General features: G+C 70.6%; 49 protein-coding genes and 2 pseudogenes (1 of these 51 running past the window's edge). 36 read left to right on the forward strand and 15 right to left on the reverse strand.

What is annotated here, in order from left to right; genetic code table 11:
- Both ABD841_RS24625 and ABD841_RS24630 read right to left on the reverse strand, forming a co-directional pair.
- Positions 1-288 (reverse strand): annotated as a pseudogene (locus ABD841_RS24625) (FdrA family protein); the annotation flags it as partial.
- Complete coding sequence (locus tag ABD841_RS24630) at positions 278-1,195, reverse strand: oxamate carbamoyltransferase subunit AllH family protein (RefSeq protein WP_344976344.1); 918 nt, start codon at positions 1,193-1,195, stop codon at positions 278-280. The gene ABD841_RS24630 and the pseudogene ABD841_RS24625, both read right to left, overlap by 11 nt.
- A 182-nt stretch (positions 1,196-1,377) precedes the next feature.
- Here ABD841_RS24630 and ABD841_RS24635 point away from each other — a divergent pair, with 182 nt between their 5' ends.
- The 6 genes from ABD841_RS24635 to cutA all read left to right on the forward strand — a co-directional run bounded on the left by ABD841_RS24635 (position 1,378) and on the right by cutA (position 8,657).
- On the forward strand, positions 1,378-2,940 hold the full coding sequence (locus ABD841_RS24635) for a PucR family transcriptional regulator (RefSeq protein ID WP_344976347.1): 1,563 nt from the start codon (positions 1,378-1,380) through the stop codon (positions 2,938-2,940).
- Positions 2,941-2,950: 10 nt separating this feature from the next.
- Positions 2,951-3,166 carry an RNA-binding S4 domain-containing protein gene (locus ABD841_RS24640; protein WP_344976349.1) on the forward strand — a complete coding sequence of 72 codons (216 nt, stop codon included), beginning with the start codon at positions 2,951-2,953 and terminating at the stop codon, positions 3,164-3,166.
- Between the two features lie 340 nt (positions 3,167-3,506).
- A complete protein-coding gene (locus ABD841_RS24645) occupies positions 3,507-4,901 on the forward strand; it encodes a uracil-xanthine permease family protein (protein ID WP_344976352.1) in 1,395 nt (464 codons plus the stop codon).
- Positions 4,898-5,767, forward strand: coding sequence for an FAD binding domain-containing protein (locus ABD841_RS24650; RefSeq protein WP_344976353.1), 870 nt, complete (start codon positions 4,898-4,900; stop codon positions 5,765-5,767). The genes ABD841_RS24645 and ABD841_RS24650 overlap by 4 nt, the downstream gene beginning before the upstream one ends.
- A complete protein-coding gene (locus ABD841_RS24655) occupies positions 5,760-6,236 on the forward strand; it encodes a (2Fe-2S)-binding protein (RefSeq protein WP_344976356.1) in 477 nt (158 codons plus the stop codon). The genes ABD841_RS24650 and ABD841_RS24655 overlap by 8 nt, the downstream gene beginning before the upstream one ends.
- A gap of 33 nt (positions 6,237-6,269) precedes the next feature.
- The gene (gene cutA / locus ABD841_RS24660) at positions 6,270-8,657 is read left to right on the forward strand and encodes an aerobic carbon-monoxide dehydrogenase large subunit (protein WP_344976358.1); all 2,388 of its coding nucleotides are present in this window, start codon (positions 6,270-6,272) and stop codon (positions 8,655-8,657) included.
- Between the two features lie 182 nt (positions 8,658-8,839).
- On the opposite strand, the gene ABD841_RS24665 is transcribed toward cutA, so the two are convergent.
- The 3 genes from ABD841_RS24665 to ABD841_RS24675 form a co-directional block, all read right to left on the reverse strand.
- Complete coding sequence (locus ABD841_RS24665; RefSeq protein WP_344976360.1) at positions 8,840-9,058, reverse strand: hypothetical protein; 219 nt, start codon at positions 9,056-9,058, stop codon at positions 8,840-8,842.
- Between the two features lie 1,150 nt (positions 9,059-10,208).
- Entirely contained in the window at positions 10,209-11,150 is a 942-nt protein-coding gene (gene cydB / locus ABD841_RS24670; protein WP_344976363.1) for a cytochrome d ubiquinol oxidase subunit II, read from the reverse strand.
- A gap of 10 nt (positions 11,151-11,160) precedes the next feature.
- Entirely contained in the window at positions 11,161-12,600 is a 1,440-nt protein-coding gene (locus ABD841_RS24675) for a cytochrome ubiquinol oxidase subunit I (protein WP_344976366.1), read from the reverse strand.
- Between the two features lie 581 nt (positions 12,601-13,181).
- Between ABD841_RS24675 and ABD841_RS24680 the strand changes: the two genes are divergently transcribed.
- Positions 13,182-13,697 (forward strand): hypothetical protein, encoded by a 516-nt coding sequence (locus ABD841_RS24680; RefSeq protein ID WP_344976367.1) that lies wholly within the window; start codon positions 13,182-13,184, stop codon positions 13,695-13,697.
- Positions 13,698-14,050: 353 nt separating this feature from the next.
- Here the strand turns inward: ABD841_RS24680 and ABD841_RS24685 are convergent, their stop codons facing one another.
- Positions 14,051-14,680 carry a polysaccharide deacetylase family protein gene (locus tag ABD841_RS24685; RefSeq protein ID WP_344976370.1) on the reverse strand — a complete coding sequence of 210 codons (630 nt, stop codon included), beginning with the start codon at positions 14,678-14,680 and terminating at the stop codon, positions 14,051-14,053.
- Here ABD841_RS24685 and ABD841_RS24690 point away from each other — a divergent pair.
- From ABD841_RS24690 to ABD841_RS24705, 4 genes are all read left to right on the forward strand, one after another.
- Complete coding sequence (locus ABD841_RS24690) at positions 14,661-14,927, forward strand: hypothetical protein (protein WP_344976372.1); 267 nt, start codon at positions 14,661-14,663, stop codon at positions 14,925-14,927. The two genes, ABD841_RS24685 and ABD841_RS24690, sit on opposite strands and share 20 nt — an antisense overlap.
- 637 nt (positions 14,928-15,564) lie before the next feature.
- Positions 15,565-16,521: a fatty acid desaturase family protein gene (locus ABD841_RS24695; RefSeq protein WP_344976513.1), complete on the forward strand. Its 957-nt coding sequence runs from the start codon at positions 15,565-15,567 to the stop codon at positions 16,519-16,521.
- An 87-nt stretch (positions 16,522-16,608) separates the two neighbouring features.
- Positions 16,609-17,364: an SRPBCC family protein gene (locus ABD841_RS24700; protein WP_344976375.1), complete on the forward strand. Its 756-nt coding sequence runs from the start codon at positions 16,609-16,611 to the stop codon at positions 17,362-17,364.
- Positions 17,365-17,664: 300 nt separating this feature from the next.
- The gene (locus tag ABD841_RS24705; protein WP_344976378.1) at positions 17,665-18,564 is read left to right on the forward strand and encodes a hypothetical protein; all 900 of its coding nucleotides are present in this window, start codon (positions 17,665-17,667) and stop codon (positions 18,562-18,564) included.
- A gap of 545 nt (positions 18,565-19,109) precedes the next feature.
- Here ABD841_RS24705 and ABD841_RS24710 read toward each other — a convergent pair.
- Positions 19,110-19,364, reverse strand: a complete 255-nt coding sequence (locus tag ABD841_RS24710; protein ID WP_344976380.1) for a hypothetical protein — start codon at positions 19,362-19,364, stop codon at positions 19,110-19,112.
- Between ABD841_RS24710 and ABD841_RS24715 the strand changes: the two genes are divergently transcribed.
- The 6 genes from ABD841_RS24715 (at position 19,351) to ABD841_RS24740 (ending at position 29,198) form a co-directional block, all read left to right on the forward strand.
- The gene (locus ABD841_RS24715; RefSeq protein ID WP_344976381.1) at positions 19,351-27,282 is read left to right on the forward strand and encodes a LamG-like jellyroll fold domain-containing protein; all 7,932 of its coding nucleotides are present in this window, start codon (positions 19,351-19,353) and stop codon (positions 27,280-27,282) included. The two genes, ABD841_RS24710 and ABD841_RS24715, sit on opposite strands and share 14 nt — an antisense overlap.
- Positions 27,283-27,341: 59 nt before the next feature.
- Positions 27,342-27,770, forward strand: a complete 429-nt coding sequence (locus tag ABD841_RS24720; protein WP_344976383.1) for a hypothetical protein — start codon at positions 27,342-27,344, stop codon at positions 27,768-27,770.
- A gap of 314 nt (positions 27,771-28,084) precedes the next feature.
- Entirely contained in the window at positions 28,085-28,219 is a 135-nt protein-coding gene (locus ABD841_RS24725) for a hypothetical protein (RefSeq protein WP_344976386.1), read from the forward strand.
- A gap of 119 nt (positions 28,220-28,338) precedes the next feature.
- A complete protein-coding gene (locus tag ABD841_RS24730) occupies positions 28,339-28,620 on the forward strand; it encodes a type II toxin-antitoxin system Phd/YefM family antitoxin (RefSeq protein WP_344976389.1) in 282 nt (93 codons plus the stop codon).
- 5 nt (positions 28,621-28,625) lie between these two features.
- Positions 28,626-28,904 carry a type II toxin-antitoxin system RelE family toxin gene (locus tag ABD841_RS24735; RefSeq protein WP_344976392.1) on the forward strand — a complete coding sequence of 93 codons (279 nt, stop codon included), beginning with the start codon at positions 28,626-28,628 and terminating at the stop codon, positions 28,902-28,904.
- Positions 28,905-29,045: 141 nt separating this feature from the next.
- A complete protein-coding gene (locus tag ABD841_RS24740; protein ID WP_344976395.1) occupies positions 29,046-29,198 on the forward strand; it encodes a hypothetical protein in 153 nt (50 codons plus the stop codon).
- 19 nt (positions 29,199-29,217) lie between these two features.
- On the opposite strand, the gene ABD841_RS24745 is transcribed toward ABD841_RS24740, so the two are convergent.
- The gene (locus ABD841_RS24745) at positions 29,218-30,030 is read right to left on the reverse strand and encodes an aminoglycoside 3'-phosphotransferase (protein ID WP_344976398.1); all 813 of its coding nucleotides are present in this window, start codon (positions 30,028-30,030) and stop codon (positions 29,218-29,220) included.
- 577 nt (positions 30,031-30,607) lie between these two features.
- Here ABD841_RS24745 and ABD841_RS24755 point away from each other — a divergent pair.
- From ABD841_RS24755 to ABD841_RS24770, 4 genes are all read left to right on the forward strand, one after another.
- A complete protein-coding gene (locus tag ABD841_RS24755; protein ID WP_344976401.1) occupies positions 30,608-31,093 on the forward strand; it encodes a DUF1877 family protein in 486 nt (161 codons plus the stop codon).
- Between the two features lie 291 nt (positions 31,094-31,384).
- Positions 31,385-32,029 (forward strand): GNAT family N-acetyltransferase, encoded by a 645-nt coding sequence (locus tag ABD841_RS24760; RefSeq protein WP_344976404.1) that lies wholly within the window; start codon positions 31,385-31,387, stop codon positions 32,027-32,029.
- A complete protein-coding gene (locus tag ABD841_RS24765) occupies positions 32,026-32,598 on the forward strand; it encodes an HAD domain-containing protein (RefSeq protein WP_344976406.1) in 573 nt (190 codons plus the stop codon). Before ABD841_RS24760 ends, ABD841_RS24765 begins: the two co-directional genes overlap by 4 nt.
- A gap of 98 nt (positions 32,599-32,696) precedes the next feature.
- Positions 32,697-33,263 (forward strand): phosphoheptose isomerase family protein, encoded by a 567-nt coding sequence (locus ABD841_RS24770; protein ID WP_344976408.1) that lies wholly within the window; start codon positions 32,697-32,699, stop codon positions 33,261-33,263.
- A gap of 462 nt (positions 33,264-33,725) precedes the next feature.
- On the opposite strand, the gene ligA is transcribed toward ABD841_RS24770, so the two are convergent.
- Positions 33,726-35,813, reverse strand: a complete 2,088-nt coding sequence (gene ligA / locus ABD841_RS24775) for an NAD-dependent DNA ligase LigA (protein ID WP_344976410.1) — start codon at positions 35,811-35,813, stop codon at positions 33,726-33,728.
- Positions 35,814-36,090: 277 nt separating this feature from the next.
- On the opposite strand from ligA, the gene ABD841_RS24780 reads away from it, so the two are divergent.
- Positions 36,091-36,798, forward strand: coding sequence for a DsbA family oxidoreductase (locus tag ABD841_RS24780; RefSeq protein WP_344976411.1), 708 nt, complete (start codon positions 36,091-36,093; stop codon positions 36,796-36,798).
- Positions 36,799-36,905: 107 nt separating this feature from the next.
- On the opposite strand, the gene ABD841_RS24785 is transcribed toward ABD841_RS24780, so the two are convergent.
- Positions 36,906-37,553 carry a thymidine kinase gene (locus ABD841_RS24785; protein WP_344976413.1) on the reverse strand — a complete coding sequence of 216 codons (648 nt, stop codon included), beginning with the start codon at positions 37,551-37,553 and terminating at the stop codon, positions 36,906-36,908.
- Positions 37,554-37,702: 149 nt separating this feature from the next.
- Between ABD841_RS24785 and ABD841_RS24790 the strand changes: the two genes are divergently transcribed.
- The 5 genes from ABD841_RS24790 (at position 37,703) to ABD841_RS24810 (ending at position 44,592) form a co-directional block, all read left to right on the forward strand.
- Positions 37,703-38,170 carry a hypothetical protein gene (locus ABD841_RS24790; protein WP_344976415.1) on the forward strand — a complete coding sequence of 156 codons (468 nt, stop codon included), beginning with the start codon at positions 37,703-37,705 and terminating at the stop codon, positions 38,168-38,170.
- A gap of 161 nt (positions 38,171-38,331) precedes the next feature.
- On the forward strand, positions 38,332-40,542 hold the full coding sequence (locus tag ABD841_RS24795) for a hydantoinase/oxoprolinase family protein (RefSeq protein WP_344976417.1): 2,211 nt from the start codon (positions 38,332-38,334) through the stop codon (positions 40,540-40,542).
- Positions 40,535-42,403 (forward strand): hydantoinase B/oxoprolinase family protein, encoded by a 1,869-nt coding sequence (locus tag ABD841_RS24800; protein WP_344976418.1) that lies wholly within the window; start codon positions 40,535-40,537, stop codon positions 42,401-42,403. Before ABD841_RS24795 ends, ABD841_RS24800 begins: the two co-directional genes overlap by 8 nt.
- 726 nt (positions 42,404-43,129) lie before the next feature.
- Positions 43,130-43,753 carry a hypothetical protein gene (locus ABD841_RS24805; RefSeq protein WP_344976420.1) on the forward strand — a complete coding sequence of 208 codons (624 nt, stop codon included), beginning with the start codon at positions 43,130-43,132 and terminating at the stop codon, positions 43,751-43,753.
- Positions 43,754-43,944: 191 nt separating this feature from the next.
- Entirely contained in the window at positions 43,945-44,592 is a 648-nt protein-coding gene (locus tag ABD841_RS24810) for a hypothetical protein (protein WP_344976422.1), read from the forward strand.
- Between the two features lie 121 nt (positions 44,593-44,713).
- Here the strand turns inward: ABD841_RS24810 and ABD841_RS24815 are convergent, their stop codons facing one another.
- Both ABD841_RS24815 and ABD841_RS24820 read right to left on the reverse strand, forming a co-directional pair.
- Entirely contained in the window at positions 44,714-45,553 is an 840-nt protein-coding gene (locus ABD841_RS24815) for a glycerophosphodiester phosphodiesterase (RefSeq protein ID WP_344976424.1), read from the reverse strand.
- A gap of 269 nt (positions 45,554-45,822) precedes the next feature.
- Complete coding sequence (locus ABD841_RS24820) at positions 45,823-46,557, reverse strand: hypothetical protein (protein WP_344976426.1); 735 nt, start codon at positions 46,555-46,557, stop codon at positions 45,823-45,825.
- Between the two features lie 147 nt (positions 46,558-46,704).
- On the opposite strand from ABD841_RS24820, the gene ABD841_RS24825 reads away from it, so the two are divergent.
- The gene (locus tag ABD841_RS24825; protein ID WP_344976428.1) at positions 46,705-47,166 is read left to right on the forward strand and encodes a hypothetical protein; all 462 of its coding nucleotides are present in this window, start codon (positions 46,705-46,707) and stop codon (positions 47,164-47,166) included.
- A 229-nt stretch (positions 47,167-47,395) separates the two neighbouring features.
- On the opposite strand, the gene ABD841_RS24830 is transcribed toward ABD841_RS24825, so the two are convergent.
- Positions 47,396-47,731 carry a winged helix-turn-helix transcriptional regulator gene (locus ABD841_RS24830; protein WP_344976430.1) on the reverse strand — a complete coding sequence of 112 codons (336 nt, stop codon included), beginning with the start codon at positions 47,729-47,731 and terminating at the stop codon, positions 47,396-47,398.
- A gap of 161 nt (positions 47,732-47,892) precedes the next feature.
- Here ABD841_RS24830 and ABD841_RS24835 point away from each other — a divergent pair, with 161 nt between their 5' ends.
- Together ABD841_RS24835 and ABD841_RS24840 are read left to right on the forward strand one after the other, a co-directional pair.
- Positions 47,893-48,792, forward strand: coding sequence for an NAD(P)-dependent oxidoreductase (locus ABD841_RS24835; RefSeq protein WP_344976432.1), 900 nt, complete (start codon positions 47,893-47,895; stop codon positions 48,790-48,792).
- On the forward strand, positions 48,789-49,679 hold the full coding sequence (locus ABD841_RS24840; RefSeq protein ID WP_344976435.1) for an NAD(P)-dependent oxidoreductase: 891 nt from the start codon (positions 48,789-48,791) through the stop codon (positions 49,677-49,679). Before ABD841_RS24835 ends, ABD841_RS24840 begins: the two co-directional genes overlap by 4 nt.
- 152 nt (positions 49,680-49,831) lie before the next feature.
- Here the strand turns inward: ABD841_RS24840 and ABD841_RS24845 are convergent, their stop codons facing one another.
- Positions 49,832-50,845, reverse strand: coding sequence for a LacI family DNA-binding transcriptional regulator (locus tag ABD841_RS24845; RefSeq protein WP_344976437.1), 1,014 nt, complete (start codon positions 50,843-50,845; stop codon positions 49,832-49,834).
- A gap of 164 nt (positions 50,846-51,009) precedes the next feature.
- Between ABD841_RS24845 and ABD841_RS24850 the strand changes: the two genes are divergently transcribed.
- From ABD841_RS24850 to ABD841_RS24875, 6 genes and pseudogenes are all read left to right on the forward strand, one after another.
- Positions 51,010-52,293 carry an extracellular solute-binding protein gene (locus ABD841_RS24850; protein ID WP_344976439.1) on the forward strand — a complete coding sequence of 428 codons (1,284 nt, stop codon included), beginning with the start codon at positions 51,010-51,012 and terminating at the stop codon, positions 52,291-52,293.
- A 145-nt stretch (positions 52,294-52,438) separates the two neighbouring features.
- Positions 52,439-53,311 (forward strand): carbohydrate ABC transporter permease, encoded by an 873-nt coding sequence (locus ABD841_RS24855; RefSeq protein WP_344976442.1) that lies wholly within the window; start codon positions 52,439-52,441, stop codon positions 53,309-53,311.
- The gene (locus tag ABD841_RS24860) at positions 53,308-54,129 is read left to right on the forward strand and encodes a carbohydrate ABC transporter permease (protein WP_344976444.1); all 822 of its coding nucleotides are present in this window, start codon (positions 53,308-53,310) and stop codon (positions 54,127-54,129) included. The genes ABD841_RS24855 and ABD841_RS24860 overlap by 4 nt, the downstream gene beginning before the upstream one ends.
- A 2-nt stretch (positions 54,130-54,131) precedes the next feature.
- Entirely contained in the window at positions 54,132-55,505 is a 1,374-nt protein-coding gene (locus tag ABD841_RS24865) for a glycoside hydrolase family 5 protein (RefSeq protein WP_344976447.1), read from the forward strand.
- A 245-nt stretch (positions 55,506-55,750) separates the two neighbouring features.
- Positions 55,751-56,116, forward strand: a pseudogene (locus tag ABD841_RS40915) (cellulose binding domain-containing protein); the annotation flags it as partial.
- 99 nt (positions 56,117-56,215) lie between these two features.
- Positions 56,216-57,373 carry a cellulase family glycosylhydrolase gene (locus ABD841_RS24875; protein ID WP_425582034.1) on the forward strand — a complete coding sequence of 386 codons (1,158 nt, stop codon included), beginning with the start codon at positions 56,216-56,218 and terminating at the stop codon, positions 57,371-57,373.
- A gap of 221 nt (positions 57,374-57,594) precedes the next feature.
- Here the strand turns inward: ABD841_RS24875 and ABD841_RS24880 are convergent, their stop codons facing one another.
- Positions 57,595-57,671, reverse strand: the final stretch of a protein-coding gene (locus ABD841_RS24880) for an NUDIX hydrolase (protein WP_344976450.1). It continues 421 nt past the right edge of the window; 77 of the gene's 498 nt are visible here — the last part of the coding sequence; its start codon lies beyond the right edge, outside the window; its stop codon occupies positions 57,595-57,597.

Raw genomic sequence — 57,671 nt, forward strand, 5'->3', positions numbered from 1 at the left:
CCCGGCCGGCGCCAGCCCGGCGAGCCCGGCCCGCAGCCGGTCCAACTCGGCCGAGGCGGCCTCCAGCGCGCCCGGCTCGCCGCCGCGCAGCGCGATCAGCAGGTCCGCGGGCCCGGCCGGGGGGAGGTCGAAGCCGAGTTCGGCCGCGATGCCCAGGTTGAGCTCGGTGGCCATCGCCACCACCGCGACCTCCACGCCGGGCAGCGCGCCGGCCGCCTGGCTGATCCGCATCAGGCTCACGGAGTCGTGGTAGACACCCGTGCGCACCTGGACCACATCAGTGCTCAATGCCCCTGCCCTCCAGATCGATCACCGCGGCGAGCCCGATCCGCACCCCCCAGGCCAGGTCGGCCCCGGAGGTGTGGCCCAGCTGCAGCAGCCGGTGCAGCGCGGGCTCCAGGGACTGCCGCCCGGCCAGGCCGCGCAGCACGGCCAGCACCTCGCCGCTGGCCTCGCCCCGGGCGGCGCAGTGCAGCAGCGTCGCCGAGATGGGGGTGGTCCGGCCCCGGGCGTTGAAGGTGACCGCGGCGGCCAGCCAGCCGGCGAGCCGGACGGCCCTGTCCACCCCGGCCGCGCCGCCCAGGTGGCGCAGCGCCACCAGCAGCCCGGCGAGCACGTCGTCGCCGCTCGGGGTGAGCCCGGGGCCCAGGCCGACCAGCTGCTCGGCGGCCGTCACGCTCTTGAGCAGCGATCCCTCGGCGCACCCCTGGGCCAGCAGGCCGGCCGCGCCGTTGCCCTCCAGCCCGGGGCGCCTCGGCGAGTGATCGCACAACTCGGCCATCTCGGGCAGCGTGCGGGCCAGTCGCGCCGTCCGTACGGAGCCGAGCGGCGGGGCGGGGTTCCACCAGCGGTGGGCCCGCAGGCTGAGCCCCCCGAGGTCGATCGAGCCGTCACCCACGTACGCCTCGTCGCCCACCGCGACCCGCGGCATCGGGCCGGTGACGACCATGGCGTTGGGCAGGCGGGTGGCCTCCCCGGTGACCACCGCGATCACCTGGGGTTCCAGCTCGGTGCGGACCTCCAGGTAGACCCCGGCGGGGAAGGCCGCGAGCACCCGCGCGGGACGGCGGGGCGACTCCAGCGTCCGGCGCAGTGTCGTGCTGGCCGCGCCGGTGCCGTGCGTCCGCGCGTGCACGCGCTGCCGGGCCCCGGGCCGGACCCCGGGCTGTGTCCCGGGACGCGTTCCGACGGTCATGAACGCCCCTGTGCGAAGGCGTTCTCTCCTGCGGTTCGCTCGATGCGCTCGCTCACGACTCCCCCATCCGTTGAGCCGACGGTAGAACGGGGGATGGACGAGGCCGTACGGAGAAAGCTGCCAACAGTCTGCCCAAAGGTTGGCTCTTCCTGACAGACGGGTCCATCGGTCACAATCGCCTCATGGAACCTCCCGTGCGCCTGGCGAGCACCGGCACGATCATCCATGGCGTCGCCGTCGGCGAGGTCCTCGGCGTCTCGACGCTGGCGGGAGCCCGGCTGATCGCGGGGGAGCGGGGGTTGGACCGCATCGTGCAGCGCCTCAACGTGATGGAGGTGCCCGACGTCCTCGCCTGGGTCAAGCCGAACGAACTGCTCCTGACCACCGGCTACCCGCTGCGCAACACGCCCCAGTCGCTCGGCCGGCTGGTGGCCGACCTCGACGAGCGGGGACTTGCCGCGCTCGCCATCAAGCTCGGCCGCTACCTGGACGAGCTGCCCGAGGAGATGGTGGAGCAGGCCGACCGGCTGGGCTTCCCGCTCATCCAGCTTCCCGACGACGTCGGCTTCGACGACATCCTCAACCAGGTGCTGACCGACATCCTCAACCGCCAGGCCGCCGTGCTGGCCAGGGCGGAGGAGGCACACCGGGCGCTGGTCCAGGTCGTGCTCGCCGGGGGCGGGCTGCGCGAGGTGACGGCCGAGGTCGCCGGGCTCCTGGGCGTGGCCGTGGCCGTGCTGGACGGCACCGGCCAGGTGCTGGCCGCGGCCGGGCCCGCCGAGCACCTGACCGCGCTGCGCGGCGATGCCGAGGACCGGCGGACCTCGGTGCCCGTCGTCGCGGGCGGTCACCACCACGGCCGGATCGTCGCCTGCGGCCCCGTCGGCTCGATCGGTGACAGCGACATCGGCATTCTGGAACGTGCCGCCACGGTCGCCGCGCTGGTGGTGACCCGGCAGGAGGCGGTCAACGCGGTCGAGAGCAAGTACCGCGCCGACTTCCTGCGCGACGTGCTCACCGGCAGGGCGGGCGGCTCGGAACGGGTCGCCTCGCGGGCCAAGGCGTTCGGCTGGGACCTGCAGCGCCCGGTCACCGTGCTGGTGGCCGAGCTCGACCCGGAGGGCGACGAGCGGATCGCCCAGGACCGCCTGGTCGCCTGCTGGACCGCCGCGATGCGCCGCCACGACCCGCGCGGGGCGGTGGCCGGGTTCTCCCACGAGGTCGTCACGGTCGTGGACGCCTCCGTCGACGCGGGCCGGCTGGCCAAGGACGCCGCCGCCGCGTTCGCCGAGTGCCTGCCCGCCACCTTCTCCACCGGCGCGAGCCGCACCGCCGTCGGGGCCGAGGCGCTGCCGGAGGCGTACGGCCAGGCGCTGAAGGCGGCCCGGGTCGGCCGCCAGCTCCACGGTCACGGCGCGGTCGCCCACTTCGACCAGCTCGGCGTCTACCGCCTGCTCTCGCTGGTGAACGACACCGCCGAGCTGCACGCCTTCGTCCGTGAGACGCTCGGCCCGCTCGCCTCCGACGACGACGCCGAGAACGCCGATCTGCGCCGCACGCTGCAGGTGCTGCTGGAGACCAACCTCAACGTCGCGGAGACGGCGCGGCGGCTGCACTTCCACTACAACACGCTGCGCTACCGGATCGGCAAGCTGGAGCGCATGCTCGGCGGCTTCACCGAGGACGCCCACCTGCGGCTGAACCTGACCCTGGCCCTCCATGTCCTGCGGATGCGCGGGATCTAGACTCTGGAGCGTGAACGCGACCTTCGAGCTGGAGACCGAGTACATCCCGCTCTGCGACCTGCTCAAATACTGCGGCGTGACCGAGACGGGCGGCCAGGCCAAGCTCCTCATCGCCGACGGCAACGTGCTGGTGGACGGCGAGGTGGAGCTCCGCAAGACCTGCAAGATCCGTGACGGCCAGGTCGTCTCCGGCGACGGCTTCGAGATCCACGTGACGGCCGGGTAACAGCCCCGTACGCCCCGGCCGAGCGGGTTTCCCGTATGTCCCGGCGGGGCACGCCGTCTCCCGGCCGGGGCGGTTCTCACACGTCCCGGCGAAGCGTGCCGTTTCCCGCCCGGCAGGCTCCCGTCCGCGCCCCCGGAGCCCCGACAGGCCGGGCCTCACCGGACATACGGGCTTGTCGTGCGCAAAGCGTCCACTGGTCAGCCGCTCAGATTTGGCAGATCATGACGGTGTATGGGTATGAAACCGGTCCTAATGTGCCCGCAACGACAGCATGGGGACTCGCCGGAGGGATGCCCGCGGGGTGGCCACCGACCGACGGCCCGGTGAAAGGTGGGGCTTGATGGTTGCAGGTTGGACGAAACACGGCGACGGCAAGACACTGGCTCCCGGAGAGGTCGTCAGACCGGACGAGCGGCTCTCCTGGCCGCGCATGGTCGGGTTCGGCGCGCAGCACGTCGTGGCGATGTTCGGCGCGACGTTCGTCTTCCCCCTGGTGATGGGGCTCGACCCCAACGTCGCCATCATGTTCTCGGGCATCGGAACGATCATGTTCCTGCTCATCGTGAAGGGGAGGGTCCCCAGCTACCTGGGGACCAGCGCGTCGTTCGTGGGCGGCGTGCTCGCCATCCGCGGCCTCTTCGGCGGCGACACGCCCACCGCCGACGCGATCGTCACCGGGGCCATCCTCGTCGCCGGGCTCGTCCTCGCGCTCGTCGGCGTGGCGATCCACTTCCTCGGCGTGCAGATCATCCACAGGGTCTTCCCGCCCGTCGTCACCGGTGCGGTGGTCATGCTGATCGGCTTCGGCCTGGCGTACGTCGTCGCGGACGTCTACTGGCCGCAGGACCAGTGGATCGCCCTGATCACGATGACCATCACCTTCGTCATCATCGTGGCCTTCAAGGGCTTCATCGGCCGGATCGGCATCCTGCTCGGCCTGGTCGTCGGTTTCCTGCTCTCCTGGGGGGCCGACCGGGTCTTCGGGGCCATCACCGCCTTCAACGCCGGCACCGGCAAGGTCGACACGCACTTCCGGGTGAACTTCGACGCCGTGGCCAAGGCCGACTGGATCGGCCTGCCGAACATGCACTTCCCGGACGTCAGGTTCTCCGCGGTCCTGCTGGTGCTCCCGGCCGTGATCGCGCTGGTCGCCGAGAACATCGGCCACGTCAAGGCCGTCGGCGAGATGACCCGCACCGACGTCGACCCGTACATCGGCCGCGCCATCCTCGGCGACGGCGCCGCCACCGTGGTCGCCTCCACCTTCGGCGGCTCCCCGACCACCACCTACGCCGAGAACATCGGCGTCATGGCCGCCACCCGGGTCTACTCCACGGCCGCCTACTACATCGCCGCGGTCATCGCGATCCTGTTCGGCCTGTGCCCCAAGTTCGGCGCGCTGGTCGCCGCCACGCCGGGCGGCGTGCTCGGCGGCATCACCGTCATCCTGTACGGCATGATCGGCCTGCTCGGCGCGAAGATCTGGATCGAGAACCGGGTCGACTTCTCCGACCCGGTGAACCTCGTCCCGATCGGGGCGGGGATCATCCTCGCCATCGGCCCGATCAGGCACATGATCAGCTCTGAGTTCACGCTTGAGGGCATCGCGCTGGGCACCATCGTGGTAGTGGTTGGCTACCACGTGCTCCGGGCCATCGGCGGCCGGACCGGCACCGACGTCGGCGCCGACGCCGGCCGGCAGGGGCCCAAGACGCGAGGAGAGGCAACCGGGTGAAGCCACCCCCGTTCGACTACCACGCTCCCCGCACCCTCGGCGAGGCGCTCGACACCCTCGCGGGGGTCGGGGAGCACGGCAAGGTGCTCGCCGGCGGGCAGAGCCTGATCCCGCTGCTCAACATGCGGCTGGCCGCACCCGAGCACCTCGTCGACATCAACCGCCTGTCCGAGCTGGCGAGCCTCGACGTCGAGCCCGGCGGCGTCCGGGTCGGCGCCCTGGCCAGGCACGCCCAGGTGGAACGCGCCGAGCAGGTCGCCGCCGCCCAGCCGCTGCTGCGCCAGGCGCTCCGCCTGGTCGCCCACCCGGTGATCCGCAACCGGGGCACGGTGGTCGGCAGCCTCGCCCACGCCGACCCGGCCGCCGAGCTGCCCGCCGTGCTCACCCTGCTGGGCGGCTCGGTGCGCCTGGCACGGCCCGGCGCCGTCCGCGACGTCCCGGCGGACGCCTTCTTCACCGGCCCGCTGGAGTCGGCGATCGAGCCGGGCGAGCTGGCCGTCTCCGCGTTCTTCCCCGCCCTGCCCCCGCGTTCCGGCACCGCCTTCCGTGAGATCGCCAGGCGGCACGGCGACTACGCCCTGGCCGGGATCGCGGCGCTGGTCGGCCTCGACGACGACCTGCGGATCACCAGGGCCGCGGTGGCGTGCGTGAGCCTCGGCCCCGTCCCGGTGCTCGTCGACGTCACCGAGGCCGTCGGCCACCGGCCCGCCGCCTCGGCCGACTGGGCCGCGGCCGCGCACGCCGTACGGGAACGGATCGAGCCGGAGGCCGACATCCACGCGACCGCCGCCTACCGGCGGCACCTCGCCGGAGTCCTCGCCGAGCGGGCCCTCCGTGACGCCGCCAGGGAGGCCGCCGATGCATGAGATCACGCTGACCGTCAACGGGGTGGTCCGGCAGGTCGCCGTGCCGGGACGGCGGCTGCTGTCCGACTGCCTCCGCCACGATCTCGGGCTGACCGGCACGCACGTCGGGTGCGAGCACGGTGTCTGCGGCTGCTGCACGGTGCTGCTGGACGGCGAGCCCGTCCGCTCCTGCCTGACCTTCGCGGTCAGCGTCGACGGGCACGAGATCACCACCGTGGAAGGGCTGGCCGCCCCCGACGGCACCCTCTCCCCAGTGCAGCGGGCCTTCGCCGAGTGCCACGGCCTGCAGTGCGGCTTCTGCACGCCCGGTTTCCTGTGCACGGTGACCGCGCTGCTGCGGGAGAACCCGGCCCCGACGGACGAGGAGGTGCTGGAGGGCGTCTCCGGCAACCTCTGCCGCTGCACGGGGTATCAGAACATCGTCAAGTCCGTCCACCGCGCCGCCGAGATCATGGCGGAGGACCGGTGACCGGGCTGGGCGGGCGAGGCAGGTGAGGCGGGCATGACCACGAAACTGTTCGGCGAGCCGGTCCGGCGGCGCGAGGACCCCCGGCTGCTGACCGGCCGGGGGCTCTACCTCGACGACCTGGGACCCGGGGCCCTCGCGGCGGCGTTCGTCCGCTCCCCGCACGCCCACGCCCGCATCCGCGACATCGACGTCTCGGACGCCGTCGAGGTCGACGGGCTGGTGGCGATCTACACCTGGGAGGACCTGCCGGGCGCGCTCGCCCAGCCGCTGCCACTGCTCATCCCGCACCCGGCGCTGACCCACGGCCGCACCGCCCACCCGCTCGCCCGCGAGATCGTCAGGCACGTCGGCGAGCCCGTCGTGATGGTCGTCGCCCGTGACCGCTACCTCGCCGAGGACGCTTGCGCGCTCATCCGGGTCGACTACGAGATCCTCAAACCGGTGGTCGGCGTGGAGGAGGCCGCGCAGTCGGCCCAGCTCGTCCACGCCGACGTGCCGGGCAACGTCGGCGCGCACCTGGTCCAGGAGGTGCCCTCGGCGGCCGGGCTCGGGGTGCGCGAGGTCATCGAGAACGCGCCGCACACGCTGGCCTTCCGGCTCGACATCGAACGCAGCGCGTCCATGCCGCTGGAGGGGCGCGGCGTCCACGCCCGCTGGGACGCCGACGACCGCTCCCTGCGCGTCTACTCCAGCACCCAGACCTCCACCAGCGTCCGGATGGCCATCGCGGCCAAGCTCGGGCTGCCGCTGCCCAAGGTCGAGGTGATCGCCCCGGACGTGGGCGGCGGGTTCGGCGTGAAGATCGTGCATCCGTGGCCGGAGGAGATCCTGGTTCCGTGGGCGGCGATGACGCTCGGCCAGGAGATCAAGTGGACCGAGGACCGGCGCGAGCACTTCGTCTCCTCCGCCCACGAGCGGGCCCAGGTGCAGTTCGTCCGCGTCGGCTTCGACGGCGACGGCCGGGTCCTGGGCCTGGACGTGAACATCCTGCACGACCACGGCGCCTACACGCCGTACGGGATCATCGTCCCGATCATCACCTCCACCCAGCTCCTCGGCCCCTACAAGATCGGGGCGTACCGGGTGGAGTTCTCGTCGATCTACACCAACACCGTGCAGGTCACCCCGTACCGGGGCGCGGGCCGCCCGCAGGCGGTCTTCTGCATGGAACGGACGATGGACCACATCGCCCGGTACCTCGGGCTCGACCGCACGGCGGTGCGGGCGGCCAACTTCATCCAGCCCGACGAGTTCCCCTACGACCAGGGCCTGATCTTCCAGGACGGCCGCCCGCTGATCTACGACAGCGGCGACTACCCCGAGTCGCTGCGGATGCTCAAGGAGATGATCGGCTGGGACTCCTTCCCCGAGGAGAAGACCCGGGCCGAGGCCGAGGGGCGCAGGATCGGGATCGGCATCGGCTGCTACGTCGAGGGCACCGGCGTCGGCCCCTACGAGGGCGGCCACGTCCAGGTCACCTCCGACGGCCGGGTCCACGTCTCCACCGGGCTCACCTCGCAGGGCCAGGGCCACGAGACCGTGTTCGCGCAGATCGCCGCCGCCGAGCTGGGCGTGCCGCTGGACCGGGTCTCGGTCGTCACCGGCGACACCCGCAGGTTCGGCTACGCGGTCGGCACGTTCGCCTCCCGGGCCGCGGTGATGAGCGGCAACGCCATCGCCCTGGCCTGCCGGAAGGTCAGGGAGAAGGCCCTGCGCATCGCCGCCGACGCGCTGGAGGCCGACCCCCGCGACCTGGAGATCGTCGACGGCGAGGTGCAGGTCGTGGGCGCCCCGGGGGCGTCGATCCCGCTGGCCACCGTGGCGGTGCTGTCCAACCCGCTGCGCTACGCCTTCGACGAGGAGGCGGCCAGGGCGACCCAGTTCGCCGGGACCGCCTCCTTCGACCGGCCGCCGGTGGCCGAGGGGGAGGAGCCGGGGCTGGAGGGGCGCGACTACTACTCGCCGCTCCGCTCGACGTTCGCCTCCGGCATGCACGCGGCGATCGTCGAGACCGACCCGCTGACGGCGGAGATCCGCATCCTGCGCTACGCCGTCGTCCACGACTGCGGCAACCTGATCAACCCCATGATCGTCGAGGGCCAGATCCACGGCGGGGTCGCCCAGGGCGTCGGCGGAGCCCTGTACGAGCGGATGGTCTACGACGGCCACGGCCAGTTGCTGAACGCCTCGTTCATGGACTTCCTCATGCCGTACGCCACCGAGGTGCCCGCCATCGAGACCGCGCACCTGCAGACCCCGTCCCCGCTCAACCCCCTGGGCATCAAGGGGGCGGGCGAGGCCGGCGTCATCCCGGTCTCGGCGGTGATCGCCTCGGCCGTCGAGGACGCCGAGGGGATCGCGATCGACAGGATGCCCATCTCCCCGTCGGAGCTGTTCGACCTCCGCCGCGCGGCGGGCTGAGCTCCCGCCCGGACACCACCGGGACGGCGGCCGCTCCCCGCGGAGGTCGCCGTCCCCGGCTCCGTGTCCCGTGACCTCGGAGGGTCCCGGCCCCGTGTCCCGTGACCTCGGAGGACCCCGTGAACGTGGCGGGGCCGCCGTCATGCCGCCGCCATGGCGTGACGGCGGCCCGTTTTCCGGGGTCAGTCCAGGAAAGCGTGAAGGCCGACGATCGTGGCGCCGGAAGCGGTCAGACCCGTGACGATCGCGAGCGGGATCAGGACGCCGCCCATGAACGACAGAGCGCCCATCAGGATCCCGACGCCGGCCGCGGCGAAGAGGATCACAAGGGTCCTGAGCGTGAACAGCGGAGGTTTCGCCGGGGGCGGGGCATCACCCCACGGCGGGGTACTGTGAGACATGAAGACCTCTTCGTGACGTTGAGCGTCTGACGGCTCCCCGCCTGGCCGCGGGGGGCCGTTGCTTTTGCAACGACCGCGCAAGTATGAGCGGCTTTCCCGGGTTACCTCCTTGATAATGGCTTTTGTCCGCTTTAGTGGTTCTAGCTGTTGTATGCCCGAGGGCGGGTGGCGGCCCTTGTTCCCGGCCCTCTCCCCGGACGGCTCCGCCCGCCCCCGGCGGGCCCCGGTGGCAGGGGGCGACCTCGGGGTGACACGGCGGCCACCGAGGATTCCCGCGGGCGAAGAAGGGCGAAGCACGGTCACCCGCCGAGCAAACTCGCCGGCGGCGAACCGCCGTGGACGCCGAACAAGGATTGACTGGCAGTATCGATATGCCGACACTCTACCGAACGGATGTTCGATGAAGGGGTCGGGCAATGCAAACTGAATGCGATTGTTCGTCGGCATACTTCCTGGAAATGGCGATGCCTTAGCGGAAAAAATCGCTATTTGCCTGTTTTGATGCTTTTGTTGTTTTTCATTCTCCGGCCGCGCGGCCACGGCCGGATGCGGACGCCTGACCGGGCCGGGGCCACCGAGGGTGACAGGGCCGTCCGCCCCGGCGCCGGCCGGTGAGGTGCGCGGCCGCGCTCCGCCCGCCTCACCGTCGGGCGGTACGCAGGCCGCCGGCGTCGTACGGCAGCACGTCGTCACCGGCGGCCACCGTCAGGACGAGCCCGTTGCCGCTGAAGGCCACGGTGGACCTGGCCGGTCTTCGAGGGCTGCCGTGGAATGCGCCGGAGCCCGTCCCGTCGCGGAGGCGACCCGACGCCCGTAGGGCCGGGTCCGCGTCCTTCCGCTCGCGTCAGGCGATCCGGTATCGGTTCTCGTCGACCGCGGCGACATCCTCCTCGTCGAAGATCTCGTGCTTGACGTCGTCCCAACGGTCGTCCCAACGGTGGAACGTGGTCATCGCCCATGCCCCTTCGGTGATGCTTCTAGCCGGCTGATCCATTCGGCGAAGAGATTCTCCGCGAGCGGTATCGCCTTGCCGTACCGGGCATCCGGTGACCGGTGAACGCACCCCGGGCGATGAGGTGCGTTCACCGGCGGTTCGGCGTTCGGGAGGCCCGGTGCTCGGAAGGTTCGGCGGTTCGGGAGGCCCGGTGCCTCAGGAGGCTCCGGCGACCAGGCGCTTGCGGAAGACCCAGTACGACCAGGCCTGGTAGCCCAGGACGAACGGCAGGGCGATCAGGCCGATCCAGGTCAGCACGCCCAGCGTGTACGGGCCGGAGGCGGCCTCGGCGACGGTGAGGCCGGGGAACGGGGCGGGCCAGAGCGCGCCGAACAGGGCGGCGGAGCCGAGCACGATGGACGAGGCGGTGGCCGCGAACGCCCAGCCGTCCCGGCCGCGCCAGGTCAGCGCGACCCCCGCGGCCAGGACCGCCACCGCGGCCAGCGCGCACGCCCACAGCCACGGGGCCGCGGTCCAGCCGGCGGGCGCCGCGTCGGGGGCGGGGATGCCGGACAGGGCCACCGCCGCCGCGGGCACCGCCACCGCGGCGGCGATCATCGCGGCGCGGCGGGCCCGCGAGCGCACCGGGCCCGAAGTCTTGAGCGCGACGAAGACCGCCCCGTGCAGCACGCACAGCGACAGCGAGAACACCCCGCCCACCAGGGCGGCCGTCGCGCTGTTGCGCAGCAGGTCGGCGAAGACGGCGCCCCACAGGAACGCGGGCAGCGCGCTGCCGACCAGGACGCCCGCGTCGCACCACGCGCGGTCGGAGGCGTGCTGCACCTTGCCCCGCCACTCCAGGCCGATGCCGCGCACGATGAGCCCGACCAGGACCAGCACGACCGGCAGGTAGAACTCGCTGAGCAGCCCGGCGTACCAGGCGGGGAACGCGGCGAACATCGCGCCGACGGCGGTGATCAGCCAGACCTCGTTGCCGTCCCAGACGGGGCCGATCGTGCCGAGGACCTGCTTGCGCTCCGCCTCGCTCCGCGAGAGCACCGGCGCCAGCATGCCCACGCCGAAGTCGAAGCCCTCCAGCACGAAGTAGCCCGTCCAGAGGAACGCGATGACCGCGAACCAGAAGGTGGTCAGTTCCATCGTTCCCGCCTCAGTACATCAGGGTCGGCTGGAGCCGGGCGCCCGCGTCCTCGCTGTCGCGGGGCGACGGCGGCGCCGGCGGAGTCACGGCGACGGGCTCGGGGCCCGCCTTCACGTAGCGCACCAGCAGGACGACCTCGGCCAGCGCGAGCGCGCCGTACAGCGCGGTGAAGATCGCCAGTGAGATGGCCACCTCGGTCAGGCTGACGCCGGGGGAGACGCTCGCCGCGGTGAGCAGCTCGCCCTGGACGGTCCACGGCTGGCGCCCGATCTCGCTGAGCAGCCATCCCGCGATCATCGCGATGGTCGGCAGCGGCAGAGCCAGCAGGCAGACCCGGGCGAACCAGGCCGGGATCTCGCGCGGCGGGCGGGGGTCGCGGCGGCGCTTGCGGGTCAGCCAGAGGCCCAGAACCGACAGGCCCGCCACCGACAGGCCGAAAGTGATCATCACGCGGAAGGACCAGAAGACCACGGGCAGGTTCGGCCGGTAGTCGCCGGGGCCGAACTGCTTCTCGAACCGGGTCTGCAGGTCCTCGGTGCCCTGGATCACGGCGTTCGGGTCGTTGGTGGCCAGGAAGCTGAGCAGCATGGGCACCTCCACCCCCGGTACGGGAGAGAACGGCGCGCCGGCCGTGTCGCGCTCCAGCCCTTCGGCGGCGGCGAGCTTCATCGGCTGCTGCTCGTGCAGCAGCTTGGCGGAGAGGTCGCCGCTGCCCGCGACCACGGCCCCGGCGATCGCCGTCATGACCAGCGCCGCCCGCATCGGGGTGCGCCAGATGTCCGTGCCGCCGTGCCGCACCTGCCCGGCGCGGCCGGGGTCGGCCCGGCGCTCCCGCAGGACGTTGTAGCCGCAGACCGCCAGCACGAACCCGCCGGCGACCACGAACGCGGCCGCGATCACGTGCGGTACCTGGGCGAGCGCGGTGGAGTTGGTGAGCACCGCCCACAGGTCCGTCATCCGGGCCTTGCCGTCGACGACCTCGTACCCGACCGGGTGCTTCATCCAGGCGTTGGCGGCGAGGATGAAGTACGCCGACAGGTTGGACCCGATGACCGCGGCCCAGATGGTGGCCAGGTGGATGCGCTTGGGCAGCTTGTCCCAGCCGAAGATCCACAGGCCGATGAAGGTCGACTCCAGGAAGAACGCGAGCAGCGCCTCCAGGGCGAGCGGGGCGCCGAAGACGTCACCGACGAAGACCGAGTATTCGCTCCAGTTCATGCCGAACTGGAACTCCTGCACGATGCCCGTCACCACGCCCATGGCAAAGTTGATCAGGAAGAGCTTCCCGAAGAACTTCGTGAGCCGGAGGTAGTGCTCCTTGCCCGTGCGGTGCCATGCGGTCTGCAGTCCTGCCACGAAGACGCCGAGGCCGATCGTCAGGGGCACGAAGAGAAAGTGGTACACGGTGGTTACCCCGAACTGCCACCGCGCCAGATCCAGTGCGTCCATCTTCCTCTCGCGGCTCTTGAAGCTCTACGACGTGTAGTTCTACTTCTAGTAGTACTACGGGTTGTAGAGCAATGGGTGGGATGGGCGCCGCGAGCTACTGCGATCTTCGTCACATGGTCCGGTGCGAGACCGCACTTCTCTGCCGGACCAAGATCGCCCCCTTCGGCTCGCGGCGCCTGCTCTCCCCCCTGTGCTGCCGCGAATCCCTCCGCGGCCGTCCCCGGGTGAGGGGACGTACGCCCCGATCCGGCCGGGCCCGTTCACCGGCCCGGCGTCCCCCCGGGGCGCATGACTCAATGGTGGGCGAGAGAGGGCCCGGCGGGCGTCCGCCGCTGGAGGGATTCCCGGGTACGCCGGGCGGCGGACACCGCCGCCGGTTCGGAGGGCCGCCGGGTGGAGCGCCGGCGGCCGCGGTGGATTTCTGGCGTAGCAGCCTTTCGGGTGACCTGAGCACTCTGTATGTGGTTTGTAAGGAAAAGGGCAAGCGTTGGTACAGGGACCTGCAAGCGCGGCGCCTTATCAATGAACCACCCCAGGGGGGAACCGGTACGGAGCCGGTCCGGGGGGTTCAAGGAGAGATCATGATCAAGAGACTGACCGCAGGTCTGCTGGCCGCCGCCGCCGTCGGTGCCGTCGCGCTCGCCACGCCGGCCTCGGCAGCGGCCGCCGCGACCACCGGGAGCGCCGCCACGACCGCCTCGCCGGGCTACGACTACAGCGAGAACTGGGGCACCTACTACTCCCGCAACTACAAGGCCAAGTCGCGCGGCTGGATCGGCGTGGAGTGGGACCAGCACCAGAAGTGGAACCGGGTCGACGTCAAGGGCAAGCTGTACGACCTCGACCACCGCACGTACGCCCAGGGCGGCAAGTGCGCGTACGTGAAGTTCGCGGTCCACCACTTCGGTGACCACCCCGGCAACTGGTACGACGGCAAGAGCTACAGGTACTGCGGTGCCGGTGGCGCCAAGCACTTCACCTTCAGCAAGCACAAGGTCGACAACGTCCGCGTCAAGGTCTGCCAGATCGGCCTGCACAGCTCCCACCCGACCAAGTGCGGCGACTGGGAGTACCTCTACAGCACCGAGAGCGAGTGATCGCTCAGGCGGACCGTGGACGAACAGGTGGACGCTGAACGGCCCGCCCGGGGGGGAACGGGCCGTTCACGCCGTCGGGGACAGTCACACTGTCCCGGACGGTCACACCGCCCTGGACGGTCATACCGTCCAGGGCGGTTGCGTCATCCGGGCCCGGTCACGATGTGGCCGGGCCTTTCGCGCTGCCCTGGCCTTTCGCGCTGCCCGGCCCTGTGCCGTCGGGGCTGTTCATGCCGCCCGGCCCCGGCCACATCGTCCCGACCGTTCATGCCATCCGGGCCCGCGCCGCCCGGGATGGTCACGTCGCCCGGGGCGCGGTACGGGGCGTTCGCGTCACCCGGGGCGCGGTACGGCTACCGGAGCGCGGCCTTCAGGTAGGCGTCGAGGTTGCCGAGCTCGAACCCCCGGCGCTTGATCTTGTTGACGAGGATGCGGAAGTCCCGGGAGAGGTTGGGGCGGAAGTGCAACAGGAGCACATCACCGGGGCGGAGTTTCTTGTCCGGCACCTGGTAGGCGATCTTCCCGCCCGGCTGCACGGTCGCCGTCCACAGCAGGAGCGCGTCGATGCCGCAGGCCTTGGCCGCCTTGCGGGTCAGGCTGTTGTGGTTGCCGAACGGCGGGCGGAACAGGGTGGGCGTCGTGCCGAGATGCCGGCGGATCAGCCTGGAGGTGCCGCAGATCTCGGCCTTCTGCTGCTCGTAGCCGAGCAGCGGCAGGTTCGGGTGGGTCAGCGTGTGGTTCTCGATCGTCGCGCCCGCGTCGCGCAGGTCGCGCACGTAGTCCCACTTGCCGGCGCCCAGGAACCGGCCGCCCTGGGTGGTCGCGTCGCCCGCGCCCTTGGCCTCCACCGCGTCGCGGGTGACGAAGGCCGCGATGGGGATCCGCCGGTCGCGGACCTGCGCCACGAAGCCGGGATCCTGCTCCCAGCCGTCGTCGATGGTCAGGAAGACGACCTTCCGCCTGGTGGGGATGGAGCTGATCACCGGTGGCAGGCCGTCGGCGGGGCGGGAGATCTTCCCCACCTCGCCCGGCCGGGGCACGGCCCCCGGCGGCCCCGCGGGCGGTCGTGCCGGATCGGCCGAGCCGTCCGGTCTCTTCGACGCGCCGGCTGAGGCATCCGGTTTCGAGACGTTCCCGCCGGACCCGGCCCCGGGCCCGTCGGCCCCCGCGGCGGCGCATCCCGCGCTCACCGCCAGAGCCACGATCGCCGCCGCCATCCTGGTCGTCTGAGCGATCATCGATGCCGTGACTCCTCCACCCTCTGAAGAGGGCGGCTTCTCGCTTCCTCTGCCGAGGGAGACGACGGCCAAGCCCTGACCGTTTCGAACAGGAGAACCATAGCGGAGAGGCGATCTTCCCGCCGCGGGAACCCGGTACTCCCCTCGCCGAGGATGATGGACGCCCACCCTGCCGGCGGGCACGGATCCGCTCGCCACGATGATCACCAGCCGGGCCGGGGAACCGCCCGGGAGACGGCGGACACCCGGCGTCGGGAAGACGCGGGCCCGCATCTCAACGGTGTTCACCGGGGCGCGCCCGGTGCGCGGGTCGGCGTGGTAGGGGCAGCCCTACCACGAAGTGGGGTGGGAGCAGGGGTCTCCGGGCGGGGAGGCCACGAAATCCTGGAGAGGCCACTATCCATCCAGTGCCGCTTCACGGCGCTGGTGGCTCATCAGGCCCGTCGAGCGATCCGGCCTATCCGAGGAGAATCGTGCCCGACTCAACAGCGACCGACGCCGCGAATCCCCCCGCCGATCTCACCGACCCCGCCGACCTCGTCGGCTCCGCCGATCCCGCCGATCCCGGGAACGGGACGCGGGGCAGCGACTTCGCCCGCCTGGCGCGCCGGATCACACAGGCGGGGCTGCTGGAGCGGCGTCCCGGCCACTACGCCGTGCGTTCCGTCCTCGTGGGGGCGGCCTTCGCCGGGGGCTGGGCCGCCTTCCTCACGATCGGCGACTCGTGGTACCAGCTGGCGGTCGCCGTGCTCCTCGCCGCGGTGTTCGCGCAGATCGGGCTCCTCGCCCACGACCTGGCCCACCGTCAGGTCTTCCGCTCCCGCCGCTCCAGCGAGATCGCGGGCATGCTGGCGGGGAACCTCGCCATCGGCATGAGCTACGGCTGGTGGATGGACAAGCACACCCGCCACCACGCCAATCCCAACCACGAGGACCACGACCCGGACGTCTCGCCGGACTTCCTTCTCTGGTCGCGCGAGCAGGCCGCCCAGAGCAGGGGCCTGGCCAGGTTCATCGGCCGCCGGCAGGCGTACCTGTTCTTCCCGCTGCTCACGCTGGAGGGGTTCAACCTCCACCTCTCCAGCGTCCGCGCCCTGGCCCGCCCGGTGGTCAAGCGCCGCGGCGTGGAGGCGTCGCTGCTGGCGGCGCACGCGATCCTGTACGTGGGGGCGCTGTTCACCGTCCTGTCACCCGGCAAGGCCGTGGCCTTCCTCCTCCTGCACCAGGCGGTCTTCGGCGTCTACCTGGGCTGCACGTTCGCGCCGAACCACAAGGGCATGCCGACGCTGAGGGGCGAGGACAAGCTCGACTTCCTGCGGCGTCAGGTGCTGACCTCGCGCAACGTGCGCGGCGGCCGGATGCTCGACGCGGTGCTGGGCGGGCTCAACTACCAGATCGAGCATCACCTCTTCCCGAGCATGCCGATGCCCAACCTGCGCCGCGCCCAGCCGATCGTCCGGGCGTACTGCGAGGAACTGGGCGTCGACTACCTGGAGTCCGGAATCGTCGACTCCTACGCCCAGGCGCTACGCCACCTGCACGACGTCGGCGCCCCACTGCGCGCCCGCGCCGGAGCGCCGGGGTGACCCGGACGGCCCTGACAACGGCGACCCGCCGCGACGGGCAGATGTTGCTGTTATCCCTCCGCCCCGTGATTGCCTAGGGTGCTTGGTGTGAAGCTCGCAGGCAGTGCCGTACTCGGCATCGACAGAGATCGTGTGTGGTCAGCGCTCCAGGACCCGGCCGTGCTCGTCCGGACGATCCCGGGGTGCGAACGTCTGGAGGAGACGGCGCCCGACACCTACCGGATGACCGTCACCGCCGGGGTGGCCTCGATCAAGGGCGTCTACCAGGGCGAGGTCTCGCTGTCGGAACCCGACGCCCCGCAGCGGTTCGTGCTCAAGGCCCGGGGGCAGGGCGCGCCCGGCACCGTGGACGCCACCGTGGAGGTCCGCCTCAGCGAGGTCGAGGGCGGTACCCGCGTCGACTACGACGCCGAGGCCGTGGTCGGCGGCATGATCGGCGGTGTCGGTCAGCGCATGCTCACCTCGGTGGCGAAGAAGACCGCGGGCGAGTTCTTCTCCGCGGTGGAGAGCCACCTCGCCTCCGCCTACGCCGGTGAGATCCCCGTTCCCGCCGAGCCCGTTCCCGCGGGGGCCGTACCGGGTGGGGCGGCGGCCGCCGGACTCGCCGTGACGCCTGGACCGGCCGCGGTGACCGAGCCCGCCGCGGCGACCGGACCGGCCGCCGCACGCGCCCCGGAAGCCGCCCGGCCGGTCAGGGCCGCCCACGTCTTCGAACGCCCGGCTCCGCCGCCCAAGCCCGGCGTTCCCCCGTGGTCGCTCCTCGCCGCGTTCGGGATGGGCGCGGGCGTCGCGCTCGGCAGCGCCGTGATCGGCTGGCTGCTCGGCCGCACCGGGAGGCGGTGACCGGTTCGCGGTCCGGCCGCGGCAAAGGACGGTGACCGGTCGCGGGCGGCTGTACGCATCGCCGGTCCGTGGTGAACGCGGGGTCTCCGCCCCGGAGGACGACGCGTCGCAGGTGGCTCGTACGTGCCGCGGGTCCCCGCCTACCCGGTGGCGACGGCCGCAGTGGCCGTGCACCCGGCAGGCCGGGTCGCGTACGCGGCAGGCCGGGTCACGCACCGGGCCAGGGCGTCGGCGACGAGGGTAGGGTCATCCCACCTGTGGGCTCTCGCACATGAGGATCTTCCGGCGTACGGTGTCGGTATGCGCGAGGCACGTGCGGAGGATGCCCGGACCGAAGCCAGACGACTGATCCGTGACCTGCTGGGCGAGGAGCGTCCCGACGCCGCCCTCCTGCTGCGCGAGGCGGGGGCGGCGTTGGGTGCCGACCGCGTCGCCCACTGCGTCGAGCTCGCCCGCGGCGCCCCCCTCACCCGCAGATCGACCGAGCTCGCCGCACTTGCCGGGCTGCTGGTCGGCACCCGCGAGCTGGGGGAGGAGTGGTGGTGGCGCGAGCGCGACGGGAAGCTCCCCACGCCGGACGAGGTGCTCCGCAGCTCGACCGCGGTCGACCCGTGGACCGACCTGACCGTACTGGAGATGCTCGCCGCCTGGGTCGCCGACGACGCGGCCGACGCGCTCTGGGGCCGCCCGCACGTCGCCACCGATCTCAACTCCTGGCAGGCGGAGGACCGGATCGAACTGCCCGGCGACGCCCGGCCGGGGCAGCGGATCGTGGTCTCCTTCGACGCGGGCGGGCGGCTCGACGCGGTCGTCCTGCGCCGCCCGAGCGGTGAGCTGGGGTCCAACCTCGACTTCGACTCGCTGCGTTACTCCCGCCCGGCCGAGGCCCAGTGGAGCTGGGGCGTCGCCGCCGGGCTCGGCCCGCACCACCTGGACGAGCACCCCGACCCGTACGAGCAGCCGGTCGACGCCCGAGCCGCCGGAATCCTGCACGCGTGGGCCCTGCGCCACGGCGCCTCCGCCGACCGGGCCGGCCCGGCCTGGCGGACCCGGGGCGATGTCATCGCCGCGATCGAGCGGATCGACTGGATGTGGCGCAGCGGCGAGTGGTTCGCCTGGTGGCGCGGGGTCTCCGCGCTGGTCGACGGGGAGCCCGAGCAGCTGGCCGCCCGCCTGAAGGAGATCACCGCCGCGCCCTGACCGCTCTGTCCCGCCCCTCCCGGCCGGGGACACCGGAACCACCGCACTTCCCCACCCCCGGCCTGCGTTTTCCGGAAAAGACTCCGGCCGGGCGGACACGGGCCACAACCCTGGGCGGCCACGCCTTTTCTGTGCGTTGTTTGTCTGGCCGCGTCACTTGATGACGCAAAGTCACCGGACGCACGCGTGCGCGGTAACTCGTTTTTTAAACCTGACTCCTCAGTCCTTTATTTGCTCCTTATGTAGATCTTGCGGGCCATGATGATCTACGGGTAATTTCTGATCGTTTGTTTGCATCCGAGGCGCTCCGAACCGACGACCCCGGCTCCGGCCGGGCGCTTGGGCGGGCTGGGGTAACGCGGGAGTTTTCGCTTCCGTGCTGACGTGTTCGGAGGCTGACGGCGTATGCGCCGGAATTTGTCGTGGGCGTTTTCGGCACGCGTGAAGACCTGGGCGTCGGTGGCGATTCTCACTGTGTTGACCCCGGGTCTGTTGCTGTTCCAGGAGGTTCCGGTAAGCGCCGTGGTGCAGCCGGTCCCGGTGGTTCAGGGCGATCCGGATACGCCCAAGCAATTGACCGGCTCGGCGGCGGGGCTGCCGTCGCTGGTCGATTCCGCAGCCACCGCGTCGACGGTGAAGGTGAAGCCGTCCAGACGGGACGGCAAGCGTCCCAAGGGCGCGTTGCCGCCGGAGAAGCGGCCCGTCTCTCGGGTTGCCCGTTCTGCGGCGGGTAAGGACGGTGGATCCTCCGCGGCGGCGGCGCGGAAGGCGCAGAGCGCCGACGCGGTGACCAACGCCACGGTGCCGGCCGCGACCGTGTGGTGCGAGGACTACCCGTACTGGAGCTCGACCCAGAAGTACAGCTTCGGGGACGTCGTCTACTACAACGCCTACCTGTGGGAGGTGACCGGCTTCAGCACCACGGTCGGGACACCGCCGGACTGGGACCGGGCCTGGACACGGCGGGCGGCGTGCTCGTATCACAAGTCGCCTTGGGCGACGCCCGTGGCGCCGGCCCACGGCGCGCTGGTGGCCTCCCGCACGCCCGCCCTGCTGGCCCGCGGCGGCAGCAACGACGCCTACACCGTCCCGGTCACCTTCACCTTCAAGATCTGCGACAACGCGGCGATGACGACCGGGTGCACCTCCTCCGGCGCGCTGGCCAAAAGCCTGGGCGACGCGACGGCCTGGACGGTCCCGGCGGGCAAGCTGACCTGGAGCAAGCAGTACTGGTGGACCGTCACGATCACCGACACCGGCAGCAACCTGACGACGACGTCGGAGGCGATGACCTTCACCACCGGGGTGCACCAGCCGGTGATCGGCTCACAGCTGGCCGCGCGCGGGGTCAACGGCCAGGAGTTCCACCAGTCGCCGGGCAACTACACCACCGAGGCCACGGACCTGGTGGTGGCCACGGCCGGGCCGCCGCTGGCGGTGAACCGCTCCTACAACAGCATGGACGCGCGCACCGACGGGATCTTCGGCGCCGGCTGGTCGACCCGCTGGGACATGAAGCTCGTCCGCGAGGTGCGCGGCGAGATGGTCTCGGCGCTGGTGACCTACCCCGACGGGCGCCGGGTGCGCTTCGCCGCCAACGGCGACGGCAGCTACCAGCCGCCGCCGGGCATGTACGCCACCCTGGCCGAGGTGACCGGCGGCGGCTGGCGGCTGATGGACAAATCCTCCACCTCGTACGTCTTCGACGCCCAGGGCCGGCTGACCACGGTCACCGACGGGCGCGGCCGCGCCCAGACGCTGGTCTACGGCACCGGCGGCAAACTGGAGAAGGTCACCGCGGCCGGCGGCCGGTCACTGACGTTCACCTGGACCGGCGCGCACGTGGCCAGCGTCTCCAGCGACCCGGTGGACGGCTCCCCGGTGACGTGGACCTACCACTACGAAGGCGACAAGCTCACCGCGGTGTGCGCCCCGGTCGCGGCACCCAACTGCACCCACTACGCCTACGGCAGCGGCTCGCAGTACCGCGGTATCGTCCAGGACTCCGAACCCTACGGGTACTGGCGGCTGGGCGACAGCAGCGGATCAGCGGCGAAGGACCTGGGCTCGGGCGCGGGCGCGGCCTTTTACGAGGGAAGGTCCAGCGGCGGTGCCCCGTCCGAGGTGCTGTACGGCAAGCCCGGCGCACTGGCCGGCACACCCGACACGGCCGTGGAACTGAAAAACGCCGTGGTGCGCCTGCCGGACTACGCCTTGTCGAACCTGGGCGATCAGGTGTCGGTGGAGCTGTGGTTCAAGACCACCGGCTCGGGTGTGCTGATGGCGGCCGGGGAGCGCAACGACTTCCTGCTGAATCAGCCGATGCTGTACATCGGCACCGACGGCAAGCTGCGCGGCTCGTTCCACGCCGCGGCCGCACCCATGGCCTCGGCGGGCGCGGTCAACGACAACGCCTGGCACCACGTGGCGCTGACCATCACCGGAGACGCCCAGGCGCTCTACCTCGACGGCGCGCAGATCGGCACGATGACCGGAAAGATCACCACCTGGCGCCCGTATACCGAGGTGGGGCACGGGATCGTCACCCCCGGGTCGGCGCCCGGGCTGCCGACCGGGACCGGAACGCAGGAATTCCCCTTCCACGGCCTGGTCGACGAGGTCGCCGTCTACGGCAAGCCGCTCACCGCGGCCGAGGTGGCCGCGCACCACGCGGCCCGCGCCGAAGCACCCGCCAAGCTGACGAAGATCACGTTGCCGTCCGGGCGGGTGTGGGCGGACAACACCTACGACCCCGGCACCGACCGGATCGCCACCCATGTCGACCAGCACGGCGGCACCTGGAAGCTCAGCGACTTGGTCTACGCCCCGGCGACGGGCACCTCCACGGTCACCGTGACCGACCCCAACAACAACACCCTCACCTACGTCCACGACGCCTGGCGCGGCAACCGCCTGATCAGCCGCACCGACCAGCTGAGCAAAGTCACCACGTACGCGTACGACACCGGCGGCTTCCCGGTGAAGGTCACCGACCCGAACAACAACGTCACCGAGCAGGTCAACGACGCCCGCGGCAACGTCACCGCGATCAAAACCTGCCGGACGGCGACCAGCTGCCAGACCAGCTACCAGGCGTTCTACCGCAACACCGCCGACGAGTTCGACCCGCGCAACGACCAGGTGACCGTCGTCCGGGACGCCCGCTCAGCCAGCGCCACCGACACCACCTACGCCACCGTCACCGAGTACACCACCCACGGTGACGTGGCCAAGATCACCACCCCGGCCACCCCGGACTTCCCCAGTGGCCGGTCGACGACCTACACCTACACCGACGGCACCGAGGCCGCGGTCGGCGGCGGGACCACCCCGGCCGGGCTGGTGAAGTCGGCCAAGGACCTGCGGGGCAACGAGACCACCTACCGCTACACCGCGGCCGGGGATGTGGCCGAGCAGACCAGCCCGTCCGGGCTGAAGACCACCTTCACCCATGACGGGCTGGGCCGGGTGGCCTCCAGCACACAAGTTTCCGAGGCCCACCCCGACGGCGTCACCACCACCTTCACCTACGACGGCCTCGGCCGGATGCTCACGCAGACCGGGCCCGGGGTGAAGAACGAGGTCACCAACGTCACGCACACCGCCAAGGTCACCTTCACCTACGACCCGGACGGCAACAAGCTCACCGAGGCCCTGTCGGACCTGACCGGCGGCGACGTCGAGCGCAAGACCGTCTACACCTATGACGACCACGGCCGGGTGGAGACCGTCACCGATCCGGAGAACGGGGTGACCCGCTCGACCTGGAACGCCACCGGCGCCCTGGCTTCCACGACCGATCCGATGGGCACGGTCCTCACCTACGCCTACACCAAGCGCGGCGAGCCGTACACCACCACCCTGAAGAACTGGACCGGCAGCCCGGTGAACCCGCAGGCTCCCCAGGACGTGGTATTGGAGTCCCACGCCTACGATTCCGGTGGCCGTCTGGCCAGCAAGACCGACGCGATGGGCCGCACGACCTCCTACACCTACTTCGCCAACAACCGCCTGTCACAGGTGACCGCCAAGGGCGCCCGCCTCAACGGCTTGACCACCCCGGCCGACGTGGTGCTGCAGGACAACACCTACGACGCGGCGGGCAATGTGACCAAGCAGGTCACCGGCGGCAGCAAGCAGGTCACCGTCGAGCGTGTCTATGACGCCGCCGGCCGCCTGACCTCCACCACGTTCGACCCGGCCGCGCTCAAGCGCACGACCGCCTTCGAGTACGACGCGGCCGGCAACATCACCAAGAAGACCTTCACCGGCGGGAGCGGCACCCGCACCGAGTCCACCGTCTACGCCTACAACGTGCTGGGCCTGGTGACCCGGCAGACCGTGGAGAACGGTGATGACGACCTGGTCACCACCAGCACTTATGACGACCGTGGCCTGGTCACCGCGGTCACCGACCCGCGCGGCAACGCCGCCGGCGCCACGGCCGCGGACTTCACCACCACCATGCGCTATGACGGCGCAGGCCGGCTGGTGGAGACCAAGGCCCCGCAGGTGACGATCGAAAAGAACGGCTCCGCCGCCGACGGACGGCCCACGGTGAAGTACGGCTACGACACCGCCGGCCTGCGGACCCACGAGGTCGACGCCGAAGGCCGTACGGTTACCTCGACCTTCGACAAGGCCGGTCGCCCGGCCTCGACCACCCTGCCGTCCTACACCCCGCCGGGCGCGCCCACCGCTCCGACCGGGCAGCAGGCCCGCTGGAAGTTCGACGAGACCGCGGGCACCTCGGCGGCCGACGCCTCCGGGCACAACCACACCCTGACCCTGGCCGGAACCACCGCCTGGCAGAGCGGCAAGACCGGCAACGGGCTGCACCTGGCCAACGGCGACGGCTACGCCCAGAGCGCGGGTCCGGTGCTCGACACCTCCGCCAGCTACACCGTGGCCGGATGGGTCAAACTTGACGACCTGACGACCTGGCAGAGCGCGGCGAGCCAGACCGGAACGACCAGCAGCGCTTTCGCCCTGACCTACGACCCCGACGTGAAGAAGTGGATCTGGTCGCTCACCGGCGCCGACGCCAGCAACCCGGCCTCCGAGCATGTCGAGGCCGACACCGTCGCACAGACCGGGACCTGGACCCATCTGGCCGGGGTGTACGACCATGCCGCCCAGAAGATCCGCCTGTACGTCAACGGCGTGCTCAACGACGAGGCGCCTTTCACCGCGCCGTGGAAGGCCACCGGCCCGTTCGTCGTCGGCCGCACCCTCAACGACGGCGACCACGTCGACTACCTGCGCGGATCCGTCGACGACCTGCATGCCTACCCGCGGGCGCTGAGCGACGAGGAGATCTCCGCGCAGTACGGCAGCGCCACCAGCGCACCCTGCCCCACGACCTGCCCGACCGGCGCGGTCACCCCCAAGGTCAGCTTCGCCTACGACGCGGCCGGCCGGCAGACCAAGGTCACCGACCCGCGCAACCACGTCACCACCACCGAGTACGACGCGCTGGGCCGCCCGGTGCGGGTCACCGAGCCGGGCCCCTCCGGGCCGGGTGGTCAGTGGGTGTCCGAGTACAACCTGATCGGTGAGCAGCTCGCGGTCGTCGACCTCACCGGCGCGCGTACCGAGGCGACCTATGACGACCTCGACCGGAAGATCACCACCACGCAGGTCGAGCGCAAGCCCACCACCGCGGCGTACACCACCAAACTGGAATACGACACCGCCGGCAACCTCATCAAGAGCATCGACCCGCGCAGCAAGGTCACCAGCTACGCGGTCAACGCCGCCGGAGAGGTCACCGGCACCACCGACCCGAACAACAACACCTCCGCTGTCGAGTACGACCTCCTCGGCCGGCAGACCAAGGTGACCGACCCGCTGAAAAACGCCACCGAGGTCACCTACGACCTGGCCGGACGCAAGATCGCGACCAAGGACCTCACCGGCACCGGCGCAGTCGTGCGCACCTTCGGCTTCGGCTACGATCCGGCGGGCAACCCGACCAGCACCACCTCCGGCGAGGGGCACGTCACCCAGCGGACGTTCGACGCCCTGGGCCGGCTGACCTCGCTGATCGAGCCGGTCTCGGCCGACAAGACCATCACCACCACGTTCGGCTACGACGCCACCGGCGCCCGTACCCGCCTCACCGACGGGCGCGGCCACGCCACCTGGACCACCTACAACACCCTCGGCCTGGTCGAATCCGTCATCGAGCCCTCGACCACGGCGCACCCGAACGCGGCCGACCGGACCTGGACCAGCGTCTACGACGCCGCCGGCAACGCGGTGGCCACCCTGCAACCGGGCGGGGTGCGTATCGACCGCGTCTTCGACCCCCTGAACCGGGTCACCAAGGAGACCGGCACCGGCACCTCGGTCGCCACCCCCGAGCGGACCGTCACCTACGACGACGCGGGCCGGGTGACCGCGATCGGTGACTACACCCTGGACTACAACGACCGCAGCTTGCTGACCAAGGTCTCCAAGGCCACCACCCAGGTCGCCACCTACGCCTGGGACGGGGCGGGCAACCTGACCCAGCGCGTCGACCCGACCGGCACGGCCACCTACGCCTGGGACAACGCCAGCCGGTTGCAGACCGCCACCGACCCGGTCACCGGGCGGACCTGGACCTACGGCTACGACAACGCCGACCGGCTCACCAGTAAGACCTCGGCCAACCCGGCAGGCACCCAGAGCTACGGGTACGACGCGGTGGACCGGCTGACCTCGCACACGGTGAAGAACAGCTCCGGCACCGAACTGGCGAAGATCACCTACGGGTGGGACAAGGACGACAACCTCACCACCAAGACCACCACCGGCACCGCCGGGGCGGGGGCCAACACCTACGGCTACGACCGCTCCGGCCGCCTGACCTCCTGGACCGCCCCGGGTGGCGCCATCACCGCCTACGAATGGGACGACGCCGGCAACCGCACCAAGGCCGGGGACAAGACCTTCACCTACGACGAGCGCAACCGGCTGCTCTCCGGGGGCGGGACCGACTACACCTACACCCCGCGCGGCACCGTCGCCACCGAGACCACTGGCGGCGTGACGAAGAACCTCACCTTCGACGCCTTCGACCGGCTCATCACCGACGGCGAGGCCACCTACGGCTACGACGCCCTGGGCCGGATGACCTCGCGCACCAAGGGCACCGTCCAGCAGCGCTTTGTCTATTCCGGCCTGACCAACGACATCGCCGCCGTCACCGACGGCGCTGGCGCAATCCAGGCCAGGTACGGCCGCGACCCGTCCGGTGGCCTGCTCAGCCTGCAGGAAGGCACCGGCCCGGCGCTCGCCACGATGACCGACCTGCACGGCGACCTGGTGGGGACCTTCTCCGGCACCGCCTTGGTCGACTCGACCGCCTACGACCCGTTCGGCCAGGTCATCCAGCGCTCCGGCACCGCGCGGGCCCTGGGGTACCAGGGTGAGTACACCGACCCGGACACCGGCAAGGTCAACATGGACGCCCGCTGGTACCAGCCCGGCACCGGTGCCTTCGCCTCCCGCGACACCGCCACCCTCACCCCGGACCCGTCGGTGCAGGCCAACCGCTACACCTACGCCAACGCCTCGCCGCTCACCCATGCCGACCCTTCCGGTCACAACTCGATTGTGATCAACAATCCAGTGCCGCGGCCGGCCCCGAAGGGCGACCCGACGGTGACGCCGTACTACTCATGGGGAGGCCTCTCGGATCTGGTGTACAACGGATCCGACAGTGATGAGGACGACTACTGGTGGTCGCGGAACTACAGTTGGTATGCGACCATGCCGCAGCTCGGTGACGACGAGATCGAAAGGCTCGGCTACAAGTACATGCCCAACGGCAGGGAGGTAGACCAGCCGAACTTCTGGGACGGCAAAACCCGTGAAGACGAAATAACGCGCCAGGAGTACATGCTTCGCTGGAGGCCGTGGCTAAAGGAAGAGCAGCTATCCTCTATTTGGGTTCGAGTTGGAGGGCTAAACAGCTTGGAATCTAAAAATGTTACGGTGGCTGCGGGTGGGATAGCTTACTATAAGAGTTCCGTAGGGAAAGTGAAGTTCAAGAACTATGAATACTTCAAGGGTATTCTGGAGTATTATAATATAATCAAAGCTGCGGCCGACGGTCATGGGATCGATAAAAATGTGTTGGCGGCCGTTATTATGTGGGAAATTCGCGCCAAGGAAGTAAAATATGGCGGGATTGGCGCCCTTGCCGCGATCTATTATGATTACAGAGATGAGAAAAGAAAGGGGATGGGGTGGGGGGCGTCTATCGGTATCGCTCAGTTGGAGCTTTATAAGGCTCGGATGATGCTGGAGAAGTATTATGGAAAAGCGAAATGGGGCCCGGGTAGGGCTAGGTTGGGGGATGTTGCGGAAGAGATGCTGGACCCGCATAGAGCCATACATCTAGCCGCTGCTTGGATGGAGCATCTGAAGCAGAATGTATGGTATATGAAGGACGGGGCCAAGCACTATCTGGATGATAAGGAGGCGGCGATCGCCTACTGCGGATGCTCGGGGGTGACGGTGGTCGCACCTGGGACCGGGAATACGAGTATCAATTTTGCTCGGTTCCGAGTGTGGGCGGAGAATGGCTGGCGAGACGAGGAGCTCAAGGTTGGAAATCCGGACCCCGGTATAAAGCGCCGAAGGGATCTGGAAAGGCTGTGGGCTCCCGGTGGTGCTGTTGACGAATACTGGCAGTGTAATAGAATAGGCTGGCTTAATTGCTACTAAGAGGATCGTCTGCGGGGAAAGCCGGCTGTGTTCGCCGGCTGGCTGTCGTCGTTCTCGGGGTGGCCATCCTGGGGTCGGGGTGCACGTTGTCGCCCTCGACGCCCTCGACGCTGCGGGTTCCCCCTGCCGCTCTCGATGGCATTCGCGGCATAGGCAGGGTGCAGGCAGAGGCCATCAGGGAAAATGAGGACAACGGCAATAGGCAGATCGATAATTTGCTGGTGATCGATGTCGGAGCTACGAGCGGTCGGGAGGCACTCGATAAGGCCGCCGACCTCCTGGCCGCCCGTAAGTGGGTGATCGTTGCGGAGAACCGGCCGACGATCGTGTCGATGGATTCTGCCGATTGGCAGGAAACGCACTTGGTCTTGCGTCCGTTCCGGGCTTATTACCTCGAAGACCATCCAGAGGTTTTGAAGAAGATGAAGGAGGCGTCTGTCAAGGAGGAATCGCTCGTGTATCTCGAAGTGTTCGAGGTCGCACTGTGATGGCTTTCCGGGTCGGGGCTTCGTACGGTGAGGATTCTGTTCGGCCAAGGTCGTGCGAGGACGAGGCCGCTCCTTGAAGGCTCTTGTCCGCGAAGGCCGGTATGTCGGCGCTGGTCGGAGCATCGATCAGGCCGGCGGTGTGACAGCGGTCGGAACCGGGTCTGCCGGTCGGCTCGTCCGCTTTCACCGCCCCGACCTGGCGTGGAGTATCCGCCAAGCAAGATCAGGGTATGTCGAGGGCGCTTTCGCCCGGAGGTTTTCGGCGCAGTCGCGTGCGGCGGACGTCACTGCTCACCGGTAGGTGAGCGCAGGCCGTGCTCCTGTTCGGCGGCGGGGACCTCGCCGTGTATGGCTGCGACCACGTCGTCGTCAACGGGGCCTGGATCCCGCGTCCCACGCAGTGGTGGGTGCTGTGCACGGCGGTGTTCGAAGTCGGAAGGATCGGATGATCTTTTCGTCTCGGGCTGTTGGGGGCGCGGTGGCGCCCGCCCGGGGTGGAGCCGGGCCGTCGTCGAGGTGTCGACGGGAAGACACCGACGTCGTTATGTACATCTGCTACATTCGTGACATGAGGGAGCCGGTGATCGAGTCCATGGCGGAAGTCCGCAGTCACCTCGCGGACGTCATCGATCGAGCCCGCCGCGACGAGACCCCAACGATCATCACTCGGCGCGGCAGGCAGGAGGCCGTGGTGATCGACATCCACGAGTACCAGCGTCTGCGCCACCTCTCGGAGCAGGTCGAGGAGGCGTGGCTCAATCGGTTGGCCGACGAAGCGGAATCCGAGGGCACCGCGGGGTCCGTCTCGCTCGAAGAGATGGCTGCCCTGCTCCGCGATCAGCACGCCTGATCCTCGTGGGATACGTCACGCGGTTCACCCCGCACGCCCAACGGGACATGCTCAAGATTCCCCGCCCTGACGCGCTGCGGATTCTTCGTCGCCTCACCGAGTTGCAGAAGGCGATGGGCCCGGGCGACACCGACGCCTTCGACATCAAGGCCCTGCAAGGACACGGCTCCCGCTGGCGGCTCCGGGTCGGGGATTATCGCGTCGTGTATACGATCGAGGACGGCCGGCTGCTCGTGTGGGTCCTGACCGTTGGCAATCGCCGTGATATCTACCGCGGCCCGTAGGATCCGCCGTCGGTGCCGGGTGCAGGCACCACTGGTGAGGCCGTCGCGTACCGTGCTGCGGTGCGACCGGCGGGTTCGGCGAGTTCCTCGACGCGTCGTTCGAACCTGCCTGCCCGGCCTGCCGGGCCGATGAAGCGCTCCGTGGGTCCTGAGGCGGCTTCGGCCGGTGAACTCCGGGTGGCCGGGTCCTTCGCCGGCGACCTCCGGATGATGGTGACCGGCGCCCGCACCCACGGCATGGGCAGCCTTGCGGACGAACTGGTTCGCACGATGGCACAGGAGGAGAAAGTCTGAGCTTCCCCTCATAGTCCGGTCAGGCCATGTCCCAGAGCAGGCGGTAGTAGGCGATGCGCTCCGGGTCCGGGGCGATCCCGTACGCGTCGTACACGACGCCGTCGTATCCCGGGCCGTAGTTCCATTCTGTGCTCCAGGCCGCGACCGCGAGGTCGGCCCACCGGTCGGCCACCCCGAGCGAGCCGAGGTCGACGTGTGCGGCGAACGCGCCGTCGTCGTGCAGCAGGGTGTTGGGGACGCACGCGTCCCCGTGGCAGACGACCAGGCGGTCGATCGCGGGCGGTTCGCCGATGCGCTTCCGGGCCTGAGCGAGGTCGAGGTGGCGGTGCTCGGGGGACCAGCCGGCCGGTCCCTCGCCGTCGGCGATGCGCTCGTCGGCGCGGGCGAGCCGCCGCTCGACGCTCCAGTCGAACGGGCACTGGTCCACGGGCAGGGCGTCGTGGAGCAGGCGCAGCCCCCGGCCGATCGCGGACGCCGCGGTCGCCGGCTCGGCGGTCCACCGCGGGTCCACCGCCGACCGGCCCGGGACCGCGGCCGTGACCAGCCACGCGCCGCCGGCGTCCGCACCGTGCTCGATGACCCGCGGGACGCTCACCCATCGCCGCGCCCAGGCCAGGCGCTCCGCCTCGCCGGGAAGGTCGATCTCCGGGGTGCCGGCGGCGACCCATTTGACGTACCTGGTGGTGCCGTGCCCGTCCTGGAGGCGGAACGTGAGCCCGCCGAGCTCGTTGCGCCACACCGGGGTGACGGTGTCGCCGCCGGCGAGCGCCGTGACGACGCCGGGAACGGTCACGGGGCCGGTCGGGATCTCGGGGATGACGGGGCGGCTCATGAAGCGTGATCCTCCCGGAGAGCGGTGCCGGCGACAAACGGGTTTCCGCGACGGACAGGGCCCGGCCGGCGAGAACGAGGCCGGGCCGCCTCGACCGCGGGACGACCTTCCGCCGGACGTCTCGTACGTCTTCGTGAACAGGTCGGCGAGCGCGCCGTCCGCACCGGGTGAGCGCCGTCAAGCGGGCCCGCGCCCGGGTGGAGTGGCGGGCGCGCCCGATGTGGATGTCGGCGGCCGGGGTATCGGGCACCTCGGCGAGGGCGCCGGTGTGCCGACCTGCCGGGCGATCGGGGCCACCGTGGCGTCCGGCTCGCGCAGCAGGTCCGCCGCCACCGCGACGCGCCACCCGGCGAGGTAGGCCATCGGCGGTGCGCCGACCCGCGCGGTGAAACGGCGGGCCGGCTCGGCGCCCCGACCCGCTCGGCGCCTTGATGACTCGGGCGTCGGGGCGGGGCGGTGGTATCCGGCCGCGTCACGCCAACGGCGGTCGGGCGAAAGGTCCGGGCCGGCCAGGCGCACCGGGCCGAACGCGGAAAAGTCGAATGCGGGGGAATCGTCCACGCCCTACCCTGCTCTGATGGGTCTGGATGGGCGCTATCTACGTGTCACGGCCGTCGAACTGGCCAGGATGATCGAAGATCCCGAAGGGGCTTACGAGTTCACCTGGGGACTTCCGGATGATCGTGTCCTGTGGGTCCACAAAGCCTGGGACGCGATCTCCGTCATTCTCCGTCATGCCGGTCCCCCTGTGGACCTCGTCGCGCTGGACGTCGTCGACGGGGAGGAGACCCTGCCCGTCGGCGAGTGGGGTGTCCAGATACTCAGGCCGCCGAAGTACCTGGACGCCGGCCAGGTCGGGATCGCCGCCGGAGCACTGTCTCGCACCTCCTACGACAAGCTCATCGAAGGCCCGGACCCGGCACTGCTGGCGCAGTGTTACGGGTTGAGAGGAGGATGGGACGGGGCGGACGTCGAATGGGTGCGCCGCTGGTTCGAGCCGGTGATCCCGTTCTTCAGGGCCACCGCCGACAAAGGTGACGCCATACTGGCCTGGATCGACTGAGCCTCCGCGCGCCGCTTCCCGTTCATCTGACAGTCCCGTCGGCTCAGGATTCCTGCCCGACAAAGCGCCGCAGGATTTCTCTGGTACGGAGAAGGTCTCGGACGGGGAGTTCCTGCGGTAGGTCGGCGCTGATTACCGCTGGATCGGAGCGTCCGGGTGGGTTCAAGCCGGTTGAGGTCTCCCTCTTCCCGCCGCGTCGGATTCCCCGGCCCCGCATCTGTCCTTTCACAACGCTGTCGGAGCGCCGGCCGGCCAGGCCACGAGAGGGCAGGGTTAATTCCGTTGCCTTCGGTGGGGGACGCCGGTGACGATGTGCCGGTGCGGGTGTTCCTGGAGACCGACCGGCTGGTGTTGCGCCGGGTCACGGAAGCGGATGTGGACAACCTTGTCGAGTTGGACGGTGACCCCGAGGTGACGCGGTATCTCACCGGGGGCGGGCCGACACCCCGTGAGGTGGTCCGCGACGAGGTCATCCCTGGGTGGCTGCCGTTCTACGAGCGGTACGAGGGCTACGGTTACTGGGTCGCCGTCGAGAAGACGAGCGGGGAGTTCCTCGGCTGGTTCCTCTTCCGGCCCAACCCCGAGGGGCGGCGCTCCGACGGCACTCCCCGTGAGGGGGTCGAACTGGGGTACCGGTTGCGGCGGGCGGCGTGGGGCAAGGGGTACGCCACCGAGGGGTCCCGGGCGCTGATCCGCAAGGGTTTCACGGAGCTGGGTGTCGAGCGGGTGTACGCCGAGACGATGACCGTCAACACCGCCTCCCGGCGGGTGATGGAGAAGGCCGGGTTGCGGTACGTCCGCACCTTCCACGATGACTGGCCGGAGCTCATCCCGGGGGCCGAGCACGGCGAGGTGGAGTACGCGCTGACGAAGACCGAGTGGGAGGCCGGTCCGGCGGCGATGGCCGGGTACGGGTACGAGGGGAGTCCGGGTTGACAGGTCGGCCGGTGTGGTTGCTCGACGTCGACGGGGTGATCAATGTCGCCCGGCCCGGCTGGGGTACCGCTCCCCGCAGCGGCGACGCCTACTCCGGCGGCACCGCGTACCGCATGCGCTGGGCACCGGCCCTGCTGGAGCGTATCCGCGCGCTGCACCGCGCGGGCGGTGTCGAGATCCGCTGGTGCAGCACCTGGTGCCCCGACGCCGACCAGGTGGAACGGCTGTTCGCCCTGCCCCGGCTGGACCGTGCCTGGTCCGAGCACCTGACCGGCTCCGCCGCCGCGGCGGCGAAACTCGCCGCCGCACGCCGGGTCCTCGCTCAGGGGCGGCGGCTCGTCTGGACCGACGACGATGAAACGCCCTCCTGCGGGCCGGTGTATGAGGAGCTGACCCGAACCGGCAAGGCCCTGCTGATCGCACCGTCACCACGCCGCGGCCTGCAACCCGAACACCTGGACGCCATCGAGGCGTTCATCTCCGCTCATCCGCCCGGAAGTCTCGGCACGGCCGCGGACGACACCGCGGCGACCGACGCCGGATCACGCAGGCCTGTGATCGTCAAATAACTACCGCTTTTCAACGCCCCGACAGGTGGTGTCACCACGGGCGAGGGACACTGAGGGCATGGGCCAGCGCCCGGGAGCCGCCGACCAAGGAGACCGCGATGACGACTCACAGCGGGCTTCCCGGTGACGCCGCGCGCGCCATGGAAGAAATCGCCGCCGCAGTCGGGAGTGTGCCCGAGGCCGAGCTCGACGTGATCGTCGAGGAGTTGCTCGCGGCGCGCCGGATCGCCTGCTACGCACCGGGCCGGGAGGGTCTGGTCCTGCGCGGCCTCGTAATGCGGCTTTTCCACGCGGGGCTCGACGCGCACTACGTCGGCGAGATGACCTGCCCCGCCGTGGGGGAGGGAGACCTCGTCGTCCTCTCCTGCGGCCCCGGCCACCTCTCCACAGTCGAGGCGCTGGCTGGGGTAGCGGTGCGGGCGGGCGCCCGTCTGCTTTATCTGACGGCCCAGCCGCAGAACCCGCCGGCCGACCGTGCGGATCGCGTTACCTGCATCAGGGCTCAGACCATGGCCGACGATCGTGCCTCGACGGCCGTGCTGCCCATGGGGAGCGCCTACGAGATCGCCCTCTTCGTTCTCGTCGACCTGATCACGAACCGAGTCCGGGCGCACCGGTCGGAAGCGGCGGAGGTTTCGCGGTCGCGCCACACGAACCTCGAGTGACCGCGGGCAAGCTCCCTCCGGAAAGCGGATCCCGCCGCCGTGCCCGCTGACCCGCGCCTGCCCTTTCGCCGCTCGTCTCGTCCACCCCAAGGACCAGCGAAGACGCGCATGATGACGTCGGGCCGGTCGTCGTCGCGGGTCTCGCTGTGATGGTCGCGACAGCCCGCCTGCTCGGCCTTGGTCGTTGTCTTTCCTTCTTCGCGGCGGTGGCGGGCCTCAGGACCGTTCGGGCTGACGATCTCCAGTCCCGGCCCGGGACCCGGGCGATGACCATCTCCCGGCCCTGGGCGGGGATCAGGCATGACCCACCGTGCCGGTGGGCGAGCACCGCGCGGTCGCGGTGGCCGCCCGGGGTGCGGCCGGCCGGTTCCTCGTCGGTGTACGGACCGTACAGGCCGGCGGTGCCGATCGGTGTCGCGCCCGCACCGGGCGATATCGGCTGCGCACCGGCGACGCCGGACGCTACAGGAAGCCGGCGACCATGCCGGCGAACTCCTCCGGAGTGACGATCCGCACGCCCAGGCTCTCGGCCTTGGCCTGCTTGGATCCGGCCTTCTCTCCCGCGACGAGCAGTGAGGTGCGCGCCGACACACTGGAGGAGGCCTTGCCGCCGGCGCGTTCGACGAGCTCGTTCATCTGGTTGCGCGACAGCTCCTGCAGGAGGCCGGTCATGGAGCCGGTGACGACGACCGACATCCCGGCCAGCGGCAGGCCGGTCCCGGCCGGGGTGGCCGTGTCGTCCGCCCGGCCGTCGGCGGCGGGCGCGGTGATGCCCGGCTCCGCCATGGTGACGCCGGCGGCGATCAGCTTGTCGATCAGCGGGCCGAGCTCGGCGAGCTCGGCCACCAGCACGGTGGCCTTCTCCGGGCCGATGCCCTCCACCGCCTGGACCTCCTCGACGGTGGCGGCGCGGATGGCGTCCATCGTGCCGAAGTGCCGGGCGATGCGCCGCGACATGGACCGGCCGGTCCCCCTGATGCCCAGCGCGCAGAACACCCGGTTGAGCGGCCGGGTCCTGGCCTGCGTGATCGCGGCCAGCAGGTTGTCGGTGGAGGTGTCGCCCATGCGCTCCAGGGTGAGGATCTGCTCGCGGGTGAGGGTGAACAGGTCGGCGAAGTCGGCGATGAGGCCGGCCTCCAGCAGCTGGATGACGCGGCTTTCGGCCAGGCCCTCGATGTCGAGCTGATCACGGCCGACCGCGTAGGTGATGGAGGCCAGCGCGCGGCAGGCGCGGCCGCGCACGCACCGCCAGCGTTCCTGGGAGGTGTCGATGGCGTCACCGCAGTTGGGGCAGACCTCCGGGAAGACGATCGGCTGCTCGGCGCCGGTGCGCAGGTGGACGACGGGCGCTTCGATCCGCGGGATGACGTCACCGGCCTTGTAGACGGTGACGCTGTCGCCGAGCATGAGGCCGCGGCGGGTGATGTCGGCCGGGTTGTGCAGGGTGGCGTAGGTGATGGTGCTGCCGTCCAGCTCGACCGGCTCCAGCACGCCGCGCGGGGCGATGATGCCGGTCCGGCCGGTGTTCCACTCCACGCCGACCAGCTTGGTGATCTTCTCGGTGGCGGGCAGCTTGTAGGCGATCGCCCAGCGCGGCACCCGGCTGCCGAACCCGGCATCGGCCTGGTCTGCGGCGAGGTCCGCCTTGACGACGATGCCGTCGATGCCGAACGGCAGCTGCGCGCGGGCGGCGGCGATCTCGGTGATGCGGGCCTGGATCTGCTCGGCCGTGGTGGCGACGATTCCGGCGACCGGCGTGGCGGCGGTGGTCTGTACGCCCCAGGTCGCGACCAGGTCCATGATCTGGCTGTGCGGCAGCTCGCGCAGCCGGCTCGCGAGCTCGGAGGCGTCCCCGGGCGGCAGCGGCAGCGCGCCGTAGCCGAAGAAGGTCAGCTCGCACACGTACGGCCGGTCCTGGGCCCGCAGAGTGCCGGCGGCCGCGCTGCGCGGGTTGGCGAACGTGGTGCCGTCATGGGCCTGGCGTTTGGCGCAGGCCGCCTCGAACTGGGTGGTCGTCATCATGACCTCGCCGCGGATCTCCACCGTGACCGGATCGGTGAGCCTCTCCGGCAGGCCGACGACAGTGCCGACGGCGTGGGACACGTCCTCGCCGGCGGTGCCGTCGCCGCGGGTGACGAGCTGGGTGAGGCGGCCGCGGTGGTAGCGGGCCGAGATCGCCAGGCCGTCGAGCTTGGGTTCCACGCTCCAGACCGTGACCTGCCGGCCCAGGCGGCGCTCCAGCCCGGCGACCCATCTGGTCAGGCCCTCGGGTGAGAACACGTTGTCCAGGCTCAGCATCGGCACCGTGTGCGGGACGTCACCCTCCGCGGCACCGCCGGCGACCTTGCCGGTGGGGGAGCCGGGCAGCACCTGCTCGGGATGGGCTTGCTCGTAGGCCTCGATGCCGCGTACCAGCCGGTCGTAGGCGTCGTCGTCCAGCGGCGACGTGCCGTCGCCGTAGTAGGCCGCCGCGGCGTCGACGGCCATCTGCACGGCCTCGGCGTAGGCGGTCTCGTCAGCGAGCACGGTGATGGGAGGTGCGTCGATCATGGGGTCATCATGTCGGCCGGCGGTGACATTTCCCGATCCGTGAGCGCCCGGTGGGGTGTGGTCGTTCGTGTGATCCCCGCGATCCGTGGCCGGTCCCGTGCCGGTTCCGTGCCGGTCCCGTGCCGGTTCCGTGCCGGTTCCGGCGCCGGGGCCGATCGGCCGCGGGACCTTCCCGCCCGGGGCGGCTGTCCGGTGTGCGGTCCCGCCGGAGGACGCGCGTGTCGTTCCGGATGTCGGATCCGGAATCAGCGGGTCCCCGGGCCGGTTGCAGCGGTATGTGAAGGTTGAAATTTATTCGGACGTCGTCTGTCCCTGGTGCTACATCGGCCACGCCCGCTTCGCCCGCGCCGTGGAGCGCTACCGGGCCAAGGGCGGCGAGGTGGAGGTCGAGTTCCGGCCGTTCCAGCTCATGCCGGACGCGGAGTCGACGGGTGAGCTCACGCGGGTGTGGGGGGCGAAGAAGTTCGGCGGGGCCGAGCGGGCGGCGCAGATGTTCGAGCGGGTGCGCGGGGTCGCGGCGGAGGACGGGCTGGTACTCGACTTCGACCACGCGATCCACGCCAACACCTTCGACGCGCACCGGCTCATCCAGCTCGCCGTCGAGCAGGGCAAGGGCGAGGAGGCGCTGTACGCGCTCTTCCGGGCCCACTTCACCGACGGGCTCGACGTCGGCTCGCGCGAGGTCCTGGCCAAGCTGGCCGCGGACATCGGCGTGGAGGCCGACCTCGACGGTGCGGACGGCGCGGCGGCGGTGCAGGAGCAGCTGGCGCGGGCTCGGGCGCTCGGGGTCTCCTCGGTGCCGTTGTTCCTGTTCGAGGGCCAGTTCGCCGTCTCCGGAGCCCAGCCGGAGGACACCCTGCTCGCCGCGCTGGAGGAGGTCGCCGAGCGTACGGGGCAGTCACCGGCCGCCCGCGCCGTCAAGGCCGCGAAGGCCGCGCAGGGCGGAGCCGACGCCTGCGACGACGAGGGATACTGCGCCGTCTGACCGTCTCGGACCACTGCGGTCTCCGGGCCGTCCGGGGGTACCGGACGACGGGAAGGTGACGGGTACCGGCTGTTCCCTTCGCCGCCTGTCCGGGGATGGGGGAAGGGTCAGTCGGAGGGGCCGAGGTCGCCGGAGCGGTGGTGGCGGCGGCAGAGGACCTGGTAGCGGACGGGGGCGTCGCCGGTGTCGCCGATGACGACCTGCTCGCCGGTGCGGGCCATCGTGCCGCCGACCACCCGGGCGTTCAGGCGTCCGGGCCGGCCGCACCAGCACAGGATCTCGACCTGGAGGCGGTTGATCTCGTCGGCCAGCTCGAACAGGCGCTGGGCGGCGGGGAACATCCGGGAGCGGAAGTCGGAGGCCAGGCCGAAGGCGTAGACGTCGACGCCGTAGTCGTCGGCGAGGTCGGCGAGCTGCTCGATCTGGGCGACCGTGTAGAAGCACGCCTCGTCGCAGATGACGTAGTCGACGCGGGCGTGCGCGCGGACCAGGGCGACCAGGTCGAGGTCGTCGTGCACCTCGATGGCCTCGCTGCCCAGGCCGATCCGGCTGGTGACCTGGGGGCCGCCGGAGCGGTCGTGCTTGGTCAGCACCAGGCCGCGCCTGCCCTGGCGGCCGTGGTTGTAGTTCATCTGCAGGGCCAGGGTGGACTTGCCGCAGTCCATCGGGCCGAAGTAGAAGCGCAGCACTCCGTCCCGGGAGCCGGCGGGAGCGGCGGAGAGGGCGGACGGTTCGATCACGGGCAGTTCGGTCACGGACGGCCAGCCTAGTGGGTCCGATGGGAGTGTTTGGGGGGATGGTACGCAGGTAAAGGTCGGGTATCCCGCACTGACATACGCTGACTTGGCTTCATTGCGAAAAGCGTGGGAGATTCCTGCTGACCTAGAGAAATGTGGGAGAACCTGTGACGACCACCAAGACCTCCGCCCTGAACAACAAGACCCCCGCCATCACGTCCGTCGTCCCGGCTTCGGGCTCTTCGGCGGCCTCGGCGTCCGGTGAGACGGCTGAGATGCCCACCGCGCTCGCGGCGATGATGAGCGAGGACGAGGCCGTCGCGGCGCAGGCGGAGGCGGCGCGCTGGAAGTACGGTTTCTTCGTCGTTCTCACCGGGCTCGTGGTCGTCCTGGTGGCGTTCGTGGTGGTGGCGCTGCGCAACGGCGACACGGCCGCACCGTTCGCGGGGCTCGTCGGCGTCGCCGGGGCGATCATCGGTGCCTACTTCGGGGTGCAGGTGGGCCAGTCCGGCAAGGACCGGGTGGAGGCCGAGCTGCGCCGCGCGAACGAGGTGGCCATCCGGCTCGCCGCCAAGGTGCACGCGCACGACGCCGACGCGGTGATCAACACCACCATGGGCCCCCGCCGCCGCTGAACGGGGTCACGCGCGGCCGGCCGCGCCCGTCGTGGTCCGCTGCGCCCCGCCCCACCCCGCCGAGGTTGCCCACGACCTGCCGAAGCTGCCCAAGGATCCCACCCAGCTTCGGCAGGGTCCGCCGATTTGTGGACATGGGGGAACTGGGTAGACACGGTGGCATGCGTAGCGTCCGTATCGGGGTCGACACCGGGGGCACGTTCACCGACGTGGTCGCGGTGGACGAGCAGACCGGTGAGATCACCACGACCAAGACGCCTTCCACCCCCGCCAACCCGGCCGACGGGTTCATGGAGGGGGTACGGAAGGTCCTGCGGAAGGCGGCCCGGACCGCGGGGGGAGCGGTGGCGGCGGAGGACGTCGGCATGGAGGCCGTGGCGGCCGTCGTGCACGGCACCACGGTCGCCACGAACCAGCTCCTCGAGGACCGCATCGCGGACCTGGGCTTCGTCACCACCGAGGGCTTCGAGTTCGTCCTGGAGATCGCCCGGCAGAGCGTGCCGGACGGCTACGGCAACTCGTACTTCTGGGTGAAGCCGCCCCGCATCGTCCCGGTGCACCGGATCAGGACCGTCGGCGGACGTCTGGACCACACCGGGGCCGAGGTGCGGCCGTTCGACGAGGAGCAGGCGGTGGCGGCGGCCCGGTGGTTCCGGGAGCGGGGGATCACCGCGATCGGCGTGTGCTTCCTGCACTCGTACGCCAACCCGGCGCACGAGGTGCGCATGCGCGAGGTCATCGAGCGCGAGCACCCCGACGCCGTCGTCTCGATCTCCAGCGACGTGTTGCGCGAATACCGCGAGTACGAGCGGTCGGTCACCACGTTGGTGGACGCCGCGGTCAAGCCGACCATGCGCCGCTACATCGCCAACCTGGCCGAACGTCTGGAGGCCGCGGGCCGGGCGGGGCAGGCGGTGGCCGTTCCGGGCGTGGCCGGGAGCGACCGGGAGGCCGCGGCCCGGAGCGCGGCGGCCGTCGCCGCGGGAGCCGGAACGGACCGGGAAGCCGCGGTCCGGGGCGGGGGAGCGGGCGGTGGCCTGCCGTTCTCCGTGATGAAGAGCAACGGCGGCGTGCTCTCGGCGGCCGAGGTCGTGCACCAGCCGATCACCACCGTCCTGTCCGGCCCGGCCGCGGGCGCGCTCGGCGCGGCGCTGATCGCCTCCACCGCCGGGCACCCCTCGGTGATCACCCTGGACGGCGGCGGCACCTCCACCGACGTGGCCGTGGTCATCGAGGGGGAGCCGTCGCTGACCACCGAGGGGAGCATCGGCCGCTACCCGTGCAAGATCCCGATGATCGACATCGTGACCGTGGGCGCGGGCGGCGGGTCCATCGCGTGGATCTCGCCCGAGGGCACGCTGAAGGTCGGGCCCCGTTCGGCCGGGGCGGACCCCGGGCCGCTCTGCTACGGCCGCGGCGGCACCGAGGTGACCGTCACCGACGCGCACGTCTTCCTCGGCCGGGTCCCCCCGCACCTGCTCGGCGGGGAGATCCCGCTCGACGCGCACGCCGCCAGGGAGGGGATCGAGGCGCTGGCCGGCAAGCTCGGGCTGACCCCGGAGCGGACCGCGGCGGGCATCCTGGAGATCAGCGCGTTCAACCAGTCCAACGCCATCCGCCAGATCACCGTCAAACGCGGCCTGGACGTGCGCGACTTCCCGATGGTCGCCTTCGGCGGCTCGGGACCGCTGCTGGTCTGCCGGCTGATCGACATTCTCGGCCTGCCATCGGTGATCATTCCGCCGGACCCGGGGAACGTCTCGGCGTTCGGCCTGCTCACCGTGGACGTCAAGAACGACTACGTGCGTACCTTCGTCACCCGCGACCTGTCCCTGGCGGCCGCCGCGGAGATCTTCGGCGATCTGGAGGAGCAGGCGGCCGCGGCCCTCGACCGGGAGGGGTTCCCCGCCGCGGCGCACGTCTACGCCCGCAGCGCCGACCTGCGCTACTACGGGCAGGCCTACGAGGTGCGGGTGCCCGCCCCGGCCGGGCCGCTGGACGAGGCGTGGCGGGCCGAGGTGCTCGACCGCTTCCACACCGAGCACCACAAGCTCTACGGGTACGGCTACCGCGACGACCCCCGGCACGGCGTCGAGTGGGTCAACCTGCGGGTCTCCGGCATCGGCCCGATCACCCGCCCGGCCGTCGCGCGCAGGCCGCACGGGACGGGACGGCCGGAGCCGGCGGGTTCCCGCGAGGTCTTCTACGACGAGTGGGGTCCGGCGCCCGTCCACCGCCGTGCCGGCCTGCTCGCCGGGGCGCGGATCGCCGGTCCGGCGGTCATCGAGGAGTACGGTTCCACGCTGCCGGTCCACCCCGGCTTCACGGCGACCATGGACGAGTTCGGCAATCTGGAGGTGCGCCGTGCCTGACAACGGGATGAACGGGGTGGGCGGGGCGGTCGCGGCCGACCCGGTGCTGGTGGAGATCGTCGAGGGGACGCTCGCGTCGGTGGAGAAGGAGGTCGAGACGGCCATCGCGCGGACCGCCCGATCACCCATGATCCGCGACGCGCACGACTTCCGGGCGGGCATCCACGACGTGCGGCTGCGCAAGCTGACCGGCCGGTCCTACTCGGCGCTGGTCCAGCCGATCGTCCGGGACTTCCCCGTCGCGGAGATGAAGCCCGGAGACGTGTTCTTCCACAACGACGTCTACCTGTCCGAGGGCGGTATCGGGCACCTGCCGGACCTGTGCGTGACGGTCCCCGTCTTCCACGGTGGCGAGGTGGTCGCCTTCGTGCAGGCGTTCGGGCATCACGACGACATCGGCGGGGCGGTGCCCGGGTCGATGCCCAGCCACGCGCGGAGCGTGTTCGAGGAGGGGCTGATGGTCCCGCCGATCAAGCTCTGGGACGAGGGGGTGCCCAACCGGGCCGCGCTCACGATCATGACGCGCAACTCGCGGATGCCCGACTCGCTCGCCGGGGACCTGGACGCCGAGTGCTCGGCCTGCCTGATGGGCGCCCGGCGGCTGGGGGAGCTGTTCGACCGCTACGGGCGCGAGGCGGTCGAGGCGTGCTTCGACGCGATCATCTCCAAGACCACCGAGACGTTCCGCCGGGAGCTGCTGGCCAAGATTCCCGAGGGCACGCACGTGTGGGAGGACTACGCCGAGCACGACGGTGTGGACGAGCCCCGCCTGCACACCCAGCGGATCACCCTCACCGTCGACCATTCGGCGCCGGCGCCGCTGGTCATCGACTTCACCGGGACCTCGCCGCAGGCCAAGGGGCCGATCAACCACGCCGGCGACTACGCCGGCGGGGTGTTCCTGAAGAAGTGGCTGGCGCCGATCCTGCGCAACCTGGCCGACACCCCGGAGCGGATGGCCGAGCTCGACGTCAACGAGGGTGTCGTCCCGCTGATCGAGATGCGGTTCCCGGAGAAGGGCACCCTGCTCACCCCGATCTTCCCGGCCCCGACCAACGCCCGCACGTTCGTCATCCTGCGGCTGCTGGGTGTGCTGGCGGGGGTGCTGGCCAAGGCGACCGGCGGCCGGATGCCGGCCGACCAGGAGACCATCCGCTACACCGGCGTCTACGGCACCGACGCCGACGGCGTCCCGTACCTGATGCGGGAGGTCCTCGGCGGCGGCTCCGGCGGGCGCTGGTACGCCGACGGCGAGGACACCATCCACGTGGTGCCGGACTCGCGGAACATCCCGGTGGAGTTCGCCGAGTCCCGCTGGCCGTTCCGGGTCGAGCGGCTCGGCCTGGCCCGCGACTCCGGCGGTCCCGGCCGTTACCGGGGCGGCCTCGGCTACGACAAGCACCTGCGGATGCTCCGCGACGCCTCGTTCATGTCCATCGCCGACCGTTCGATCCTGTCCTGCTGGGGTGTGAACGGCGGCCGGGCCGGACGGCCGTTCACGGTGGAGATCGAGGGCCGCCCGATGGAGGGGCTGGTGGACGACTCCCCGGTCCGGGCGGGTGAGATCATCCGGGTTCGCACCACGGGCGGCGGCGGGTGGGGCTCGCCACTGGACCGCGACCCGGCGCTGGTGGCCACCGACGTCCGCGACGGCAAGGTCTCGGTGGAGGGCGCCCGCGACGACTACGGGGTGGTCCTGCGCGGTCCCGCGGACGAGCCGCTGGTCGACGGGGAGGCCACCGCCCGCCTCCGCGCCGAACTGCGGGCCATGGAGCCCGATGACGTCCCGTTCTTCGACCGCGGGCCGGGCTTCCCGTCGCTCTCGGGCGGCCTGCCGTACGCGGAGGTGGACCACCGCTGACCCCGGACGGGCCGGCGGCCCCCTCCCCGTCGGCCTCGTCGGCCAGGTGGACCTGTCGCTCCCGCTGCCCTGTCATCCTGGTCGATCTTCCCTCTGGCGCGGGCGTCGACGAAGCCGCGCCGGATGTTCGCGGTTCCACGAGCCACCCGCTCGGGGTGGTGAGGACGGGTACGCTGCCCGGCTTCGTTCGTCCCAGCCCGCGCATCACGCACGGCCGGTTCGCCTGGCCACCTCATGCCGAGGGCGGGAACGACGTGGAACCGGGCTCACCTGCGGAAGTGGCAGCCGGGGCCGCTCAAGCGGCTCCCGTCCCGGACCGGGAGACGGCTTCGAACCGGCCCGGAAGGGTCGCCTGCCGCGGGGTGTGGTCGTGGCCGGTTTCGGTGGTGTTCACCTCGGTGGTGGTGCGGGTGCCCGCGGTCTCGGAGGGGAGCGGCGGTGGCGGTGATGCGCCGTCGGCTCCCGCGTCGTGGTCCTCGTCGGAGGCGCCGGGGTGCGGTGCCGTAAGCCGCCAGTGGGGGGATTGTAAGCCGCCAGTGTGGGGCTGCGTGTCGTCTCCGGATCCTTTGGAGTCTTGTTCCAAGCGTTTGCCAATCCGGATTTCCTATCGTCGATCACGCGATCAGAACGGGCGCTTGCCGCCGGATCCACGTGTCTCGCCGGCCGGGGGTTCGTTCCGGGGCGTCGGTTCTTCCCGGCTGGGAACGCTTCGACGAAAGAGAGAGCATGCGAGTCTTCAAGACTGCGCTGGTCGGTGCGGTGGCGCTGACCACTGTGGGGCTGATGGGCCTCGGCGCGCCGGCGCAGGCCGCCGAGCCCGAGGAGACGATCGTCACGAAGACGAACGGCACCTCCGCCGCCGCCCAGGTCAGCGCCCAGGTGACGGTGAGATGCCCTTCGGGGGCGCCCTACGTCAAGGACACGGAGGTCACTGCCCAGTTCAGCAAGCCTGCGGACAGTGCCTACCTTCTGTACAAATCCATCTCCGTATCGGCTGACAACCGGGAGGCGGTAGTCGAATTCACCAACTCGCGGACGTACGAAGAAGACGCGCATGAGCGGCTCGTCATATTCGTCAGCCTCACGGTGACATGCTCCAACGTCAACCACGGGAAACCGGCCAAGCATGGGGTCACCAACGGCATGATACTGCCGGCTGGTGGGTACACCATCGTATCCTCCACCTGCCCGCTCGATTCTCCTGTAGTGAAATATACCGACGAAAATCATCCTTACTGGGTCAAGGTCCCCAGTCGGGGCCAAACCGGCCGTACCGCCTGGGTCGAGTATCACAATGAGGACGCGACATCCGACACATACGGCAGCTTGACGGCCTACTGCGGTAAGTGATCGATATCGCGCGGCAGCCCAGAAATATGGGCTGAAATTCTCGGGTCCGTTTCAGGGCCTTGGCGTGCCCGGGTGCCGGGGCCGTGCTTCACCGATGCCCGGGCCGCCGGATCCACGTGTCTCGCCGGCCGGGGGTTTGTTTCGGGTTGCCGGTTCTTCCCGGCTGGGAACGCTTCGACGAAAGAGAGAGCATGCGAGTTTTCAAGTCTGCGCTGGTCGGTGCGGTGGCGCTGACCACTGTGGGGCTGATGGGCCTCGGCGCGCCGGCGCAGGCCGCCGAGCCCGAGGAGACGATCGTCACGAAGACGAACTTCACCTCCGCCGCCGCCCAGGTCAGCACCCAGGTGACGACGAGATGCCCTTCGGGGGCGCCCTACGTCAAGGAAACGCAGGTCACGCCGACCTTCAAGCATCCTGATGACGCTTCCGACCTGCGGTACGACTCCATCTCCGTATCGGCTGACAATCGGGAGGCGGTAGTCGAATTCACCAACACGCGGACGTACGAAGAAGACGCGCATGAGCGGGTCGACATATTCGTCACCCTCACGGTGACATGCTCCAGCGTCGACCGCGGGAAACCGAAAAAGCATGCGTTCACCATGAACGGCATGGTGCCACCGGGGCAGAACGTCACCGTGGTCAGCCCCTGCCCGCCCAACTACCCCATGGTGCTGGAGTTCAGCGAGGTCCATGCCGACTGGGTCCAGGTCATGGGCAAGAGGGGGACGGGCAGCACCGCTGCCGTGGTCAACTATTACAACCCTGACCCGATGGTCCTCGGGTTCGGCAATGTGACGGCCATCTGCGGCGAGTGGCGGGTCGCGGCTTCGGAGTGAGGTGTGAGACGACCGCCGGTCGTCGGACACCCGGGAGGCGGCGTCGCATCCGGCGCCCCCGACATGGTGCAGGCCGTCTCCCGGTGGGAGACGGCCTCTTGCGTCCCATCGGACAGTGCGCCTACGCCGCAGCGTCGATGAGCGTGCGCAACACGTCGGGCCTGTTGGTGATGACGCCGTCCACCCGGTACGAGATCAGGCGGCGCATGGTCGCCGGGTCGTCCACGGTCCAGGTGAAGACGTCCATGCGGTTGCCGTGGACGCGCCGGACGTACTCCCGGGTGAGGCCGCGGTGCGGCGGGTTGATCTGGCTGGCGAACTCCGCCAGTTCCGGCAGTTCCGCGACCGTCGGTGTGCCGAGCAGACCGATCGGGACCCCGGGCATGGCCCGGTGGAACGTCCGCATCGAGTCCCAGTCGAACGACTGCACGACGAGCCGGCCGGGACGCAGCCAAGAGGAATTACGCCGCAGCTCGTCCGCGACGCGCGCCTCGATGCCCGGGTAGAGCCGCGGCGTCTTGACCTCCAGGAGCAGGCCGAGCCCGCTCCCGTCCATCGCGCGCAGCGCCTCCCCGAGCGTGGGCACCGGTTCGTCCCGGTATCTCGCGGCGAACCACGAGCCCGCGTCCAGTCTCCGGATCTCCGCGAGCGTGAGGTCGCCGACCCGCCAGGGGGCCCGGCCCGGGAAGACCCTCTCGACGTCGGTGGTGCGAGCCAGTGTCGTGTCGTGCATCAGGACCAGCTCGTGGTCCTTCGTCTCCTGGACGTCGAGTTCGAACATGTCGGCGTGCTGGTCACGTGCCAGTTCGAAGGCCGCGATGGTGTTCTCCGGCGCGTACGCGGACGCTCCGCGGTGCGCGACGTTGGCGACCGTCGGCGGTGGTGCGGCGGTCGCCGTGGGGGTGAGCGTGGTCAGAACCGCCAGCGCGGTCGCGATGATGAGGCCGAATCGCCGGAACACGGGTCTCCTCGGGGTTGGGGAGGCGCCTATGATCCGAAACTGACGACCGTTCGCGACGTCGAGTTGATGGAAGAGTAACCCTTTGATGCCGGGCAGATGAGCATTCGACCCGGGCGCGGCCGCCGTGGAGGCGCGTTCGGGCGGGACCACCGGGCACGCGGCCGGCCCGGCTGCCGGTCGTCTCGCGGGCCCGGTGGGCTGCCCGGGGCAAGCCGAGGGATGCCTCTACCGCGGGGCCGTCACGGGGGATACGGCTGCCGGGGCGGCGGCTACCGCCGGGGAGACGGCGAGGAGAGGTCGTCCGCGCGCATCCAGGCGATGCCCTCACGGTCACGCGGGGTGCGTACCGCGTGGTAGGTCGTCGTGCCGTGGGTGACCGGCGCGAGGTCGGCGACCAGTTCCACGGTGTCGTCACGGTACTTGTGCTTGATCGGGTGCGCCGCGTCGTCGGGCCGGGGGAGAACGGGGGTGCTGATGGCCGTCACCTTCGCGAAGACGCGGGACGGGCGACCACGGGTACCCTCCGCCGCAGGCCCTGACTCCGCCGCAGGCTCTTGCTTCGCCGCCGGTTCCGGCGGGTCGCACAGGGACAGCCGCACCTCCAGGACGGACGTGCCGTCCGACACCGCCGCGGGTGCCTTGGCCGCGGGCCCGGGGAAGCGGACCGATCCGTCTCCGGAGACGTGGCGCCTGCGGTCCTGGGCGAAACGCTCGGCGGGTAGCCACAGCTCGCGGCGCCACCGGTCGGTGTCGACGCTGAAATACAGCAGGAGCACCCGGAACTTGTCCCACCCCTCCTTGGGCATCCGGCGGTTCTTGAACCAGTCGCTCAGGGTGCCGCGGGACAGGCGGTACCGCTGTTTCGTCTGGATGCTCCAGCGCTCGATATCGCTGAACTTCGGCTGCCCGTGCGCTTCCCACTCGCGGATGACTTCGGTCCATAAGCGATCGACCGGATCGGCGGGGGATTCTTCGGACGGCTCCTGGTCAACTCCGTTTTTCATGCCGGAGATTATGCGGGATGCGGGCTTTCGCGGTGTCCGAGTCGGTCCGACTCGGACCAAGATCTGTTCCTCCGGTCGCGGCCGGTGCCGACCATGGTCGCTGCGACCTCGCCAACGGGTGGCGGGGCGGAAGGGAGAACGACAGTCATGTCCGCACGTCTTCGCCGGATCGGCACCGCCATCGTGTTCACGCTGCTGGTGGGCGGCCCCGCCGACACCCCGGCCCAGGTCGACACCCCGGCCCGGGTCGGTGCCCCGGCTTGGGTCGGCATCTCGGCCCGGTTCGGTGCCCCGGCCCGGTTCGGTGCCCCGGCCCGGTTCGGTGCCCCGGCGTGGCTCGGTGCCCCGGTGCGGGCCGCGATCATGGCCGGCCCGGCCGCCGGGACGGCGCCCTGCGGGCTGAGCGGCTCTTTCACCGCGCAGGGCAGCCCGCTCTACCTCCACTACGACTACACGATCCGCCAGTGCAACGGTCACACGGTCAGGCGGAAGGCGGACGTCGCCGGCGAGGCCGACGGCAGATGCCACACCGTCCGTGCCCGCTCGTCGGTCACCGGCCGTGTCGCCGTCCCGCGCTGGGGAGATGTGAGAGGGCTGAAAGCCTGCTGACCCGCCGATCTCCTCGATCCACGCCGGTGGGGTGAGGGCGGCCCGGCGCTTCGGCCCGGCCGTCGGGGCACGCGAACGCGATCTCCCGGGCTTCGGTGTCCTGTCCGCCCTTCCGGACGGCGCCCCGGGCCGGCTGCCCCGCCGGTCCGGGGCGTGCGTCTCCCGGCGGGTCCTCAGTCGTGGGTCCTCAGCTGTGGGTCCTCAGCTGTGGGTCCTCAGCTGTGGGTTCTCAGTCGCGGGGGAGGGCCTCGATGGTCTCCATGTGCTTCTCCCCCCACTCGCCGAGCGGGATGAGCGCGGTGTTGAGCGAGTGGCCGAACTCCGTCAGCGAGTACTCCACCTTTGGCGGAACCTGGTGGTAGACCTCGCGGTGCACCAGGCCGTAGGCCTCCATCTCCCGGAGCTGCTGGATGAGCATCTTCTCGCTGATGCCCGACACCGACCGCCGCAGCTCTCCGAACCGGAGGGGCCGATGGTGGAGCGCCCACAGGATCAGTGCCTTCCACTTGCCGCCCACGACGTCGACGGCCGCATCGAGCCCGCACGAGTAGGTCCGCTTCTTCATCCCGCTCCCCATACTTACAAAAAGGTGAGTACCTGAGAAAATAGTAGGTACTTGAGGAATTCTCAGCGGAGAACGAGCATCGAAACGTCCCAGCCGGGGTCACGGAAGGACCCGGGACTGGGACGTTCGCATGTCGACACCACATGAACTGGGGGAAGGAAATGGCTGCCGACAATCGCTCGCCGGTGACGGTCATCGGCCTGGGCGCGATGGGAAGGGCACTGGCCGGGGCCTTCCTGGACAACGGTCACCCGACGACCGTGTGGAACCGCACCGCCGGAAAGGGCGGGGAGCTCGCGGGCCGGGGCGCGACCGTGGCCGCCACCGTCACGGAGGCGATCACCGCGAGCCCGCTCACGGTGGTCTGCGTGCTGGACCATCGCGCCGTGCGCGAGGTCCTCGACCCGGTGGCCGGCTCCCTGGTCGGCCGGACGCTGGTGAATCTCACCAACGGCACGCCCTGCCAGGCGCGCGAGACGGCCCGGTGGGCGGCCGCGCACGGCGCGGACTACGTGGACGGCGGCATCATGGCGGTGCCGCCGATGATCGGGCGCCCCGAGTCGCTCGTCCTCTACAGCGGATCCCCGGAGGCATTCACGGCGCACGAGCCGGCCTTCGGCGCACTGGGCACCGCCCTCTACCTGGGCGCGGACGCCGGCCGGGCATCGCTGTACGACATCGCGCTGCTCAGCGCGATGTACGGGATGTTCGGCGGGTTCTTCCACGCCGTCGCCATGGTCGGTACGGAGAAGGTCCCGGCGGCGGAGTTCACACCGCTGGTGGTCTCGTGGCTCAACGCCATGATCGCCGGCCTTCCCGCGATGGCGAAGGCGGTCGACTCGGGCGACCACTCCACCGCGGACTCGAACCTGGAGATGCAGGCGACGGCCTACGTCAACCTGCTGGACGCCAGCAGGGACCAGGGCGTCAGCACCGAGCTCGTGGAGCCCATGCGGGAGCTGCTCGACCGGGGCGTCACCGCGGGCCGGGGCGGCGGCGACATCTCGGCCCTGATCGATCTTCTACGTACCGAACCGACGCCGAACGGGAGCGGACGATGACCCACGACCACCGCACGCCGGTGACGATCCTGGGCCTGGGCCCGATGGGCCAGGCGCTGGCCGGCGCGTTCCTCCGGAGCGGACACCCCACGACCGTGTGGAACCGCACGGCCGCCAAGGCCGAGGCCCTCGCCGACCGGGGCGCGAGCCGAGCGGGCACGGTCGCCGACGCGGTCGCGGTGAGCCCACTGGTGATCGCCTGTGTGATCGACTACGACGCCGTGCACGCGATCGTCGAGCCCGCGGCCGGCGCGCTGAAAGGCCGGACGCTGGTCAACCTCACCGCCGACACGCCGGAACGCGCGCGCCGGACGGCCGAGTGGGCCGCCGGACACGGCATCGACTACCTCGACGGCGCCATCATGACGCCGACGACGACCATCGGAGGGCCGGCGGCCGTCGTCCTGTACAGCGGGCCGGAGGAGGTCTACCGGGCCCACCGGCCGGCGCTGGCGAGCCTGGGCGGCACCGCCACCTATCTGGGCACCGACCCCGGGCGGGCGGCAGCGTACGACGTGAGCCTGCTCGACCTCTTCTGGACGTCCATGAGCGGCCTCGTCCACGCCTTCGCGCTGGCAGCCTCGGAGGGCATCGCGGCAGGGGAACTCGCCCCGTTCGCCAAGGGGATCGGTGCCCTGCTCCCCGACATCGTCGACGAGTTCGCCCATCACATTGACGGCGGTCGCCACCCCGGCGACGAGTCCACCATCCTGTCGGCCGCCGCGGGGATGGAGCACATCATCCACGCGGCCCGGGCGCGGGGCCTCGACGCCGGCGTGCTGACCGCCGCCGCGGCCGTCGCGCGGCGGGCGATCGACGACGGCCACGGCGACGACGGCTTCTCGCGCCTGGCCGAGACGCTCAGGAGACCGTCCCGGGCACGGTGAGCGGGAAGCGCGGCGCAGGCGTCCGGCCGGGCTCCGCGGGACACGAAGACCTCCGTGTGCGGTGGGGAGATGGGAAACCTCCACCGCGCCGGAGGTCTTCACCGTTGATCGCGCCTCGCAGCCGGTCGTCTGCCGCCCCGCCGCCGGTGCCGTCAGGGACGCGGCGGGGCGGTGCTCTCCCGGACGACGAGCTCGGTGGCGAGCTCCACGCGCCTGGTCTCGGGGGTCTCGCCGCGGCCCATGGACAGCACCGTGCGGGTGGCCAGGGCGGCCATCTCCTGCAGGGGCTGGCGAATGGTGGTCAGCGGTGGCCAGGCGGAGCGGGAGAGCGGGAGGTCGTCGAAGCCGACCACCGACAGGTCCTCGGGGACGCGCAGCCCGCGCTGGCGGGCGGCCTCGAAGACGCCGAACGCCTGCAGGTCGCTGCCGGCGAAGATGGCGGTCGGCGGGTCGTCGAGGGAGAGCAGGGCGTGGCCGTGGTCGTGCCCGGAGTCGACCAGGAACGTGCCGCGCCGGATCAGCTCGGGCGCCACCCCGACGCCCGCGGTCTCCAGCGCGGCGCGGTAGCCGTCGATCCTGGCCTGGCTGCACAGCATGTCGGCGGGCCCGCTGATCATGCCGATGCGCCGGTGGCCGAGTTCGAGCAGGTGCCGGGTGGCGGCCAGGCCGCCGTTCCAGTTGGTGGCGCCGACCGAGACGACACCCGGCGCGGGTTCGCCTTCGGGATCGACCACGACGAACGGCAGGGAGCGGGCGCTGAGCTGGTCCTGCACGGGCGCGGACAGGCGGGAGGCGATGATCACCACGCCGTCGGTGCGGCGGGCGGCGAGTCGTTCGAGCCAGTCGCGCCCGGGGCCGGCGTGGGTGTGGAGGACGGAGATGACGATGCTGGCGCCCGCGTCGTGGGCCGCGCTCTCGGCGCCGCGGACGATCTCCATGGCCCAGGGGCTCTCGATCTCGGCGAAGACCAGGTCCACCAGCCCGGCCGGGCCGTCGTCCTGGCTGACGCGGCGCTGGTAGCCGTGCTTGTGAAGCAGACGCTCGACCCGGTGGCGGGTCTCGGGGGCCACCTCCGGCCTGCCGTTGATGACCTTGGACACCGTGGGGGCCGACACCCCGGCCTCCTCGGCTATCAGGGCGATGGTCACCCGCCTCTTCGACGACATGATCCGGAGTCTATCCGAAACTTTCGGCGCGAAGCGCGCGGGGAGAGAGGGCGGGGGTGCGCCAGACCCATTGACGTGTAACACATCGTTTACCTAAGCTTCGAGAGCGAAAAGTTCGGGGGTGATTTGAAAGTTTCGGAACCTATGGGGAAGGAACCACGGCGATGTCGCTGCCTCGGCGAGGCATAGCAGTACTGGCTGCGTCCGCACTCCTCCTGGCGGGATGCGGCGGAGGAGACCCGGAGAGCGCGCCCGGCGCATCCGCGGGCGGGAAGGTCACCGTCGAGTGGTGGCACATCGGCACCGCCGAGCCCCTGAAGTCGGTCTACGCGGGCTGGGCCAAGGAGTTCCAGGCCCGGCATCCCGGTGTCACCGTCAAGGTCACGGTCCTGGAGAACGAGGCCTTCAAGTCGAAGATGGCGACCCAGACCGCGTCGGGCAAGGCACCCCACCTCTTCGCCACCTGGGGCGGCGGCGTGCTCAAACAGCAGGCCGACGCCGGACTGGCCAAGGACCTCAGCTCCGAGGCGGGGCCGATCCTCGGCGGCTTCACCCCGGCGGCCCTGTCCGCCTACCAGTTCGACGGGAAGACCTACGCGATCCCGACGGACATCGGCATGGTGGGCTTCTGGTACAACAAGAAACTCTTCGCCAAGGCCGGGATCACCGAGCCGCCCGCCACCTGGACCGCCTTCCTCGACGCGGTCAGGAAGCTCAAGGCCGCCGGTGTCACCCCGATCGCCCTGGCCGGCAAGGAGAAGTGGCCGGGGCACTACTACTGGGCCTACCTGGCCATGCGCATCGGCGGGCTGGGCGCGCTCCAGCAGGCCGCCGGCACCAAGGACTTCAGCGGCCCCGACTTCGTCGAGGCGGGCCGGAGGCTGAAGGAACTGGCCGACCTCAAGCCGTTCCAGACCGGCTTCCTGAACGCCGCCTACTCCGCCCCCGGCGGCCAGGCCGCGACGGTCGGCAGCGGAAAGGCCGCCATGGAGCTCATGGGCCAGTGGGCCCCGGCCGTGCAGAAGGACGCGGGCGGGGGCCTCGGCGAGGACCTCGGGTTCTTCCCCTTCCCCGCGGTCGAGGGCGGCAAGGGGGCGGTGACCGACGCCTTCGGCGGGGGCGGCGGCTTCGCCGTCGGGGCCGACGCGCCGGCCGAGGCGGTGGAGTTCCTGAAGTTCGTCTCCGACCCCGCCAGGCACCGCGCGGCGGTCGGGGCGGGCGCGGTGATGCCGGTGCTCAAGGGCGCGCAGGACGCGGTCAAGGACCCCAACCTGAAGGTGGTCGCCGACACGCTGGCCGGCGCGACCGGGTTCCAGCTCTACCTGGACCAGGCCTACCCGCCCGCCGTCGGCCAGGAGGTCAACGACAGCGTCGCCGAGCTCATCGCGGGCGGCAAGAGTCCCGAGGAGGTCGCCCGGGCCATCACCGAGACGGCGAAGTCGGAGTAGCGCCCCCGTGAAGACGACGCGAGGGCCCGAGACCCCGCCGGCCCTCACCGACTCCTCGCCGGCCGCCCCTCCACCGTCCGGCTCCCCGCCGTCCGGGCCGCCACGACGCCGGGCCGCCGCCCGTCGCCCGCGACGGCGCCGCCGGGTGACGGTCACGCTGTTCCTCCTGCCCGCCCTGGTGCTGTTCGGCCTGCTGGTGCTGGCGCCGATCCTGCTGGCCTTCTACACCAGCTTCTTCAAGTGGAACGGCCTGGGCGGCCTGCCCACCGACTTCGTGGGCCTGGACAACTTCACCCGCCTGTTCTCCGACGACGTCTTCCACGGTGACCTGCGCAACGGCGCCGTGATCATCGTGCTCTCCCTCGTGGTGCAGTTGCCGCTCTCGCTGGCCATCGCGCTCCTGCTCAACCAGCCCATCCGCGGGCGGGCGCTGTACCGGCTGCTGTTCTTCGCCCCGTACGTGCTGTCGGAGGCGATCACCGCGGTCCTGTTCACGATGATCCTGGCGCCGGACGAGAGCGGGCTGGCCAACCAGATCCTCGGCGTGATCGGCGTCTCCTCCACCTGGTTCGCCGACTCCTCCACCGTCATGCTGTCGCTGTTCCTGGTGATGACGTGGAAGTACTTCGGCTTCCACACCATCCTGTACCTGGCAGGGCGGCAGGGCATCCCCAAGGAGCTCACCGAGGCGGCGCAGATCGACGGCGGCACCTCCTGGCAGGTCTTCCGGCATGTCACGCTCCCGCTGCTCGGCCCGACCATCCGCATCAGCGCGTTCCTGTCGGTCATCGGCGCGATCCAGCTCTTCGACCTGGTCTGGATCATCACCGGCGGCGGCCCCGGCCACTCCTCGGAGACGATGGCCGTGACGATGATGCACTTCGGTTTCGAGCGCCTCCAGGTGGGCTACGCCAGCGCGATCAGCGTCGTGATGTTCGCCATCAGCCTCGTCTTCGCGCTGTGGTACCAGCGTTTCGTCCTCCGCCGCGACCTGGAAGGAGCGACCGTCCGGCGATGAGCAGGTTCAGACACCTTCCGCTGCACGCCGTCACCCTGCTGCTCGGCGCGTTCGTCGCCGTGCCGCTGCTGTACGCCGTGATCGGCGGGTTCAAGGACACCACCCAGCTGTCCACCAACCCCTTCGGCCTGCCCTCCCCGTGGGTGCCGGGCAACTACACCGAGGTGCTGGCCTCGGGAGCGTTCTGGCGGCAGCTCGGCAACAGCGTGGCCGTCGCGTCGGTCACGACCGTGCTGACCGTCGGCGTGGCCGCGCTGGCCGCGTTCGTGCTGGCCCGCTTCGCCTTCAGGGGACGCGAGCTGGTGTTCATGCTCTTCGCGGCGGGGCTGATGTTCCCCTTCGCGGTGGCGATCCTGCCGCTGTTCGTCCTGCTGCGCACCTTCGGGCTGCTGGACAACCCGCTCGGCGTGATCCTGGCGCAGGCGGCCTTCGGCCTGCCCATGACGCTCGTCATCCTGCGCGGCTTCTTCCGGGCCATCCCCCACGAGATCGAGGAGGCGGCGACGATCGACGGCTGCTCGCCGCTCGGTTTCCTCTGGCGGATCCTGCTGCCGATGGCCAGGCCCGCCCTCGCCACGGTCTCGGTGCTGGCGATCGTGGGGAGCTGGAACAACTTCATGCTGCCGCTGGTGGTGTTCAACGACTCCGAGTGGTGGACGATCCCCCTCGGCGTCCAGCAGTTCCAGGGCCAGTACTCCACCGACACCGCCCGCATCCTCGCCTACGTCGTCCTGGCCATGGTGCCCGCCCTGGCCTTCTACGCCCTCGCCGAACGCCACCTGATCAGCGGTCTCACCGCTGGAGCGATGAAAGGTTGACCATGCTGCGTGTTTCCGGAAGCCGGCTCGTGGACGCCGGCGGCAGGCCCGTGCGGCTGCGCGGAGTGGGCCTCGGGGGCTGGATGAACATGGAGAACTTCATCACCGGCTACCCCGCGAACGAGACGGCGATGCGCGAGGCCGTCACGGAGGCGATCGGGGAGGACCGAGCCGAGCTGTTCTTCGACCGGCTGCTGACCTCGTTCTTCGCCGAGCCCGACGCGGCGCTCCTGCGCGAGCTCGGTGTGAACTGCGTGCGGATCCCCGTCAACTACCGGCACTTCGAGTCCGACGCGCGCCCCTTCGAGATCGTCCGGCACGGCTTCCGCCACCTCGACCGCGTGATCGACCTGCTCGGCGAGCACGGCATCTACAGCGTCATCGACCTGCACGCCCTGCCCGGCGCGCAGAACCAGCACTGGCACTCCGACAACCCCACCCACGTGGCCTCCTTCTGGCGGCACCGGCATTTCCAGGACCGGGCGGTGAACCTGTGGGAGGTGATCGCCGACCGCTACCGGGACCACGTCTGGGTGGCGGGCTACAACCCGGTCAACGAGCCGGGCGACCCCACCGGCAAGGTGGTCGGCCCGTTCTACGACCGGCTGGTCAAGGCGGTGCGCGCCGTCGACCCCCACCACGTGCTCTTCCTCGACGGCAACACCTACTCCACCGACTTCTCCGTCTTCAGGGAGGTCTACGAGAACACGGTGTTCGTCTGCCACGACTACGCGCTGGCCGGATTCGCGCACGGCGGGCCGTACCCCGGTCACACCCGGGGCGAGTGGTGCGACCGCGCGCAGCTGGAGCGGGCCTTCGCCAAGCGGACCCGTTTCCAGCGGGAGACCGGCACCCCGCTCTGGGTAGGGGAGTTCGGCCCGGTCTACACGGGGGAACCCGGGACCGACGCGGAGCGGTACCAGATCCTGCGTGACCAGCTGGAGATCTACGACGCCCACGAGGCGGGCTGGTCGCTCTGGACGTACAAGGACGTCGGCCTGCAGGGCCTGGTGTACGCGGCGGGGCCGTACATGGAGCGGTTCGGCCCGTTCGTCGCCAAGAAGCAGCGGCTGGGCGCCGACCGGTGGGGCTCCACCATGGAGGAGGCCGCCGACGTGCTGGCGCCGGTGCACGAGCTGGTCGCCACCGAGTTCCCCGGCTGGGCCCCCTATCCGTGGGGCGCCCGCTACCAGACCGACGACCTGATCCGGCACATCCTGATCGCCCAGGCGCTGCTCCCGGAGTACGCCGGGCTGTTCGCGGGCCTGGACGACGGGGAGCTGGTCGCGCTGGCCGACTCCTTCGCGCTGACCGCGTGCGTGCGCAGGGAGCCGCTGCTCCGGCTGCTGAGGACCAACCTCCGGGGGGAGGGCTGACACGCCGGATCGTTCCATGACGCGCGGACGGCGCGTTCCGCGGCCGCGCCCCGCCGGGGTGGTCGCCGCGGTCCGGTCACCGGGATCGGACGCGCCGTCGGCGGGCGGAGCCGACCCTTCGGCCGCCACGGGAAACTTGGGTCTTGTGCAACCGTCATCGAGCACTTACCGTCACATTTCGAGTTAGGAAAGTTTCCTAACAAGTTGCCTGATGTGACCCTTTCCCCCTCTCGCGAGGAGCGATGATGCGGCGCACCACCCCAGCCCTGGCGTTGACCGGGCTACTCGCCCTACTGTTCGCCCTGCTCGTACCGTCGGCCGCGCACGCCGACACCGCGACGTTCGCCAAGACACAGGACTGGGGCAGCGGCTACACCGGCCAGTACACGATCAGGAACACCGGGACCACGACGCTGAACGGCTGGACGGTCGTCGTCGACATGCCCGCGGGAACGACCGTCGGGACCTACTGGGACACCCTGATGACCGGCAGCGGCAGCCGCTACACGTTCAAGAACCGGGAGTACAACGGCACCCTGGCCCCCGGGGCGAGCACCACCTTCGGGTTCACCGCCTCCGGCTCGGGCTCCCCGGTCGGTTGCACGCTCAACGGCGCCTCCTGCGGCGGAGGGCAGAACCCCGGCGACACCACGCCGCCGAGCGTCCCGTCCGGCCTGCGCAGCACCGGCACGACGTCCGGCTCGATCAGCCTGGCCTGGAACGCCTCGACCGACGACAGTGGCACGGTCAAGGACTACCGGGTCCACGAGGGCTCCGCCGTGGTCGCCACCGTGACCGGCACCACCGCCACCATCTCGGGGCTGGGCGCCTCGACGACGCACACCTACACCGTCACCGCCCGTGACGCCTCGGGCAACGAGTCGGCCAGGAGCGCGTCCGTCACCGCGACGACCCAGCCGGGCAACGGCGGGGGCGGCACACCGGTCGCGGCCAACGGGCAGTTGCACGTCTGCGGCACCAAGCTGTGCAACAAGAACGGCAAGCAGATCCAGTTGCGCGGCATGAGCACCCACGGCCTGCAGTGGTACCGGCAGTGCGTCACCGGCGGCTCGCTGAACGCGCTGGCGACCGACTGGAAGGCCGACGTCGTCCGCCTGTCCATGTACATCCAGGAGGACGGCTACGAGACGGACCCGCGGAGGTTCACCGACCTGGTGCACTCGCTCATCGAGCAGGTCAGCGCCGAGGGCATGTACGTCATCGTGGACTGGCACATGCTCACCCCCGGTGACCCCAACCACAACCTCAGCCGGGCCAGGACCTTCTTCGCCGAGATCGCCCAGCGGCACGCCGCCAGGCCGAACATCCTCTACGAGATCGCCAACGAGCCGAACGGCGTGAGCTGGAACTCGATCAAGAGCTACGCCGAGCAGGTCATCCCGGTGATCCGGGCCCAGGACCCCGACGGGATCGTCCTGGTCGGCACCCGCGCCTGGTCCTCGCTCGGCGTGTCCGACGGCTCCTCGGAGACCGAGGTCGTCAACAACCCGGTCAACGCCTCCAACATCATGTACACCTTCCACTTCTACGCGGCCTCGCACGGCAGCCAGTACCTCAACGCGCTGTCCCGGGCGGCCGACCGCATCCCGATGTTCGTCACCGAGTTCGGCACGCAGAACTCGGCGGGGGAGGGCGCCAACGACTTCACCCGGTCCCAGCAGTACCTCGACCTCATGGCCACCAAGAAGATCAGCTGGGTGAACTGGAACTTCTCCGACGACCACCGCTCCGGCGCGGTCTTCACCACCGGGACGTGCGCCGCCGGCGGCCCCTGGACCGGCACCACCCGGCTGAAGGAGGCGGGTGTCTGGGTCCGCGACCGGATCCGCACCGCTGACGACTTCTGACGGCGTCGATTCCGAGGGGGAGACCGGCGCGGGGACCGGCCTCCCTCCCGGTGCGGGTTTCCCTTCACGAGCCGGTCTTCTCGCGGGCCGGTTTCCCCGCGCGGACGGGGCTTCTTATGGGCCGGTTGCGGGCCGGTTTCCCGCACGGGCCGTTCTTCCCCCACGGGCCGGTTCCCCGCCGGGACCGGGAGGGCGGCCTCCACCGCGCGGAAGGGACGCCCTCAGGCGCGTGGGCCGGGGGCCGCGCCTCCGGCGGATCCCGTCCGGGCCAGCACGGCCAGCGTGGTGTCGAGGACCT

Origin of the sequence: Streptosporangium fragile (assembly GCF_039534445.1) — a bacterium.
GTDB lineage: Bacteria > Actinomycetota > Actinomycetes > Streptosporangiales > Streptosporangiaceae > Streptosporangium > Streptosporangium fragile.

Excerpts from the sequence above, each read along its gene's own strand:
- ABD841_RS24630 (WP_344976344.1), bottom strand. The coding sequence starts at position 1,195 with ATGACCGTCGGAACGCGTCCCGGGACACAGCCCGGGGTCCGGCCCGGG.
- ABD841_RS24635 (WP_344976347.1), top strand. The coding sequence starts at position 1,378 with ATGGAACCTCCCGTGCGCCTGGCGAGCACCGGCACGATCATCCATGGC.
- ABD841_RS24645 (WP_344976352.1), top strand. The coding sequence starts at position 3,507 with ATGGTTGCAGGTTGGACGAAACACGGCGACGGCAAGACACTGGCTCCC.
- ABD841_RS24655 (WP_344976356.1), top strand. The coding sequence starts at position 5,760 with ATGCATGAGATCACGCTGACCGTCAACGGGGTGGTCCGGCAGGTCGCC.
- cutA (WP_344976358.1), top strand. The coding sequence starts at position 6,270 with ATGACCACGAAACTGTTCGGCGAGCCGGTCCGGCGGCGCGAGGACCCC.
- ABD841_RS24665 (WP_344976360.1), bottom strand. The coding sequence starts at position 9,058 with ATGTCTCACAGTACCCCGCCGTGGGGTGATGCCCCGCCCCCGGCGAAA.
- cydB (WP_344976363.1), bottom strand. The coding sequence starts at position 11,150 with ATGGAACTGACCACCTTCTGGTTCGCGGTCATCGCGTTCCTCTGGACG.
- ABD841_RS24675 (WP_344976366.1), bottom strand. The coding sequence starts at position 12,600 with ATGGACGCACTGGATCTGGCGCGGTGGCAGTTCGGGGTAACCACCGTG.
- ABD841_RS24680 (WP_344976367.1), top strand. The coding sequence starts at position 13,182 with ATGATCAAGAGACTGACCGCAGGTCTGCTGGCCGCCGCCGCCGTCGGT.
- ABD841_RS24705 (WP_344976378.1), top strand. The coding sequence starts at position 17,665 with ATGCGCGAGGCACGTGCGGAGGATGCCCGGACCGAAGCCAGACGACTG.
- ABD841_RS24730 (WP_344976389.1), top strand. The coding sequence starts at position 28,339 with ATGAGGGAGCCGGTGATCGAGTCCATGGCGGAAGTCCGCAGTCACCTC.
- ABD841_RS24745 (WP_344976398.1), bottom strand. The coding sequence starts at position 30,030 with ATGAGCCGCCCCGTCATCCCCGAGATCCCGACCGGCCCCGTGACCGTT.
- ABD841_RS24755 (WP_344976401.1), top strand. The coding sequence starts at position 30,608 with ATGGGTCTGGATGGGCGCTATCTACGTGTCACGGCCGTCGAACTGGCC.
- ABD841_RS24770 (WP_344976408.1), top strand. The coding sequence starts at position 32,697 with ATGACGACTCACAGCGGGCTTCCCGGTGACGCCGCGCGCGCCATGGAA.
- ligA (WP_344976410.1), bottom strand. The coding sequence starts at position 35,813 with ATGATCGACGCACCTCCCATCACCGTGCTCGCTGACGAGACCGCCTAC.
- ABD841_RS24795 (WP_344976417.1), top strand. The coding sequence starts at position 38,332 with ATGCGTAGCGTCCGTATCGGGGTCGACACCGGGGGCACGTTCACCGAC.
- ABD841_RS24805 (WP_344976420.1), top strand. The coding sequence starts at position 43,130 with ATGCGAGTCTTCAAGACTGCGCTGGTCGGTGCGGTGGCGCTGACCACT.
- ABD841_RS24810 (WP_344976422.1), top strand. The coding sequence starts at position 43,945 with ATGCGAGTTTTCAAGTCTGCGCTGGTCGGTGCGGTGGCGCTGACCACT.
- ABD841_RS24820 (WP_344976426.1), bottom strand. The coding sequence starts at position 46,557 with ATGAAAAACGGAGTTGACCAGGAGCCGTCCGAAGAATCCCCCGCCGAT.
- ABD841_RS24825 (WP_344976428.1), top strand. The coding sequence starts at position 46,705 with ATGTCCGCACGTCTTCGCCGGATCGGCACCGCCATCGTGTTCACGCTG.
- ABD841_RS24830 (WP_344976430.1), bottom strand. The coding sequence starts at position 47,731 with ATGAAGAAGCGGACCTACTCGTGCGGGCTCGATGCGGCCGTCGACGTC.
- ABD841_RS24835 (WP_344976432.1), top strand. The coding sequence starts at position 47,893 with ATGGCTGCCGACAATCGCTCGCCGGTGACGGTCATCGGCCTGGGCGCG.
- ABD841_RS24840 (WP_344976435.1), top strand. The coding sequence starts at position 48,789 with ATGACCCACGACCACCGCACGCCGGTGACGATCCTGGGCCTGGGCCCG.
- ABD841_RS24845 (WP_344976437.1), bottom strand. The coding sequence starts at position 50,845 with ATGTCGTCGAAGAGGCGGGTGACCATCGCCCTGATAGCCGAGGAGGCC.
- ABD841_RS24850 (WP_344976439.1), top strand. The coding sequence starts at position 51,010 with ATGTCGCTGCCTCGGCGAGGCATAGCAGTACTGGCTGCGTCCGCACTC.
- ABD841_RS24860 (WP_344976444.1), top strand. The coding sequence starts at position 53,308 with ATGAGCAGGTTCAGACACCTTCCGCTGCACGCCGTCACCCTGCTGCTC.
- ABD841_RS24865 (WP_344976447.1), top strand. The coding sequence starts at position 54,132 with ATGCTGCGTGTTTCCGGAAGCCGGCTCGTGGACGCCGGCGGCAGGCCC.